Origin of the sequence: Pedobacter vanadiisoli (assembly GCF_042684385.1) — a bacterium.
GTDB lineage: Bacteria > Bacteroidota > Bacteroidia > Sphingobacteriales > Sphingobacteriaceae > Pedobacter > Pedobacter vanadiisoli.
In genome coordinates this window covers 461,373-519,043 of sequence record NZ_JBHULL010000003.1, presented here as the reverse complement: position 1 = coordinate 519,043, position 57,671 = coordinate 461,373, and the positions used below count along the sequence as shown (strand labels likewise).

Here is a 57,671-nt window from a genome sequence, read left to right as displayed (position 1 = left end):
AAAATCTAATAACGGCACCTGGTAACGGCTGCTTTTTTTCATCGTAAATTGTGCCTGTAATTTGAGCCATTGCATTCAGGCTGCAAAAAAAGAATAAACTGAGTAGTATTGTTTTCATACCTCAAAAGTCGCATGCGGGTTAAGGCATATCGCTTCAAAATATGATTTGGCACCACTAATTTTTTGGATAATCCTTTGGATTCATGCCTGTAACCTTTTTAAAGGCACGGTTAAAGGTAGATTTAGAATTGAAACCTGCATCGTAGGCCACAGCCAACAGGGTGAAATTTTGATATTCAGGTAGTTCCAAAAGACGAATGACTTCGTTAACCCTGTAGCTGTTCACAAAATCGCTGAAATTTTGTCCATAATTTTTATTAATCACCTTACTCAGTACCGAAGCATTTGTACCGGCTTTTCTTGCCAGTTCAGTTAAAGTTAGTTCAGGTTCGAGATAAACCTTTTGGATATCCATCAGTGCTTCGATACTCGCCACCCATCCCTGCATCCAGCTCTGGTCTTCTTCTGCAACAGGAATAGGCTCTTCTATTAACAGGGGTTGGTAAGTTAACAGCAACTCCGGGTCGAAATTCAGTTTAATGATTGGCCTGGCCGAATAGGCACTTATTGCCATATAGTAAGTAATAATAGAGAAAGCGAAGAAATAATACCATGACCTGATGTAAAATAAATTAATAAATAAGCTCACAATATGCTCAGAGAAGAGCAAAATGGTCAGCACGGTAAATGCATACAGGAAGTTGCGCAGCCATTTAAAACTGGCCGCATCGGCAAAGGAGAATTCGTACCATGAAAAAACAACATATTGCCGGTAATAGCGTATTGATAAGATCAAATAAACCATTAAACTTGCTGACCAGGCCCAGTTATACCAATTGTCAAAATCGGGATCTGTTTCGCCATTCATCAGGTAATAATGTCCTAAAATCAGCTTATCAGTAACCAGCACAATTAAAGCCCAAAGAATATAGAGCACCCCGGGTATAAAATGCAACCAATCGCTTTTTTGCAAACGATATTTAGCATTAGTCAGGCTTTTTAAGTACAGATAAAGCAGCGGCCCAAAAAAGAGTGCATGGATAAATGGGGTATAAAATAAGATTTCGCGGTAAGGCTGCGTATCATACCAGCCCGCAAATCCCGACATCCAGGGAAATATAAAAAGTGCTGATAGAAAAACAAATGCACCTAACAGCCTGTCAGATAAACGTTCCTGCTGATGTCCGCGTTTCCAGAACAGAAAAGCATAAACCAGTAGATGCGTAAAAAAGATGAGCAAAAGCGAACTGCGCAGGCCGAATTGGAAAAGCATAAACGAATATACGGGAATTGGAAGGCAAAAGGCAAATCAATGGCTAGCAGTTTTCTACATGATATATTAGGCCTGGTATTTATTTGATTTCTTTAATAAGTTTATAAATCCCGCTGGTCAGCTGATAAAGTCCGACTCCTGCCGAGTCGTCTTTATGGTTTGAGAGAATCACAATCTCAACCTGGGTAAGCGGATAAATGAGGCAGAAACTGCGAAAGCCATTTGTTCCTCCATCTATTCTGAGGTATTGGTTCCAACCTCAGGTCTTTCCCTCCTCCTATTTACGGGGAACAAGCCAAAACTCCAAAGTGTCTTTACTGGTAAGAGTGGCATAGACTTTTTCCTTTATGGCCCCTATGACTTTGTTCTTTTTTGTGGTTCCACTCATAATTATATCATACAGTTTTTGCTCTACACAAAAATTACAATTTGTAATTTTGAAACAGGGTTTAACAGATATGATTTTACTTATTTAGGCATGGATAAACATCAATTACAAATAGAAATGGACACTTACAAAATTCGCCAGTTACATGACAGCGAAGCCATGCTGTATAAAGCAATGCGTCTGGAAGCTATACAAACCGAACCATCTATGTTTCGATGCAGTTCTCCGGCAGAAGCAGACCTAACGGATGAGGAATGGAGGGAACGAGTAAAATATCCACGTGCAGTTTTTATTTTATTAGATAATGAAATACCTATTGGAATGACAAGCATTTTGCGATTGAATGAAGATGAAGCATATTTGGGGCAGTCTTATATTAAAAAGGAATACAGAGGAAAGGGGTTGTCTGGACTTCTTTACAAAATCAGAATGAAATGGGCATCTAAGCTGCCTTTGAAAAGATTAACAGTAAGTCATCGAGAAAGTAATACGATTTCTAAAGCTGCTAATCAACGCTTAGGTTTTGTGTTTACCCATCGTGAACCCCTCAATTGGCTTGATGGGACTACCGAAGACGTACTGTATTATAGCTTAGAACTATCACAAAAAGTTCATCATAAAGAAGCACTGCAAGACAATTAAAAAATTGGCAATAATTCCGGTTTCTTTGCTGCTTTATTTTTCGCTAAACTCACGAAAGAAAGCAGTCCAATCCTGCTGTAATAAATGGGAAGCAGGCTAAAATTGGTTTTTATAATCTCTCGATTTTAGTTGAGCAAACATAGCTTTGCCTCTTAAAACACTCAAGATATTCAGTTTACAACAACCTATTCAATATGTGGCTACGGATTATTCAGTCTCCCCTTCTGCTCGATCCCCAGGGGTATAAAACAAAAAAAACTCACATTTCTGTGAGGTTTTCTGTGATCCCGCTGGGATTCGAACCCAGGACCACTACATTAAAAGTGTAATGCTCTACCAGCTGAGCTACGGAATCGTTCTCCTTTCGAGGCTGCGAAGTTAGGAATTAAATTCATTCCTGCAAAAGATAAACCCAAAATATTTAATAGAAAATTAACGTTAACGAAACAGAATGAAGCTAAATATTTATAGATCATTAAGTTAATACAAACGAAAAAATTCCATTTTTTTATCTTTTTAGCCAGTAGATCACAAACCGACGGCCTTTAAAAATGTTGCGTTTTTGGCAATTATAAAATTTTTATCTATCCCTATTCTACTTTATCCGTAAAGAACAGGCAAAAGCGAAATCATCTGTCTTATATGTCGTCCTGATTCTAAACAACTTATACTAATATTCTTTGCCCCTGTAAGCGGAATTATTGATTTTTTTATTTCCATTATTATTTTACTTTTACAAATAGATTCGCTTTTCCCTAATGAATATTGAAAATGTTTACGGCACAGATAAATGGGCTGCCTTTGGCGGTTTCTCGCCACTTATTACAGTTTTTAAATCTTACCACCCGCTTAACCCCGAAATTGAAGATATTATTAACCGCTATACTTTCCCGGTACGTTTTGCTAAAAACAAACATATGGCCTCGCCATTAAAACACAACCGCTACATTTTCCTGATTTTAGAAGGAGCAGTACATGGTTACCTAAAAATAGGAAATAAAAAAATTACCACCTGGATTGCTGCCGAAAACGAACTGGCAGGAACAATCAGAAATTTATGGGAGAATCAAGCCTCTGACGAATATATTGAAACAATAGATCCTGTATTTGCAATTGCCATTCCGCATGAAATGTCTAAACTCCTTTACGAAAATTTCCCCATAGCCAACTATGTGGGCAGAAAGATGACCGAAATTTATTTTCAGGGAGCATCAGAAAGGGCATACATTTGCAGGCTTCCTACCGCATTAAAACGCTACCAAAGATTCTTAATTTCTTACCCATACCTGATTAACCGTGTACCCTTAAAGTATGTGGCTTCTTTTATAGGCATGAGACTCGAAACATTGAGCAGAATCAGAAACAGAACATAGTTGTGAACAAAAGAGGTTGTTATAAGTTGTAACCTCGCCTTTAACTTGTCACGAAAAAAACTTTTGTCATTCTGAACGCATTGAAGAATCTTTCATTTAAACTACGATAGAATCCACCATCGCTTTCAAGGAGGAACTACGAAGTTTCCTTTCGTGTGAACACATTTATATTTTTTTTAGCACATATTCTTAGGGCGATCGTCATGCTGAATTTATTTCAGCATCTTAACAAGCTTTAATGTGTCAAAAAATATAGTTAGATATAAATATTTGGATTTATTTCCGCTCTATGCCGCGGTGGCATGGTAGTTTTTCGCAGTTGTTAGTTGTTCCCAATGGTACTCCAGAATGCTGCGCATTTTGGAGCACCAAAGTACCCAAAGCGCTGTGTCAATCCAGCAATGGGTCTATTGTACATCCCTAAACACATCAAAAAAACAACGGCACTTCGTTTAATCAGTTTTTGTTTGTGGTTTCTTTGGGCTGATTGAGCCCTGCGGGGTTTGTGTTCAATATATCTCTCAAGCATTTAATTAGTATCTATGAACACAAAACCACTGCGTTTTAGGTTTGGTAGTGCCATTTGTAATTTCCTGCAACTGTTTTTTTGATTTCCCCGGCCCTTGGGATTGACGGCGTTCTTCTGTGAAAACAATGCGTTATTTGCGGAAGACAGCAAAACGCCAAAAAATTATTAATAAAAAGATGTGTAGACACGGAAGGAAGGTTCGGGAAAGCAATCTTCATATCAACGGTTCTTGCCTATAAAGACTGCTTCGTCCGCTGAAAAAGCCTTCTCGCAATCACGGTTCAACGAGAAGGATATAAAGTTGAATCCTACTCTCATTCATACTGATTTTTATACAATTAATATCCCTCAGGATTACGCAAAAAAAGCCATTACGCTCGCACTTAACGTAATGGCTTTTATGAACCTTAAAAATCAAAATTTTATTTGCTTTTCAGCTCATTTAAAATAGCTTTATCTAAACTGGTCAATGTATTCTGCTGAGGTTTAAGCAGTTCAAAAACTACAATTTCATTCTTTCCTTTTTTAAGCCATTCGGCCGGCAGATAAATGGTTTGTTGTGGCCCTATACCCCAGTATTTACCTAAGTTATGGCCATTCACCCAAACCAGGCCTTTTCCCCATTTGCGCATATCCAAATAAGTGTCGGTAACTTTGGTTAAATTAAAGGAGGCCGATTTAAGTACAGCTGCAGATTGGCTGCTTACTTTCGGCTTTATTTTTTGGGTATCTATTTTATCAAATGGCAAAGGGTACATTTTCCACGATTTAATCTCCCTGCCATTAAAGGTTACATTTTTAGTAATCCCTTTGTTATTTTTAAGCAGGTAAGGGCCAAAATTGATCCTGCCCATATTTTCTACCAAAATATCCAATTGTACATTACCTGCAGGAAGATTAACAATTAAACTATCCTGATAAAGTCTCCTGTCTAAAACACCTGCAAGTTTTTTATTAATATACACCAATCCGTAATCGCGCAGCTCATTAATTTTAATTACACCTTTACGTCCACCCTTTATGGTACTGTTGTAGCGTACAAAGCCATAAGGCTGGTTAAGTGCTTCAAAGGTAAGCGGTTGTTCACTTAATTTTGGTTTGCCAACCAGGTTAAAGATATCGGTTGATTTGGTAAAAGTAATTGCAGGCAATGCCGCAGCAGGTTTAGCAGCCGGCACTTCGGGAAGTGTCTGGTTTGCAGGCAAATTCTTTCTGATCGCTTCGCGAAAAAGCATAAATTTTTCCGTTGCATTACCTGCTTCATCTAAAGGCGCATCATAATCGTAACTGCTAATCTGTGGTTCGTAGGCTGTAGAATCGTTATAGTTTGCCCCGTTCATGAAACCCCTTGTTGTACCGCCATGAAACATATACATGTTAATGGAAATTCCTCCTTTTAGTGCGGTATCCAGTTTATTGGCGTACGTTTTCGGATCTACCTGGTGGTGTTTTGTACCCCACCAATCGAACCATGCCGGATACCATTCCGGAACAAAGTAAGGTCCGCTACCATTGTTGTATTTCTTGATCAGCGTTCTGATCTGGGTAGGGTTATCGATACCGTTTACCCCCGGAAGCAAACCTGCCAAATGTCCGCCTTCCAATGCCGGAACCGGATCGCAGGTAGAAAGCACACCATCAAAACCGGCATCTTTAAACAGCTGTTCATTAATTTTCAGGTATTCCTTGTCGTTTCCATAAGAACCATATTCGTTTTCTACCTGCACCATTAAAATATTGCCACCATGGTTAACCTGCAAGGGCGCTAAACGTTTACCAATCTCGGTAATATATTCCTTATACTCTTTTAAATATTGTGCTTCTTTACTCCTTACCTGTAAGCCTTTAATGTTCTGCAACCAAAATGGATAACCACCAAATTCCCATTCGGCACACACATACGGACTAGGCCGAAGCAATACCCATAAACCTTCTTCTTTTGCAATACGTACAAATTCGGCAATATCGTTATTACCGGAAAAATCGAACTGATCTTTCTGCGGTTCGTGTACGTTCCAAAATACATAGGTACCAATGGTATTTAGGCCCATGGCTTTGGCCATTTTCATTCTATCGCGCCAGGCTTCTCTCGGTATACGCGGATAATGCATTTCTCCAGAAATGATCTGAAAAGGTTTATTATCGAGCAGAAAAACAGAGTCTGCAAGTTTAAAAGTGTGCTTAACCTGTGCAAATGCACCAAGGCTGGCAAAACAAGTAATTAAGATTACTTTAATGATTACATGTTTGAGGATAGATTTCATCTAAGATGTATTATTATTTAAAAATCAACTGCATAGTTTTCCCATATTGATTTATAAAGTGCTTTTCAGCTCAAACCAAATGTTATGGGGATAAAAAACGAGGAGCGTTACAATTTCAAATCAATCAGGTTTAATTACTAAGTACAGTGGTAACAGATTTAGCAGGAATACGAACACGTTTGCTATCCTGATATTTTTTATATGGCGTTAAGTTGTATTCTTTAGAAGTAACATAGGTTTGCACAAAACTTTGTTTATTTCTCTTTACATTAATATCCAGATCAACATCATTTTCTGTAGGGTTAACCACCACCGTTACAAGCTTATTATTATTTTGCAGATAGGATGACACATCAATTTCAGGAACATTTACTCCAAGTGTTTTAACCTGGAGGCGCTTACTGCCCGGGCTAACAAAACGGCTATAATTACCCAATGCCCACAACATTTTACTATCATAAACCTGTCCGTCCGTTTTATTTTTGTCGATATAAACCAAGCCATCCTTATAGTCGCTGGCTGATATAGCCAGCCACCACTGCCATGAGGTAGCGTTAGACAGTACGAGATCATGATGAATTAAACGGGCAATAAATAAAGCGGGTGCCATCCCAAGATCCCGTTTTTCTCCTTTCATCAGGCTATCGCCTAAAATACAGTATTCAGACATCCAGTACCTTAGACCTTTTATTTGTGCAACAGCTTCTCCTGTTTTTTTTCGAACAGTAATAAATTTTTGCTCCGGACTTGTTGTAAAATAGCTATGGCCAGAGATCGATTGATCTATACCGGATAGATTGCCTACATAATTTGGCGATGAAGCATTGAAGAACTGATATACCTGGTTTCCCTTTACATTGTTTCCATTATCGTACAAATAATCGAGCTGACCCGCCTCTCCTATCTGTATTTTGGTTTTAACCTGATTTTTAACAAATGCTTCATTAACACCCCTGTATAGCTGAGCAAGCTCGGTATTGTTATACGGACAGCCTTCCTGGTTGTGTTCATTCCATTTCCACTGTGGTTCATTTGCAGGGCTAAGGTAATTTAATGTTATACCTGTTGTTTTTGTTATTCCTTTAATAGTGGCAACCAGGTAATCGGCAAATTCGGGGAGTTTATCAAAATTGAGATTGCAGTGGCCATCAGTAGAATAGGCTTTCCCGTTTTTGGTAAACAGCACATGCGGACTGTTTACAAACCCGATAAACTGTTTCACCCCACGGGTTTGGGCAGCCTTTAAAAACCATACCTGCCCTGGCATTGCATTCCAGTCATAACTATGGTCTGGTTGCAGAAAAGCGTATTGACGACGCCATTCGTCGCCAATATCGCTTGCCTTACCTTGGGCGGCACTACCGCCGCCAATACTGAAACGCCACATGTTAAGCCCAATACCCAGGGGTTGCCCTGTATTTGTAGTTTGGGTACTGAAAAGCAAATCGGCCATCTTATCTTTTTTTGCTGCAGGCCATAATCCGGCAAATTGGCAACTCCATGCATCAGAAGCACCAAAGCCTTCTATAGTCTGAAATTTGATGGCTGGATCAATTTCTATTTTTAAAACGGTTTCTTGTGCAAGAGCCGTTCTGCCACAGAAAAACAAGGCCAGACAGGTAAAAAAGCAGTTAAGATGTTGAAATGACTTTACCATGCAATACTTAAATTCTATTTATTAATAACCAGGGTTTTGCTGTAATTTACCGCCTGAAGCTAAAATTTCGGCCCTTGGTATAGGTAACCAATAGTGTTTGGTTTCAAACTTACGTCCATCTAAAGCAACTTTAGGCGCATAAGTAAAGCCTGTGCTTGTTTTGGTAATAATTATTCCGCCTGCAGGTTTGTTTTCGGTTACTTCTGCAATTTTCCATCTTCTTACATCATAAAAACGATGTTCTTCGAAAGCAAGCTCTACCCTACGCTCATAGCGGACTGCATCGCGCATTTGTGCTTGTGTAAGTCCGACAGCCAAGGCTGGCATATTAACACTAGGCCTTGCCCTTACCATATTTATCGCATCTCTGGCAGACATGGTGGATCCAGCAGGAACCGCGTCAGGTCCGTAAGCTTCGTTGGCAGCTTCGGCATAGTTAAGCAAAATTTCTGCATATCTGAAATAGATCCATGGCTGGAAACCTGCATTACCCCAAGGATTTTGCAATGGATAGGCATCATTCATAAATTTCTTAAGGTAATATCCGGTTTTGGTGGTATTCCAGTTATCAATTCCATCTTTACTGTCTTTTCCCCCAGGAATAAAGGTCTCTACATTACGCTCGCGGTATGCTGCTCCATTGTATAAAATAGTTGCTGCAAAACGCGGATCACGGCCTTTGTAAGGTTCATTGCTATCGTAACCGGAAGTAGGATCTGTAATCGGTTTTCCATTAGCCATTTCGTAATCATCTACCAGGTTCTGCATTGGCAAATTTCCGCCCCAACCGCCATAACCATTAGGTCCGTTGGCAATTTCTAAATGGGTATGGTTGGCATTTTTGGTAAATAATCTAGCAAAAATAACCTCATTGCTTTGGTCGGTTAAAAACAGGTTTGCGTATCCGCCGGTATATATTCCATATTTATTTAAAGAAATAACTGCCTGAGCTGCCGTAACAGCTGCCTGCCAGGTACCTGCATTATACAATGGACTTGCCGCATACAAAAGCAAGCGCGATTTAAGTGCCAGCGCAGCGCCTTTGGTAGCTCTACCAGCTAGCCAGTTGTTACTATTATCTAAAGGTAAATCTGCCGCAGCCTGATCTAGCTGTGCGGTTACATAATCTATAGATTCTTTGATTGAGGCACGTTGGAACAATGCCGGATCCTGCAAATTATCGGTTAGGTTAGTTACCTTATCGCCCATTAAAACCACACCGCCATAATTCCGGATCAAATCCTGGTAACGAAAAGCCCTGATAAACTTAAGCTCAGCAACCAATTGCTTTTTATGTGCTGCACTCATAGCAATTTTACCAAGCACGCCAAGCGCATAATTACATTCTCTGATACTTTTGTAACTCCTTCCCCAATATACACCAGCGCTTCCTAAATTTTCAGGTGCCAGCTGCCCTCTCTGGATCAGCCAGGTAGCATCATCATTATTATAAATAGATTCGTCGGTAAAAGAGCTCCACATGCTGTATTCAAAACCTCTGCCAAAACCCGGAGCAGATCCATCTGCTTCTTTATCCTGTAACCTGGTGCCTATATAGCGGTTGGTTATATAAGCCTCCAAAACGGCCGTATCGGCTTCTATAGCGGTTGTAGAGATACGATCTGTTGGTTCTACATTTAAAAAGTCTTTTTTACAGCCTACCATACTCCCTGAAATAAGAGACAGGCCAAAAAGTGTTATATATATTGATTTGATTTTCATGATGTTTAAAATTTAATATTAGCACCCAAGTTAATAATGCGTTGCTGCGGATAAAACTGTCCGCTACCGCTGGTTCCCTCAGGATCGTAATCTTTTACTTTAGAAATCGTAAATAAGTTAAAGGCACTGGCATAAATCCTTAATCCCGATACATTGATGCGCTCTAAGAAGCCAGCCTTAATATTATAGGCAAGTTCTACATTTTTAAGCCTTAAAAATGAGGCATCATTTAACCAGAAAGTATTATTAAACTGCCCACCGCTAATCGCATTTGAAGCCCGGTCGGTTACCCTCGGATATGTTCCGTTCGGATTTGAAGCACTAAACCTGTTATCGGCCCAGCTGCTGTAAAAGTTACCTACACTACCCGATTCTGGTAAAACGTACTGGCTTACCTGGGCTTGTCCGGCTAATACCATCGATACATCAAAGTTTTTATAAGAAGCACCAAGTGTAAATCCATAAGTAATTTGAGGGATGTTGCTATATGGCGTTCTGGTTTGGTCATCGGCAGTTATTTTGCCATCATTATTGTAATCAAGGTATTTAAGATCGCCAACTTTAGCGCCACTAACATGTGGATAAGCATCTAACTCCTGTTGTGTTCTAAATATACCGATGGCATTGTAAAGCAGGTCAACATTTAATGGTCTGCCTGTTTTGCGCTGATAATCCAATGTTCCAACAGCCTCATCAATAAAAATCACTTTACTTTTAGCATAAGTGAAGTTACCCGATGCATTCCACCTGAAGTTTTCGCCATTGTGGTTATACCCTACCGTAGCTTCGAAACCAGCATTATTTACTTTACCGATATTTTCTGAAGGTACCAGCGGATCAGATCCATAAGGATTTACGATACCGGAAGAACCAGGCAATGATGCATTGCGGGTGGTTAGGATATCAGATCTTTTTTGCTGGAAATAAATAGCCTCAATACTAAAGTCCTTAAACAAAGTAGCATTAATACCAATATCGAGTTTCTTTGCTACCTCCCAGGTAATGTTTGGGTTTGCCAGTTTAACCAGGTTTACACCTGGTTGTATGGTTAGCGCATTGCTGGCATCCCTGGCCACAAAGCCGTTACCTACAAGTACGTAATTATCGAAATACTGGAAACCATTTACATTATCATTACCCAAAGAACCGTAAGATGCACGGATTTTTAAGTTATCAATAAATTTAATGTTTTCGTTAAACCATTTTTCTTTTGAAATTACCCAACCTGCAGAAGCGGATGGAAAAACACCGTACTGTTTACCCTGTGGAAAAATAGAAGATCCATCAACACGCAACTGGCCTTCAAAAAGATACTTATCGTCATAACTATAAGCTAAACGGCTAATAATGCTCCGGCGGTTGTAGTTTGAGCTATAACCCGAGTTTAGAAAATCAGTAGCGGCAGTACCTCCCTGTGAAAGTTCAGGCAGCGAAGTAGACAGGAAGTTAAAACGTTGTGCATCGAAATATTCCAAGTGGTTTTCACTCTGCTCATAACCCACAAAAGCATTAATATCGTGCAGGTTAAAGCGCCTTGCATAATTTAATTTAATATTTGAAGTAAGCAATGATTCATTTTTATGGCTTTCGGTCAGGGTAGCTTTTTGGTTATTGCCACCGGTAATTACACTGTTATAGGTTTTAGATGTAGGATCGTATTGATATAACAGATAGGGTTTGCTGAAGCTTTTGGTAAATACATTGGATTTATCTGCCGAAAAGAAACCATCAATAGAAAGGCCTTCTACACCCGGAATAATAAAAGTAGCCCTTAAAATACCATTTAAAACCTGTGTTGGCGATTTACTGGTTCCGCCGATATCGGTAACCTGTACCGCAGGGTTCGCATTTTCTATACCCGTTGTCGGCAAACCGTTTGGATAATAAGCAGCTACAATTGGCTTTGCCCTATAGATAGACCTGAAAATATCGCCAGCTCCCACCTGAGGAAACACACGGTTTTCTTGTCTGCCCGATACTGATAAGCCAACTTTAATGTATTTGGAAACATTCGCATCCACATTCGTACGGAAATTGTATTGATTGTATTTGGTCGCTCCATTTTTGTACAAGCCATCCTGAGCAACGGTCCCTAACGACATGTAATATTTTACGTCTTGTCCGCCACCATTAACAGAAAGGCTATGCTGGCTCTGTAAAGCTGTTTTTTCTAAAGTTTGGTCGATCCAATCGGTGTTAGGATACAATAAAGGATCAGAACCATTACGGAATTTTTCGATCTGATCTGCTGTATAAGACTGGTTAAGACCACCAGAAGGATTAGAATCGAAACTAATTTCGTTCATAATCTGTGCATAAGTTGCAGCATCGGCCATTTTTGGCAATCTTGTTGGCGAGCTAAAACCCTGGTTAAAACTATAGTTGATTGTCGGTTTACCTGTTTTCCCTTTTTTAGTGGTCACTAAAATTACCCCATTGGCAGCTCTGTTACCATAAATTGCTGCTGAGGCATCTTTTAATACTGAAACACTTTCAATATCGTTAGGGTCTAAACGCTCTAGTCCGCCGATCTGCCCGGGAATTCCATCTACAACAATTAATACATTATTGCTCCCTGTAGTAGCCAAGCCCCTGATGGTGATGTTCGAACCATCATAACCAGGTTCGCCACTCCTATTGTTAATCACTACCCCGGAAAAGCGGCCAGCCAACGAATTGGACAAGTTAGGTTGCGGACTCTTTACCAGGTCAGCCCCCTTTACCTGCGATATTGACCCGGTAAGGGTTGCTTTCTTCTGTGTTCCGTAACCAACCACTACCAGTTCGTTAAGTGTTTTGGTATCAGAACCGAGCTGAACATTGATGGTTGTTCTATCACCAACTGTTTGCTCCTGACTGGTATAGCCCACATAAGAAAAAACAAGTACATCTGTTGTGGCTGCCACACTGATACTAAATTTACCTTTTGCATCGGTTTGAACTGCTTTTTCCGTTCCCTTAACCTTAACCGCTACCCCCGGAAATGTAGCTCCGGTTTCGTTTGTTACTGTACCAGTTACCACAATCTCGCGCGCCAGTTTCATTTTTCCTGCCAATGCAGAAAATGAAGAAGCGGTTACCGGTAAACTAATGGATAGGATAAATAGAAAAGCCAATGCTTTAATTTTAAAGAATTTTAAAGGTGAAAATTCCTTTAGATTTTTTTTTCTCATTTTGGTTTGCACGTTTAATATTTGGTTAGCAGATCAGGTCTATACTTTAGATAACAATAATTTGTTATTAGATTTTATAGTTATAGAACTGCTTAATGGAGGTCTAAATTAGTTCCAACAAACAATATTAAAGGGGTACAAACAATCCAAATTAGAGGGGTAAACAAACCTAATTATGCCTTAAAAGAGGTTTTAAGGCATATTGAAGAAAAAAGAGCAAGTAAACACTGTTTTTTACTTAGCTTTTTTGACGGTTGAATTTAGTTGGATATTATTAGAAAACGGCTTCCTAAACTTTTTGATATACTGTGATGGATTCATGTTAAACAGCTTATAAAATTGCTCCCTAAAATATTTAGGATCGGTAATGGCTACCATATAAGAAGTTTCCTGAATGGTTTTATCTGTATTGATAAAAATTTCGGCAGCTTTCCTTAGCCTGATGAAGCGGATAAACCCATTGGCAGACTGACCGGAAATGGATTTTATTTTACGGTATAAATTAGACCTCGACATGCCCAGGGCGGCTGACAGGGTATCGATATTAAAATCAGGGTCGGTAAGATGTTCTTCTACAATTCTGATACAGTTATCTAAAAACTCTTTGTATTCAGCAGAGATTTTGGTGTTGTTCGAGTTAAGCGTAATTTCATTATAAAAATACTTTTGCAAGGCATTTTTGCTTTTTAGTATACTGGCCACCCTTGCCTTTAAAAAATCCTTATCAAAAGGTTTACTGATGTAATCGTCGGCACCACCTTCTATCCCCTTAAGTTTCACCTCTGGCGCAGAAATGGCAGTAAGTAAAATAATCGGGATGTGAGAGATAGATACATCTTCTTTTATTTTACTGCACAGCTCTATTCCTGTTATCCCATCCATCATGACATCACAAATCACAATATCAGGCAGTAATTCTTTAGCCATTTCATAGCCTTTTTCCCCGTTACTGGCTTCGTAAATGTGATAATCCATTCTAAAAACCTGTTTAAGGTATTCTCTTATTTCGGTATTATCATCAATAATAAGCAAGCTTTTTAATTCAGTGGCTAGCTGGTTATCTACCATTTGTCCTTCAGCAGCCTCTACAATTTTATTGGCGCTTATCTCATCTTCTATCAGTTCTTTAAATAATGAGGAATCGGTATCAGTCAATTCTTCCTGCAATATAATGGCGTCCTTAAAATGGGATACGCCTCTTAACAAAGTAACATTAAAAGTAGTTCCCTTATTTTCTATGCTGGTATAGTTTATGGTCCCTCCGTGCATTTCGATAAAGCTTTTAGCAAGGTATAAACCTATTCCAAAACCGCCTTTAGCCGATTTGTTTCCAGGGTCCTGATAAAATTTTTCGTACAGTTTTTCTCCTGCCGCATCTGTGATACCGCAGCCTGAATCCTCAATACTAATGATTACATGCTCGTTGCTGTTATCTATCAGCATTTTAACCCTGCCACCTTCCGGGGTAAATTTTATCGCATTGGAAAGCAGGTTAAAAAACACAATTTCAATTTTTTCCCGGTCGGCATAAAAAGCAATCACCTCATCGGTACAGCTAAATTCGAGTGTTACGTTTTTTGACCGGGCCTGATGTATAAAGCAAAGAAATACCTCTTTACACAAATTCACCAGGTTTATCGGTGCCACTTTTAACTTTTCGCCGTAGGTATCTGCCTTTCTGAACAGCAACAGCTGGTCTACCAAACTTAAAAGCCGCTTGGCATTCCGGTACACGACATTTAAATCAGTAGTATCAACATTATTATCGTTCTTGTACAAAAGCTCTTTAACCGGGTTAATAATTAAGGTAAGCGGTGTACGGAACTCGTGCGATACGTTGGTAAAAAACGATAGTTTCTTCTCGCTGAGCTCCTTCTCTTTTTCGCTCTCTACATGGGCCAGTTTAATCTGAAATTTTAAGTTAGACTGGTATTCGCGGTATTTAAGATAGGCATATACAACACCAAAGAAAGCCAAACCATAAAAACAAAAAGCCCACCAGGTACGGTACCAGGGTGGTGTAATTATAATCTGCAAAGAATTTCCGTTCATATTCCAAACACCATCGTTGTTTGAGGCCCTTATTTTTAAGGTATATTTACCAGGGTTTAAGTTGGTGTAGGTTACTTTATGTTCGCTACCGCTATAATTCCATTTTTTATCAAAACCTTCAAGAAAATAGGCATACTGGTTTTTTTCAGAAAGTGTATAATTGAGGGCCACAAAACCAAAAGAAAGTACACTCTGATCGTAAGGTAATGTGATCCTTTTCGTCATATAAATGGGCAAATTTAAAGGAGAATCTTTGCCAGGAAGGATCAGTTTATTAAAAACCGAAAAATCAGAAAAGTAAACCGCAGGAGCTTCTTTATTATATTTAAGCTGTTCCGGATTAAAATAAACGATGCCTTTGTTACCTGCCAGGTAAATTTCTCCTTTTTCATTTTTACAGATTGCGGCGTTGGCATAAACACCGTCCTTTTCATCATAATTCCGAACGGTTTTAGTTACAGGATCGAAGAGTGAAATACCCTGTTCGGTAGTTATCCATAGCTTTCCATTATTATCTTCTACCATATCGGTAAAAACATTGCTTGCAAAGCCGTTCTGTTTAGAATATATCTCGAAGGTATTGGTTTTAGCTACATATTTATTCAATCCATCGCGGGTACAGATCCAGACATTTTGATGCGAATCAAGATAAAGACTGTTAACAATGTTATTGCTAATGCCGCCCTTTCTTGAATTATTGATCATGTAGTTGCTAAACTTTTTGGTTTTAGGATCAAAACGGCTGAGTCCGCTTCCGTAGGTTCCTATCCAGATGTTTCCCTGGGCATCTTTTAAAAGGCAGTACAGATGGTTATTGCTCAGTGAACCCAAATTTTTAGGATCATTATAGTAATGAGTGTAGGTTTTGGTTTTATCGTTATAGATTTTTAAGCCTGCATCGGTTGCGAGATAATATTCACCATCGTTTACTTCTATCAAATCTCTGAAAACATCTTCGTTAAAAAAACTACCCAGTGCCGAGTGGTGGTGATGATGTACAAACTTATTTTCCTTTTGATTATACAGGTCAAATCCATTCTCGCTCATTACCCATAACTGGCCTTTTAAATCAGCAGATAAGTTAATAATATCGTTACTGGATAAACTGTTTGAATTATTGGTGTGCAAAATCCTGGTAATAGATCGGTTATCTGTGTTATATTTATAAAGGCCCTTGTTGGTTCCCAGCCAAAAATTGCTGCCGTAACTAATCATCGATTTGCTTTCTGCCTGCCCCAGAGGAAGTGAGATAAAATTAAATTTATACTGGTTAAAATCAATTTTACTTAGGCCATTTTTGCCACAGAGCCATATCATTCCGGTTTTATCACGATATAAGCCTCCATTTGCAAAAAATTCGAGTTCATCTATTTTCTTCCATTTATTTAGCTTTGTATTTACCCAGAATATTCCCGAGCTGCCGCCTACAAGCAGTTTTTCGGCTCCCACACTTAAAACATTAAATACGGCACCATTACCTGTTTTTCCACTTTCGTAGGTAGTAAACATTTCTCTTTTCGGATCAAACCGGAACAGGTCACCTTTCCAATAACATCCGACCCATATCATGCCATTATTGTCAATACAGAGGGTCCAGATGTCGTTTGGATTTTTTTGGTTCGCGATTTCCTTTTGCATATAATTGGTAAACCGCTGCGTTTTTTGGTCGAATTTGTTCAGTCCCTTGCTCCAATTGCCCAACCATAAATTGCCAGATGCATCCTCTGCAATGGCATTAACCGATTTTCCTTTAATGGCATACTGATTTTTTGCATCAGGCTGGTAAACCCTAAAAGTTTTTGTTTTTTTGCTGAAAAGGTTAAATCCATCATCGGTACCGATCCACAGTTTATTCGTTTTATCGATTAGTATAGACCATACCTTGTTGTTGCTTAGCGAGGTCCTGTCGTTTTCTTTATGGTAAAAACGTTCAAATTTTTCGGTAACAGGATCAAACCTGTTTAAGCCATTCATTGTACCCACCCAAAAGGTTCCATCGCTATCTTCTACCATAGCGTTGATATAATTATTGGCTAGAGAAGTGCTGTCGCCGGCAATATTCACATAAACCTTAAAAGAATAACCGTCAAACTTACAGAGCCCGTTTTCTGTACCTATCCATACAAACCCCCTTTTATCTTTTAAAGCAACCGTTGTGTTTTTTGATGGAAGGCCATCATTAATACCATATGTTTTAAGCACATAGTGTTCGGGAATAGAAGTCTGATCTACTACCTGGGCCTTAGCACTATTAAAGGAGAGCCAAAATTGCGCAATAAAACAAAATGCTTTGATAAATCTCATAACAAGAAAGGCAAACCGATGGGACGGCCGAATAAAAAATTAGTTTAGCGCTGTAAATATACAATTTACAAGGCTATTCCTTTTATAAGGTACATTAATCCACAATTCTCTTCACCTGAAAAGGATCTGCATGAGAAACAAAAATGCGGAACTGATAAAAATCAGCCCGCATTGAGATTGCTAATATTAGCTAATTAAAATTTAACCGAGTTAAGGTTTTTATCTACCAATAAACCCTCAGTAACCTTAAGTCCAAATTGTACTTTATGTTTTGCTTTTAATTTCAGGATAAACAGATCAGCAGTACCGTTTAAAGCTTCTTTGTTACCAATATTAACAAAGGTTGGATATAAAACCTTAGCACCACTGGTATGCAGGCGATCGTTGGTTAGGTTATCCATTTGTTTCATATTTAATCCCTGAATGCCTACAAAATCATAATCCTGTGTATGGTATGGTAGCGCGAAGCTTAAGGCATTTACTGATTTCAGGTTTATTCCCCTTACTTTAATTTCTATAACTTCATCTTTGTTATAAGTCTGTTTGGCGGTAGTGATTTCCAGTTTACCTGCAACTTTATCAATTTTACTTTCGTTTACCCCATCCTCAAGCTGTGTGGCCACAACTGAAATATCGTAAGCATCAATCAGGTTATTTTTATTGATATCGCCATTGCTGATATAACCTTCGAAATCGGCATCGCCCTTTCTTAAACCGGTATAATTGATATAGGAGGTTAAATCGTTCTTATCTATTAAACGGTCGTTATTGATGTCGCCCGGAAGATAACTTTCGGTACCTGGCACTTTAAATACATATAACTCTCTGCCTGATCCAAAACCACCTACGCCATCGGCAACAGCAATTTTGATGTAACGGGCAACAGGGTGTGCTGTGAAATTGAATATTTTGGTTTCATCATTATTGGCCCATTCAAATGCACCGGCTTCTGTCCAGTTTTCCTTATTGTTGCTAAAAAACACCTTACCTTTTATTAATATGCCATTCCCTCTTCCCGTACGTGGCAGGTAGTGGAATTTATCCAGCTGGTTAATCGATTTCAGATCGAGAATCATATCAAAAGGAACTGCCTTGGCTCCCCATTTGGTATGCCACATATTGCCTTCATCAAAATCAAACAATTTGTTGATACCTGAGCCGCCCTGATTTTCGGCAGTAGTTTCGGCTGTTATACCCTGAATGGCAAATTCTAAAGGATTGGTTTTGGTGGTTGCCTTAATTTCGGTCCAATCAGAATAACCATCTTTATTTACTGCACGCAACTTAAATGTGTAGGCTGTTTCGGCCAATAAACCATCAAATAACAAAGCTGTATCGCGGATGGTGGTATAACGCATGCCATTAAAATCGATCTCATAAAAATCTGCATTGCTCACTTTGCTCCAGCTAGGGGTGAGTGTATAGGCCTCTCTGTTCTTATCGCCCACCTTTGCATTTACAGGAGCTGCTAATTTTCCTGTTGACAAGCGTTTTTTATCTGCAGGATCAAATTTAAATCCATTTATATTAAGTGTTACCGGACTGATGGTAATATCGGCAGATTGAAGTTTAACCAGCAACTGGGGGTTTTTAACCATTGCCACTTTTTCAAATTCGCTTTCTTTTGTGGCAAAACGGTTTAAGTTTGGAGCAGCATCGTAGAAATACACGTTTACCTGCTTCAAAAATTCCGCTTTGGAGTTTACTTCGCTAAGTTTGATTTTGCTATTGCCAATCTTCGCCGTTAATCTCTTTGGTTTTTCGGTAACGTTGACCACAAATTCTGTTGTTTTTTCTTTTACAAAACCATCAAAAGCTCCTTTGGCAGGATGAACGGTAATGAAGGCATTGTTTTTTTGATCAACTTCTGATTCAATTAAGGTGTAAACCCCATTGCCCAGTTTATAAGCCTCTGTTGTACCGTCATCATCGTATTCGGTAAACGAGGTTTTTCCAAAGGGGTACAATTCATAGATGCGGTTTGCCTTATTGATTTCAGCAACATGGTTATTTGGATTCGTCATCGGGATAATAGCACCATTTTTCACAAAAACAGGCAATTTCCATAATGGCGAGTCAAAGTTGTTGATAATGCAGTTTCCGGTATATTTTTCTCCCGTAAAATAATCAATCCATGCTCCCTCCGGCAGGTAAATGCCATTGCGGATATCATTACCTTTCTCATCCGGCCGGGTTGCCTGATAAATTGGTGCTACCAAAAAGGACGGTCCGTATAGATATTGATATTGCGTTGAAGTACCTTTGGTATAGACATTTGGATATTCCAAAAACATCGCCCTGATAATGGGCAAGCCGTTAACAGCTTCTCTTGCTACACTATAAGTGTAGGGAATCAGCTCTGATTTTAATTTTAAATAATTGCGGTTAATTGAAGTTACAGGTTCTCCCAATGCATGTGGATATTTTTCATTAGCACCCCAGCCATCCATATTCAATTCCATTGGCGTAAAGGTTTTCCACTGAAAATCGCGTGTATTAATGGTTGGGTTTTTACCCCCGAAAATACCATCCATATCTGAAGTGATATTGGGCTGGCCTGATAAACCGGAACCTATATATGTAGGAATATGGAAACGAATATATTCCCAAACACCCCCGGTCTGATCGCCTGACCAAATACCTGCATAACGTTGGGTACCGGCCCAACCATCTAATGAAATGATAAATGGACGGCTGTTATTGCCATAATAGGGCATAATCTGCGCAACATCGGCTACGCCATTTAACCCGAACGAATAGCCTGCACCAACCCATGCTACGTCTGTTTTTAATACCCTGACACCGGCATCGCGCACTTCCTTAATGATATCGCGCTGCAACAGCGGGCTTACCGTTGGTTTAGGATGAAGATCTGACTGGGTCCACAAGCCAATTTCTACCCCATTTTTACGGGCATATTCGCCAAAATGTTTTAGGTTTAAAATGTTGCTGTCTAAGGTTTGGGTCTGGCCGTAACCTGCACCATAACCATCATTTGGAAGCACCCAACCTAAGGGCATATCATTATTTTTGTAACGGTCAATCACCGCCCTTGCCGAAAATTGATAGTTATTTTTTTCACCGTTAAGCGATTCTTTTATACCGCCATTATCTTTCTGACTTTCTTTGTATCGTTTTCCGTTTTCAAACAAAGTACCATTTTCATCTTCTTTCCAAAAATCGCGGTTATAAGCGTTTAAATGCCCTTGATAGAAACCAAATTTTGGCAACAAAATCGGGTTTCCCGTTAATTGGTAAAAATCGTTGAGCAGCTGTACTGGCCCGGTGTTAACCATAAAAAATACATCCAGGTAATCGGTTTCGTGTACCAGTTTTACCAATCCTTTTTCTTTAGCTCCAAAATTGTAATTTCCCTTGTTAAAGGTATGCCACATTACAGCATAACCATTGGTAGACCAATAAAAAGGTGTTGGCGAAGCTACCCCTCCATCTGTCCAGGAGTTTTGATTTTCGATAGCAATATTTCTTCCCTTGTGAGAAAAACGGCCGTTCTGTACTCCGCCACCATAGAAATATTCATCCGGGTTTTCTTTCAGGCTAAGGGTTACTTTCCCTTTTTCGAATTGAATCGGTGCCAGCTCTTCAACAGCAACGGCTTGCGTAGCAAGGTTAATCACCTTGATTAGCGAAGTATTTTTATCGATAAGAACGGTAATTTTACCGGTAGAGATAAATAGCTGATGATCCTCATCCTTAATATCTAATCTTGAAACGGGCCTGCGTGGGTTTTCTACTAAAATTTTGGCTTCTGGTTTTGCTTCCGGATCGCGGATAAAGCCCGAGGCAGGGTCTTCGAAAAGACGAAAAATATGATCGCCATAAAAATCAAATGTTAAACGCTGATGGTCAGAAAGTAGCAATTCTACCGTAGTATTGTTGATCTTTTTTGCCTCAAGAACTTTGATAGTGTTTTGTGCTACCTGATTGGTTTTCTGAGCAGCTGATTGCGCAGAAGCAAAAAACGGAGCGGCAATTAAAATGGACATCAAAATGGCTCTTTTGGGCCGGTTTTTGAAATTGGTTATTTTAAAGTGTTTAAAAAAATAATGTGGGGTCATTAAGGTTTGCTTTGGTTATCTGTTTAGGTTAAGCCAGTGTTTAGCTTTAAAGCCGTGCGATAAAGGTAGCAAACACATTAAAGGAACCTGCTCGTTTTCAGCGACAAAAACCGCGCAATCGTTTGTCTATCTAATTTTTTACGCCTTAAACTGCTGATTTCTTTCTTAAGCTCAAACGATAAGCCCCAGCTCAATTTATGTGGCAAGCATTTTGCATATAGATTACAAAATACCAGTTAATGAATCTTTCAATACCACAAACTTATAGCTGTGTAATTATAAATGACAGTCAGATGAGTATAAATATACTGGAGCAGTTTATTTCCAAAATAGATAAACTCCAGCTTAAAGGAAGTTTTACAGATGCAATAGATGCCATGGCCGCCTTTTGGACCTACAGAAAGGTTGACTTTTTATTTTTAGACATGGAAATGGAAATATCAGGAACTGATATCGCCAGAATGCTTCAAAACAATGTAAAATTTGTTGTATTTATAAGCGCCGAAGGAAATACAGCTATACATGCCCTTGATAAAGACAGCTACTTTTTACTTAAACCACTCGATTTTAATAAATTTGAAAAAACGGTCAATCGGCTGATGACGTCCGAATATAAAAACAAAGAAATGCATTTGTGAATTACCGGATAGTGATACGCGCTTCTTTTCTACTATTAAGCAGTTAAGAATATTAAAATTATAGCTCGGTCACAGCGATCGCCATTCTAAATTTATTTCAGAATCTTTCTAGTTAGTTTTTTTTGCCGCGGAAGCACTGATTCGCACAGAATTTGATTTACCTTCTGGCTTTGAACTTTAGTCTTTTAGCTTTTATATTTTTAAATATCTGAATAGTCTGTTGGGTAAACAAATTTAGTGTCGTTTTTAGAAACATTGTGCTGATACTCTGGCATAGCCGATAGTTTCTTCCAATATTCATCTGCAGAGAAAGCTTTCCAGTGTGCATCCCTATCTGTTTTATTTTCGAAAGTGGTAAGATACATCAGGTTAGGCATACGGCTACCGGCAACTACTTCTCCATAAAACACGGCATTAAAATTTAGCCTTTTAAATAAACCGATTTCGTCGCCTTTATTAAACATTTGAACTTTATTCCTGAAATATTTCTCTGTGGGTGCTTCATAGCTTCTTAATTCGTACACCCGTTCTTTCATCGGCGATTTCAGATCAGGTAGCATAAAATGGGGAGCACCTTCAAAAGCTTTTAATACTATGGATTCTAACCGTTCGAAAGGAACATCTGTATAAACAGCATCCAGATAAGTTTTACCATCAGCAGCATATTGTTTGTCTTTTGCCAACTTTTTATCCAGTTCCAAAATTCCATTAAATGATTTTAAGGGAATAAATACATAAATCAGTTTTTCTGTAGCTAAAGCCTGATCTGTTACAATTGGTTTAAACACGCCTATCTTGGCAATTCCACAGCGGTGCAATGCTGGTAAATATGCTTTTTGCAAATAATCATCTACCATTTTTTCTTGAGCATCGGTTTTCAGGTGGTAAATTTTGATCTGATAGAAATCTATCGATGATGCGTTAGCAATAAATGCACTGAATAACAGGACAAGTAAAAACAGCCAAGGCCTTTTAATTTTTGGCAACATGTTAAATGGATTGATTTGGATGGAAAATTACTAAAGTTTTCTGGTAAAGTTGAAAATATCTTTTTTCGGATGCCCGTTTTTATCCTTTTCTTCCAGCACAACACTCAATTTATTTTTAGTAATCAATTGATAGCTCAATCTCACCGATTTATCTTTCATTTCAAAAACCGCAAGTTTTCCTTTTAATGTTACCAGCGGAAAAAGTAGTGGTTTTTCCTTTTCTTCCCAGGCAATGCTTCCCCGGTTAAAATGCCTCATCTTCATCACAGGCAAACCTTCTTCCAGTTCAATCACAACGAATTCGTAAAATAAAGCTTTCCCCTCTTTAACACACCTAAAGCTGCTCATCATGCTTTCGCCCTTTGGTTCGCTCCAAAATTCTTCCAAATCACCCCATTCGCTTTTCTGCACCCATGTTCCAGACATAAACGCCAAATCTTTTACCACAGGCTTTTTAGTTTGTGCAAAAGCCGAAATAGAAAAGAATAAAAAAATCAAAAACCAAAAGTTATTTTTCATAGCGTAATTTATTATAGCTAAAATAACTAATTATATCCAATGTGGAATGAACCAATGACCAATAAACCAATTTACAGTTGGCAGTTTACAAATGAACTAATGACAAATGACCAATGACCAATTTACAGTTTGCATTTACTAATTAACCAATGACCAATAAACCAATTTACAGTTGGCAGTTTACAAATGAACTAATGACTAATAAACAATTGACAGTTTGCAATTACTAATGAACCAATGACCAATAAACCAATTTACAGTTGGCAGTTTACAAATGAACTAATGACCAATGAACTAATGACTAATGACCAATTTACAACTTGCAGTTACTAATGACCAATGAACCAATGACGAATAACCAATAACCAGCAAATCTATTTTGAAAGATTCGGATTTGGCGGTTCGGCATTAAGTAGGTGTTTCACAAAGAAATCGCGCTTACGTCTACGCCCATACACACCACCGTCACTGTGCCCCATTCCCGGAATACTTAAAATATCGAAATTTTTATTGGCTTTGATCAGCGCATCAGCAAGCCGGTAGGTCGATTCTGGCGGCACATTTTCATCTGCTTCGCCAACAATCAGAAATAAATTACCCTGTAATTTACCCGCATTTGTAATATTTGATTGTTCTTCATAGTGAGGCCCTACTGGATAGCCCATCCATTGTTCATTCCACCATTGTTTGTCGATGCGGTTATCGTGACAACCACAGGCAGAAACAGCGGCCTTATAAAACTCAGGATGAAACAACAGTGCTCCTGTTGAGCTTTGCCCGCCCGCCGAAGTACCATAAATCCCAACTCTTGAAATATCAGCATTAGGATATTTAACCGCCATGGCTTTCATCCACAATATCCTGTCGGGAAATCCCGCATCAGCTATGTTTTTCCAACATACATCATGAAAAGCTTTAGAGCGGTTGGCAGTACCCATTCCATCAATCTGTACTACAATGAAACCTAATTCTGCAATGCTCTGCATTTCGCTGGCCGGCAGGAAATTTTTAGGTACAAAACTATCATGAGGGCCTGCATAAATATTTTCGATAACCGGGTAAGTTTTGTTCGGGTCCATTTTTGAAGGGAGGCAAACAATGCCCCAGATATCGGTTATGCCATCTCTTCCTTTTGCCACAAACACTTCAGGCAGTTTAACACCTGTTGCCAGATAAGCATCTGTTTTTCCATGCTCTATTTCGTTAATTTTTTTAGTGCTTGACGTTAGCCTCAATTCACTAACAGGCGGTATATTTACCTGAGAGTAGGTATCGATATAATATTTACGATCAGGGGAAAAGCTGAGGTTATGGTTACCTATTTCTGGTGTGAGGTTTACCAGTCCTTTTCCATCAAAGCCAATCCTGTAATAATGGATAAAATATGGATCTTCGTCAGCCTGCATTCCACTGGCCCTGAACCACACCTGGCGTTTTACGATATCTACGCTATCAATATCCCGAACTACATAATTTCCTTTTGTAATTAAGTGCTGCTTTCCGGTTAAGGCATCTACCAAATAAAGATGTCGCCAGCCGTCTTGCTCGCTCGTCCATATTATTTCATTTGTTTTAGGTAAATACCTCGTATAAATGCGGCTTTCGTAAATGAAGGTTTTGGTTTTTTCGTCGATAATGTTTTTAGTTTTCCCTGTTAAAACGTCTACTTCAATTACCCTGAAACGCTGGTGACCACGGTCTACCTTCTCGTAGGTATAATATCTGCTGTTATGCTCGCGCCAATGTAGTTCTGGTGCACCAAAAAAATCGATCGGATCTGCATCTACTTTAATGGCGGTTTTAGTCGCTACATTAAAAACATAAGGCTGATAGGCGGTAAAATCATCACCAGGCTGTGCGTATTCCCTCGATTTTAATTCGCCTCGTGTGGTTCCCGGCACAGCACTTAAAACATAATGTACTTTTTTAAATTCTTTCGGATCGATTTTATAGGCTACAATATTTTTTCCATCAGGCGACCATGCAAACTCGCCATATGGTTTATCGGCATTACCATCGGTAGTCAGTTGGGTTTCTGTCTTTGTAGCTAAATCAATTACAAAAAGGTTGCCGCCGCGGATCAGGATTTCGCTTTTACCATCCGGCGATTTTCTGGATTCCCGGTTTCGTTGCCAGCGCGATCTGCGTTGCTGCAAAGGCCTCCTGGCATTATACCGGAAAATAGTAGTATCGTTTGTATTGGTTAAATTATAATCGTTTAGGTTTAACTCATACCAATTATCCTGTATTTTTAATTTCGCAGTATTGCCCTTATCGGCAAAATAAAGCTCAGAAAGTTGAATTTTTAATGGATTCTGTTTTTTACCGGTGAGCTTTTCGATACGCTGTGCAAGTTTATCATGATCGAACGCGATTTTACGTTTACCTGTTGCAGCTTCTACATTATAATATTCCCATGTTCTGTTGGGAAGATTCTTCTTGTACCAAAATGCAGTACCATCTTTGTTCCAAAAAGGAATTAGCTCGTTGTTGGTTGGAATATTGCGTAAGGCGGTATCCAGTTTCATGGATAACTGGTAAGCATCTGCCACTTCAGCCGCGCTCGGTGCATAGGGCCGCAACCCAGCTTGCTGTGCCAGCACCTGAAAGTAAACAAAACTTAATAAGATGAAGACTATTGATTTTTTAGCGCTTGTATAAATGCTCATTGCAATTTTTTTAGGGTAAATATAGTATTGCGGCCTTGGAGGTTTCCTTTAGATTTTGATCAGTAACATCAATATTTTAACCGTTCGTATCAACTGCATCTTTTACGCTCAGATCCTGGCGGGCTATATTTCCTTTAATCAGGTAATAAACCGGTATGCCTATTAAAGTGATGATTAATCCTGGCCAGGTAAATTTCGGTTTAAATATGATCAGCAGGATACAGAATGCCAGTCCCATTACTATGTAAATGATGGGTAATACCGGATAACCAAAGGCTTTATAAGGCCGGTCGGCATGGGGGCGTTTTCTACGCAAAATATAAATACCAAAGATGGTGAGCATGTAAAACATAACTACCACAAAAGAGATCATATCCAACAGATCGCCATATTTTCCACTAATACACCATAAACAGGCAAAAATGCACTGTATCCATAGTCCAAATCCCGGAACTGCATTTTTGTTAAGCGTACCAACTTTTTTAAAAAAAAGCCCGTCTTTGGCCATTGAGTAATACACCCTTGCACCGGCCATAATTAAGCCGTTGTTACAACCAAAAGTCGAAACCATAATCATTATGGCAATAATGAAAGTACCTGCCGTACCGAAAATATGATTCGCTGCAGAAACCGCCACGCGGTCTTTATCGGCATAAGCAATGTCATGTAGTGAAAGTACACCTGTATACATCACATTGGCAAGAATATATAACACTGTTACAATAATGGTTCCTAAGGCTAAACTTAGCCCAATATTGCGTGCAGGGTTTTTAATTTCGCCGGCAATAAAAGTAACATTGTGCCAGGAATCGCTACTGAATATCGAACCTACCATTGCTGCAGCAATGGCTCCGAAGGCAGCAAAAGTGGTGTAAGAACCAATATTACCATCGGCTGATAGCGGACCTAAAGCCCACATATTTTCCCAATTGCTTTTCCAGATCCCTTTATCTAAAAAGAAAAGTCCGAAAACGATCAGCCCAAATAAACTTAACAACTTAGCCACTGTAAAGGTAGTTTGGATTACTTTACCGCCATTAACCCCTCTGCTGTTGATATAGGTAAGTAAAATAATTACACCAATGGCCAATAGCTGTGCCGGTGAGATGGTGAAAAAACCTAAATCGACGGCAACCAAATCTTCACTTAATTTAGGGACGAGATAAGCCGTAAACTTGGCAAATGCCACCCCCACCGCAGCAATGGTTGCGGTTTGGATTACTGTAAAAAAACTCCAGCCATACAAAAAACTGATCAACGGATTGTATGCTTCCTTTAAATAAATATACTGTCCGCCCGCTTTAGGAAACATGGCGCTTAATTCGCCATAGCTCAATGCAGCAGTAAGTGTCATGAAGCCTGTGATAAGCCAAACCACTAAAAGCCAGCCGGAGCTGCCTACATTACGGGTAATATCGGCACTTACAATAAAAATACCCGAACCGATCATACTTCCGGCTACAAGCATTGTTGCATCCATCAGTTTAAGTGAGGGTTTAAATTGAGTGGTTTCTTTTTCAATCATGTGTTCTGTTGCTTGGTGGTTCAAATGGTTTGGTTGGTTTATTTATTAAGCTGGTCGTAAAAATGCCATGAGGTTGTGAAATCGCGTGTTAAAGGCTGATTGGTTAAAGTAGCCCTGATCATTTCTACAGGAATTAGGTTTTCCTTTATTACGGCATCGTGAAAATCCTTAAAGCTCATCTTGCCACTATCAACCAATTCTTTTTTCAGCGCAAAAAGCTGCAGGCCGCCGGTAAGGTAAGCAACCTGGTACAAAGGGCTGTAATCGCCCTTGAAAGATCTTCGTACTTCTCCTTCGGCATTGGCACGTTCGTGCCCTACACGGTCAACCAGGAAATCGACGCATTGCTGAGGGGTCCATTTACCCAGGTGGAAGTTCAGCGAAAAAAGAATCCTGGCGCAACGGTGCATCCGCCAGAAAAGCATTCCCATTTTTTCTTCGGGAGTTTTGGCAAAACCTTTATCATAGAGCAAAAGTTCCCAATATAACGGCCAGCCTTCTACGCTGAAAGGTGTTTTAAAAAGATCGCGATAGCTTTTATAACGGTTATTGATAAAATACTGGTAGTGATGGCCTGGTAAGAGTTCGTGCTGTACCGTTCCCCTTGAAAAATAAGGATTGTTGCCGCGCATGCTCATTAACTTATCGTCTTCCTCCATGGCATTGGTTGGATAAGAAATGCTGATTTCGCGTCCACCGGTAAAAAACGGGTTCACCAGCTGGCGTTCGGCCGACATCATCACCATGCCCCAGGTTTCTTCTGCGAGTGCCGGAATGCTGATCAGATCGTTGGCTTTTATGAAATTTAAGGCATCATCCTGGAGTTTTACAATCAGCTCTGGCTGTTTACCTAAAGGCACATAACTGTTCTTGATTTTTTCCTGGGCTTTTTTCCAGTCATTTCCAAAACCCATAGCTGCTGATGCTTTCAAAAGCTCTTCATCGCAAAACTTAAATTCTCTTTCGGCAAGCTTGATGAGTTCTTCAGGCGTATAAGGAATAAGTTCCGCATTTAATTGCCTGATCAGCTCTTCTCTTCCGATTGGATTTCCTTTAATTTCTGGCTTAGTTGATTTTACGGGAGCAGCATCGCTATTATCGTTAAAAAGTTTGGCGTAATTGGTTAAAGCGAGGTCTAACCGTTCGTAAGGTTTAGGCACCCACCAGGTGAAACCAGGCTCGTAATCCATATAAAATTGATAAAAACCCTTTAAACGATATTTTAAACTCAAAGTTATGGCCGTTGCCATTTTAAGCTGGTCGGCTTTTAATATCCCTTTTTTGAAATTAAGGTTTAAGGCATCAACCTGCTTCGCAATGTTATCGATCTGCGCAGCCAGTACAGCACCCTCCTGGTACGTCCCCCTTCTTCTTAGTTTTTCGAGCGCATAAATAGAGTCGGCAAAAGTAAAATACTTCGATAGGGCATTATAATCTGCTTCCTCTTTAGCCAAGAGCCAGGCAGAAGATTCTATCTGCTTTTTAAGCAGGATATAATCTACTTTGCCATAAATACTAAAGCGCTCAAACCCGGCCGATTTTAACTTGCTTAAGTAATCGTTGTTGATATCCTGCAGGCGTTTTCTTTGCACCGGACTTTTAAATGTAGCCATCGGGAAAGAATAAGTACCACCTGATGAATACGGATAATAAAAATCGTTAATGGCATCAACATCCCTTTGGTATCCCACTATCAGCGTGCCCATTTCGCTGGTCTGTTCATACAAACTCTGATTCGAAGTTTGCGCAAATACAAAAGCAGCCGGAAACAGGCTTAGCGTGAACAAAAAGACTAAAAAAATTGATTTACTACGCATTGTGTTGGGTTCAGTTTGGCAAATAGCATTTACCTCCATTTGAAAAAATAGCTTGCTTTTTGGTAAAAAATAAAGTGTTTTTGCTTAGGCGCCTACATAGCTCACCCTGCTTACATTATTGTAGGTATCTATATATGCTCTTGGCGATTGCCCGATAATACTTTTAAATACCCGGTTAAAATTGGTAATGCTATTGAAACCCGCCTTATAGGCTACGCCTGAAATGCAATCGGCCTTTTCGCCCGAAATAAGGCTTTTACAGGCATCGTTAATTCTAACTTCATTTAAAAATGACACAAAAGTATGCCCGGTGTGTTTCTTAAAGTACCTGCAGAAGGCCTGAGGGGTCATAAATGCGGCATTGGCCACATCTTCTAAAGAAATCTGGTTATTGTAGTTTTCGGTAATAAAGTTTATGATCTTGCTCAAACGCATGCCTTCATTTTCGGTTACGTTTGAAGAATACATTTCCGAGCACAATGGCTCTACATTCTCATTTAAATCCTGGAGGCTGTTAACCAATTTCAGAAAGTTAAACAGCACATCAACTCCCGATGCTTCATGAACATTAAACATTTTGGTTACCATGTTTTTAGTAAAAGCAGCCGGAATTTTGAAACCATGTTTGTTTTTAGCTAAAAAACTACTGGCCATCTTCATTTCGGGAAGATTAAACAAGGAAGCCAAAATACCATTCGGATTAAAGTAAATGGAGCATGCCTTGATCGTTTTATTGCTGTCAGCAGAGAAATACTCGGGATTGCTTTTAAACAGATGCGGAAGTTTTGCGCCGATTACAAAAATATCGCCCGACCGGAAAGCATGCATATCATTACCTGCAATTAACGTACCCTCTCCCTTTTCTATATAGGTGATCTGCCATTCATCATGGCGGTGCAGGTATTGGTAAAAATAAGGCAATTCAATATGTTCCGATATCACACTCTTGTCATCTGGAACAAGCATGGTAAATGGTAATACTTTCATCGTTCAGTTAGTTAAGTTTGGTTTGTTGATTTCGAATTGAATGTATAAATATTAACTCAAATAAACCAATAAAACTTATATAAGGTTAAAATACTGCTATAATTTGATAAAATATGACAGATTTTGCTGGCGATTTGCTTGCTCACAGATCACTATATATTTAGTTAACACCCTGTAAGGCAACATCTAAATCGATTAATTCGAATTATTATAAAGTCAAATAAGGAGATTTTTGGGCGAAACACCCCGATTTGCTGGTCTGGATTTATAATCCGGCGCAATGTATTGTGGATTTTTAATCCACTGGAAAGAATCAAAAATAGTGAAGTCGGGATTACAAATCCCGACTAACAAGGTGTATTACCTCATTACTGCATAAGGCTCCATTTTCAGATCAGTAGCGATACCTGAAACAATCTGGCTAACCAGTAAACCTGTTGCCGGGCCTAAACTTAAACCCATCATACCGTGTCCGGTAGCGATGATGAGGTTTTCTCTTTTTTCGCTTCGGCCAATGTATGGCAAACCATCGGGCGATGATGGCCGGAAACCATACCAGATATCTTTTTCTGAAGGAACTGCCGGTTTTAAGTCGGGGAAATAGGCCGGAACCGATTCTACGATCCCTTTAACCCTTTCCATATTAATGCGGGTGTTAATCTTATCTAACTCCATGGTACCACCATACCTGATCTGGCCGTTCATTGGCGTTATGGCCACCCTGGCTTCGCAAAGCAGTGCCGGAATGGTTAAACGCTGCTGAGGTTCCGGCTCCATAAAAGAATAACCTTTACCAGGCATTAAAGATATTTTAACCCCGGCCATTTTTGCCACAGCAGGTGACCAAGAACCGGTTGCCAAAACATACTGATCGGCTTCCCAGGCGATATTACCTGTAAAAACCTTTGTAATGCGATTGCCTGCCGTTTCAATTCTATCAACCTCTTTGCCACGTTCTATCTTAACACCATTGTTTACTAAATACTTAAGCAAGGCATCCATCAATTTTGTTGGATAAAGGTGGGCATCGCAGCGGTAATGCACAGCGCCTAAAACATCTAATTTTAAATCGGGTTGTAATGCACGGCATTCATCAGCAGATAGTACCGCCATATCCAGGCCCAGTTCAACTGCTTTTGCGGCCAGGTGCGCTTCTTCTTCTCCTGCTTTTTCTGTTTTATAAAATGCCAGAATACCATTATTCGTCAATTCGAAATCGAAATCAGGCTCCTTTGCCAAACCTTCGTATAGCTTTTTGCTCAGTAACGATAAATCGCGTAGCGGTACTGCCGATTGGCTTACATGTTTTGCCGTGGCATGTGTCATAAACTTCAGCCCCCAGTTAATGAGGTTAACATTTAAAGACGGACGAACATAAAAGGGACTTTTACTGTCGAACATCCAGCGGATTCCTTGTTTTATCATGCCAGGTGCAGCCAAAGGCACAAAATGGCTTGGCACAATCATCCCTGCATTACCAAATGAGCAGTTGTCGGTAATATCTCCTTTATCCAAAATTGTTATTTCGTAGCCCCTTTTCTGCAGGTAATACGCTGAAGTCAGGCCTACAATTCCCCCACCTATAATTAATACTTTCGACATTATTTTAATTTATACTGCTGATATTATTTTAAAACCCTATTAAATCACCTGAAATCCATAAGCATACGGATCATCTTCGGCGTCGATTTTGATGGTATTGTAGCCATAAACTTTTGCCCAGCCCTCTACACTTGGTATTATGGCTTTGATTCCGTTCAGGTCTACAACTTCTTCTACTCTTCCAATAAACTTGCTGCCAATAAAACTTTCATGAACAAAATCCTCTCCCTGTTTTAGTTTCCCTTTAGCAAACCACTGTGCCAGGCGTGCTGAGGTACCCGTTCCGCAAGGCGACCGGTCAATGGCCTTATCGCCATAAAAAACGGCATTCCTGGCAGTTGAATTAGGGTCTATTGTTTTTCCTGTCCACAGTATGTGGCTGCAGCCATTTATGGTAGCATCCTGTGGATGAACAAAAGTATATTGTTCGTTAATTCGCTTTCTGATGGTCTGGCTCCAGGTAACCAGTTGCGCAGCGGTATAGTTTTCAAGACCTGGAAAATTTTCCTGCGGATCTACAATGGCGTAGAAATTTCCACCATAAGCCACATCAAAAGTAAGCGTTCCCAAATCAGGGCACTCTACCTGAAGATTTTCGGCAGCCAGATAAGAAGCTACGTTTTTCAGTTTAACCGATTTAACCTTTTTACCTTCCTGTTTATATTCAATCAATACCAGTCCGGCCGGGGCTTCCATCCTGATTACCCCCGGTATTTTCGGCTGGATGAGCCCTTCTTCAACAGCAATGGTAATGGTACCGATAGTACCGTGACCGCACATTGGGAGGCAGCCACTGGTTTCGATAAACAGTACGGCCACGTCATTAGCCGGATCGTGGGGCGGGTAAAGGATACTGCCAGACATCATGTCGTGTCCGCGTGGTTCGAACATTAAACCGGTTCGAATCCAATCGAATTCTTTCAAAAAATGCTGGCGCTTTTCGCTCATGTTCGAGCCGATAAGCTGAGGTCCGCCACCTGCAACCAACCTAACCGGATTTCCGCAGGTATGTGCGTCTACGCAAAAAAAAGTTTTACTCATGAGATTTCGTTAATTTTTGATTTACCGTTCTGAAAATACCCAATGGATTTCCATCTTTCAATTCATCCGGCAATAATTCCTGTTCCCAATCCTGATAAGCCAATGGTCTTACAAAACGATTGATCGCAGTAGAACCAACCGATGTAAAACGGCTATCGTTGGTAGCAGGAAATGGCCCGCCGTGTTGCATGGCTGCACAAACTTCCACACCTGTAGGCACTCCATTCAGTATGATTCTTCCGGTTTTATCCGTCAGCTTATTCACTAGCGCCTGGTAATGCTGAAGTTCCTGTTTTGCAGCCATTAAGGTTACGGTGAGCTGCCCTTCCAATACTTCGATCGTTTTTTCAAGTTCCGCAACATTGTTGGCTACCACCAATAAAGAATATGGCCCGAAAATTTCTTCACGGAGTTTTGGATTACTGATAAAGTCAGCTGCACTTACCTGAGCAAGCTTGGCTGTTGATTGATTTTTTAATTCCTTATTATTCAGATCAGAAACAGCAATTATCTCTACTCCTTCTTCACCTACAATTTCAGTAGAAAGTTTATCGTAATTACCTGCAATACCCTCGGTTAGCATGGTTGCTGAAGGAACAGCAGCAATTGCTTCACTTAAAACAGCCTTAAAGTTTTCGAGTGCCGGCGATTGAACCGCTAACAGCAAACCCGGATTGGTACAAAACTGTCCCGCACCCAATGTAATGGAAGCAGCATATTTTTTAGCCAGTTCTTCTGCCTGGTTTTCTAAGGCTAGCGGAAGAAAAATTACCGGGTTGATGCTTCCCATTTCTGCAAAAACGGGAATAGGTTGTTCGCGCTGTTGAGCAAGGTTGATCAAAGCCATTCCGCCTTTAAACGAACCCGTAAACGTTACTGCTTTAGTTAAGGGATGCTGAACCAGGCCAGCTCCAATGCTATAACCGTCATCATACAATAAAGAGAAAACGCCCTTGGGCATTCCTGTTTTTTCTGCAGCTTTAACGATGGCAGCACCTACCAAGGCACTGGTTCCATAATGTGCGGGATGAGCTTTAACAATTACCGGGCAACCCGAAGCTAGTGCCGAAGCCGTATCGCCACCTGCAACTGAAAAAGCAAGCGGAAAATTACTCGCACCAAAAACCACTACCGGCCCGATCGGGATCAGCATCCGTCTGATATCAGGCCTTGGCAAAGGTTGCCTGTCAGGCAGCGCAGTATCAATAATGGCATCAACCCACGAACCCTCGGCAACCAGGTTGGCAAACAACCTTAGCTGACCGGTAGTCCGGCCCAGTTCGCCCTGTAAGCGGGCTAAAGGTAAGCCGCTTTCTGCCGAAGCCCTGTTTACCAGTTCTTCGCCAAGATTAGCGATTTCATCGGCTATGGCAGTTAAAAAAGCTGCTTTTAGATCTTTATTCAGGTTTCTATAGCTTTGAAAAGCCAATGTTGCAGATTTTAAGGCTTCATCAACCAAGTGCTCGTCTGCCTTAAAAAAATCGCCATCAAGCGTTAATCCCGTTGCGGGATTAACTGCTTTAAGGCTTCTTCCACTAACTTCTACATAAGTGTTTGCTATAATATTTTTCCCGTTCATATTTGGTTTTTAAACTATTTGCCCCAGCTACCTTCAGGTAATTCCGGACGAACAGCCAATGCATCGTTAATGATTTTTAACACTTTCTCTCTTTCTGCGCCACTTACCGGTAAACGCGGTGCACGAACGGCTTCTGTACCCAATCCGGTGGCTACCTCTGCAAGCTTAATGTACTGCACCAATTTAGGGTGAATATCCAGTTCCAATACCGGCAAGAACCAACGGTAAATTTCCAATGCTTCTGCAATGCGGTTTTGTTTAACCAATCTGAAAATGGCTACGGTTTCTTTAGGAAAAGCATCAACCAAACCTGCAACCCATCCATGTGCCCCCATTACCAGACTTTCCATGGCTAATGGATCTACACCGGTAAAGATTTTGAAACGGTCGCCAAAACGGTTGATCAAACGGGTTACATTTGAAACATCCCTGGTCGATTCTTTTATCGCCTGTATATTATCGTATTTGGTTAAAACCTCAAACATATCTAAGGTTACTTCGATTTTATAATCAACAGGGTTGTTGTAAATCATAATTGGCAGGCTCGTACTTTCTGCAATTGCGCCAAAAAAAGCCAAAGTTTCGTCTGGAGCCGCATTATAACGCATAGGTGGCAATAACATTAAACCTTGTGCACCCAACGATTCGGCTTTTTTAGCTACTTCAATAGCTTTTTTTGTGGTTGATTCTGCTATGTTCAGTAAAACCGGTACCCGGCCATTTACCAGGGTTAAGGTATGCGATAACAGACCAAACTTCTCTTCATCGCTTAGTACACTGGCTTCGCCAAGCGATCCACCTAAAATAATCCCTTCGGCACCTGCTTCTAATTGCGCTTCGATATTTAAATCGAAAGCCGGAAAATCTAACTCATCGTTTGCTGTAAATTTTGTAGTTACAGCAGGGAAAACCCCGGTCCATTTAATACTCATTTAATCTTATAATTTTAATATGATGATTGATATGCTTTTTTAAGTTAATTATCCAAAATACCCTTAATTTGGATTTATATCTAACAAACCTGTTAAATGCATGTTCAAATTTAGGTGATAAGCACAAGCTAATGTTATTGTATTTTAACCAATACCGACCGAAAATGCACCAGTTGAAAAACAATGAAATATGCCGCTAACCGGTATATTATGCCGCCTGAACGCACAAAAAAACAAGGCTATAACCTAGTGCTGCACGGAAATTGCACTATTAAGTAAAGACCTTAAAGGCAATTAGATAAGTGCTCCTAACGGTAAACTCTATTTTGTATTTTCTACCTTTAGGTAATACATAAATTCGATACCGGTCTTTGTAAATAAAGCCTCCTGCCCTTTCGCTAAAATAACCTGTTGCCAGCTTTGCGAAGGTATAATTTTAATCGTTTTGATGGCCTCCTTTTTTAAAGTTAATGGCAGATTAAATCCTTTAATGCAATCATGGTAACGGTAAAATGCTTTTCCATCTTTAAGGTAATATTGGAATACAGGTATTTGGGTGGTGCGAAGGTATTGGTCAAAAACCTTCGAAAAATCGTATCCTGCTTTTTTGGAAATGTAACTTTCTATCTGTTGGGTCGTTACAGTTTGATGATAAAAAGTTTGGTTAAGGCCGCGAAGTATCGACCTGAACAATGCATCGTTATTTAAACTGTGCCTGATGGCATGCAACATGTTCCCACCCTTAGGGTACATATCACCACTGCCCTGTGCATTTACGCCGTAGTCAGGGATAATAGGCGTATCATTTTTAATACCTTTCCTAATTCCAAAATTGTATTCATTCCCGGCATGGCTACCAAAAATATAATCTACAAAAAGTGTTTCGCTGTAATTGGTGAATCCTTCGTGCACCCACATATCGGCCAAATCGTTGGTAGTAATGTTATTGCCAAACCATTCGTGCCCACTTTCGTGAATAATGATAAAATCCCACTTCAAACCCCAGCCATTGCCAGACATATCCCTACCTCTATAACCAAACTTATAACCGTTGCCATAAGACACTGCCGATTGATGTTCCATTCCGGTATGCGAAGCATCAATCAACTGATAGCCATCTTCGTAAAAAGGATAAGGGCCAAACCAATATTCCATGCTTTTCATCATTTTATGTACCTGATCGGGCATATAGGTTTTCGCCTTGGGGTAATTGTAATCAAGCACCCAATAATTCACATCAAGTGCACCTTTTTCTCCTGCATATTTCTCCTTAAAATTAACGTACTTACCTATATACGGGATAATACAATAATTACTGATCGGATTTTTAACATTGTACTGATAGGTTGTGGTACCATCGTGGTTATCTTTTTTAAATACCAGGCGCCCGTTACCTACGGCTATCAAAGTATCCGGAACGGTCATGGTTAAAGAAGCGCCCCTATCAGGCTCATCACTTTGATGGTCTTTATTTGGGTACCATACTGAAGCCCCCAAACCCTGGCAGGCAACTGTCATCCACGGACGTGCGAGCGAATCGGTAGTAAAAATAAAACCACCATCCCAAGGGGCCCTTTTGGCCTGGTGTACTTTTCCATGGTAAAAAATATTTACGTTGTTGTGCGCAGCTAATTTTTGCGCCGGAACATGTACATACCAAACACTGCCAACATGCTCAAATTTTAACTTGTTGGTTCCGTTATATAAAACGCTGTCAATAATCAACGGCTCCTGCAAATCAATCTGCATACGCGTATTACCGTTATTATGCTGCACAACTTTGTATACAATTTTATTTGAGCCTGTTATACTTTTATCATTATAATCGGGCTTAACTGAAAGTTCATAGCGCTGTACATCCCACCAGGTACGTTCGGTATTTAAGCTTCCCCTTAAGGTATCGGCTAAAGTGTAAACCTTTTTTGGCGACTGCGCAAAAAGTACCGGGCTGGATAGTGCAAAACTGACTATTAAGGATATACGTATTAATTTTTTCATATCTTTTTGCGGGTTATCTTATTGTAACGGTCTGCTAATAATTGGAAAAGCAGTTTTAGTTTTTCATCGGTTATGGCAGTCCTGCTATCCCTCCTGCTCCGATGAAGAATCGGGAGCATCCGTTCTATCAGGTTTATTTAACGTCTGCTTGTGCTAAACACTCCGTTTCCCGTTCTGTGCTTTAGGCCAGGGTTTTTAGCCCTGACAGCAGCGGGCATCCCGATTTTCCATCGGGATAAAGCGGATGGCAGGAACTTCCTTTAAAAAGAGCGATAGACCCTGCGCTTCAAAATAAAAAAACAAGCTGTTACAACAAAAGCCGCCCTTACTAATAAGCTTCGCTTCTGATCGCTTCAATTTCTTCCGTACTTAAGGCCAAATGTTTTCCCAGCATCCGGCTTCCGTTCTCAGTAACCAAAAAATCGTCTTCAACCCTGATTCCGCTAAAGTTTCTGAACTGCTCCAATTTATCGTAGTTAATAAATTCAGCAAACTGGTTAGCAGCTTTCCAACGGTCTATCAGTTCAGGGATGATATAGACACCTGGTTCTACCGTTAATACATAACCTTCTTCGAGTGCTTTACCCAGCCTTAACGATTTCAATCCAAACTGGGTGGTATTTTTAGTCAGTTCATCGGTATAACCTACGTATTGCTCGCCTAAATCTTCCATGTCATGTACATCCAATCCCATCATATGCCCTGTGCCACATTGAAAGAACATCGCATGTGCACCAGCCTGCACAGCGTCATCTATATTGCCTTTCATCAGGCCTATATCTTTTAAGCCCTGTGCCAGCACTTTACATGCAGTTAAATGCACATCTAAATACCTGACACCCGGTGCCAGCAGGTTTTTAGCCTGGGTATAGGCGTTAAGCACGATATCATAAACGTCTTTTTGTTCGGCACTAAATTTCTTACCTACCGGAAAAGTACGGGTAAGATCGCCGGCATAGCCCAAGGCAGTCTCAACACCGGAGTCGTTTAAAACCAACTGACCATCCCGGAGCTGGTTACCATGGTAATGGTTGTGCAAAATTTCGCCGCGAACCGTCAAAATAACCGGATAGGCCAGGTTACCGCCAGAAGCTAATGCTGCACCCTGAATTTTAGCGGCAAGTTCGCGTTCATATATTCCTGGTTTTGCCTGCTGCATCACCATTAAATGAATATCGGCAGATATCACTGCTGCACGGTCTAACTCTTCAATTTCTTCTGCTGATTTAACCGAGCGCTGTGCAACCACAGCCTTAATAAAATCAAGCGATGCTTTTTCTTTAAGCTGATCGATTGGCAGGTAAAGCCAACTGGCCAATTTAATTTTATTCTCAGCACGGTAAGGGGGCAGGAAATGAATCTGACGCTTTTTATCCAGGTATCGCTTTAAATAAGTATCTAATTCTGCTAAAGGCAAAACTTTGGTGAGGCCGGCATCCAGGCTTTTCTCTTCAAGCGTTTTCTGCCTGCCCATCCACACAATATCATCAATCCCCATTTCATCACCGAAAAGGATTATCTGATCTTCATCCAGGTCGATAATAGCCGCTAACGATGGCTCACTGATCCCAAAATAATATAAAAAGGTACTATCCTGCCTAAAATGGTAAGCATTGTCCTTATAATTCATCGGACTCTCTTCATTACCTAAAAAGAGTAATATTCCCGAATTTATCTTTGATTTTAACGCGGCTCTTCTTTGGATGTAAACTTTCTTTTCAAACATATCTTTTCTGTTAGGCAAATATCTCAAAAGCTAATTTTATTCAATAACAATTAAATGCAATGGCTAAAATATGAGGGGTATCTGCAAATAATAAGTCATGCATCTGGCATAAAAATCACAATAAATTTCATCTTAACGAAAAAGAAAGGTAAAATCTGCACAATAACGGCAAATTATCGGGTTTTTACCCGCTTTATAATTTCATAATTTTAAACGGTAAAAATATCCCTAAATAACTTAGCCACTATGAATAATCACCTTGGTAAAAGCCTGCTTAGCTGCATACTCTTTTTTGCTTTAAATGCCAATGCCCAAAACTATGTCCCTCATTTTAACGATAGCCGCATAAAGATTAAAAACACCACGCCGATTAAAGCTTATGCTTTTGATCTTTCGCAGGTAAGCCTGCTTGAAAGTACCTTTAAAAAGGCCATGAAAGCTGATGAAGCTTACTTATCGGTTATTGATGCCGACCGTTTATTATCTGGTTTCAGAAAAAATGCCGGTTTAACGCCAAAGGCTAAGATTTATGGTGGATGGGAAGGTGATGGTTTGGCCGGACACTCTCTTGGGCATTACCTCTCTGCCATATCTATGCAATATGCTTCAAGCAGAAATCCTCTTTTTCTAAAAAAAGCAGATTATATAGTAGATGAATTGGTTGAATGCCAGAAAGCCCGAAAAAACGGTTATTTAGGCGCCTTCGCCAATGAAGACAAAATTTGGGGCGAACTGGCAAAAGGCAATGTTAAAACCGGTGGGTTTGACCTGAACGGTGGCTGGGCACCATGGTATACGGTACATAAAATTATGGCTGGTTTGCTCGATGCCTACCTGTACACCAACAATAAAAAAGCATTAAGTGCATGCGTGGCATTGGCCGATTGGACAGGAACCACTATTGGAGGCTTAAATGACGGGCTTTTACAAAAAATGCTGTTCTGTGAATACGGAGGCATGGCAGAGACTTTAGTTAACCTCTACGCTATTACGGGGGAGAAGAAATACCTCGATTTATCTTACAAGTTTTACGATAAACGCATACTCGATCCGTTGGCCCAGCAAACAGATATTCTTCCGGGAAAACATTCTAACACACAGATCCCTAAAATTATTGCCAGTGCCAGACGCTACGAAATTACAGGCGATCAAAGGGATCAAACCATTGCCAATTTCTTTTGGAAAACTGTTGTTTACCACCATTCTTATGTAACGGGGGGCAACAGTAATTATGAATACCTGAGTGAGCCAGATAAACTGAATGATAAACTGACAGAAAATACCACCGAAACCTGCAACACCTATAACATGCTCAAACTCACTGGGCATCTCTTTGCAGAAAAGCCATCGGCCGAGTTGTTCGATTATTATGAAAAAGCGCTTTATAATCATATACTGGCTTCGCAAAATCATGACGACGGCATGACCTGTTATTTTGTACCGCTGCGCATGGGTGGAAAAAAAGAGTACAGCGATAAATTCAACACCTTTACCTGCTGTGTAGGTACCGGTATGGAAAATCATGTTAAATACAATGAAAGCATTTATTCGAGGGGAAGCGATGGTAGTTTGTACGTGAATCTTTTTATCCCCTCAGTTCTTGACTGGAAAGAAAAAGGAATAAAAATTACCCAACAAACGGCTTTACCTGCAGGAGATCAGACGAGTTTAACGGTTAGTTTAACCAAACTTTCAACATTTTCCATCCGGGTAAGAAAGCCAAAATGGGCTACCGGAACCACCATTGCCGTTAACGGGCAGTTACAAAAAATTACACCAGATGAAGCGGGTTATTACGTAATTACCCGTAACTGGAAAAACAACGACAAAATAACTTATGTGACCCCCGAAAAACTGTATACAGAAGCTATGCCAGATAATGCTGATCGCAGGGCGGTTTTCTATGGGCCAGTGCTTTTGGCGGGTGTACTGGGAATTACCGAACCCGATCCGGTGAAAGGTATTCCGGTATTTGTGAGTGCGAACAACGACCCTAAAGATTGGTTGAGTGTAGTGAATAAAAATGAACTGCAATTTAAAACTCAAAATATTGCACAACCTCAAGATGTTACCCTGGTTCCATTTTACCAAACCAAAAATCAGTATTACAGCGTTTACTGGGATGTATTTACCCCAGAAAAATGGACGGTACAGCAAAAAATATACGATGAGCAAAAGCGTAAACAGAAAGAACTGGAAGATAAAACCACTGATGTATTCAGGTTTGGAGAAATGCAGCCGGAACGTGATCATAATTTTACTGCTGCCAAAGAATATATGGGCGAAGACCATGGCAGCAAGTGGCGTGTTGCCGGCGAAAATGGTTTCTTGCAATTTGAGGTTAAGGTAGATCCAGCTTTGCAGAATACCATCATTGCTTCTTACTGGGGCATGGATAACCGCGGCCGCAATTTTGATGTGCTGGTTGATGGGATAAATATTGCTACAGAAGACCTGAACAAATATAAAGAAAGTCGTTTTTACGACATCTCTTATAAAATCCCGGTTGAACTGACTAAAGGCAAAAATAAAGTAACCGTAAAACTATTCCCTAAAGCAAAAAATAGTGCAGGCCCAATTTATGGCGTAAGGGTAATTAAGGAAAGTTTGTAAATAGCCCTGATAATTTAGCCCACAGAAACACGGAACACATGTAATGAAGCAGAATCCGCGTTTATAACGCGGATTATTGAAATTCACATTTGTAATGTGGCTATAACAGTTGCATGATGGGCGATAAAATCGCCATTCTCCTTCATCCTCGTTACAAACGAGGACGAGTGAAAGTTTGTAAACAAACCTGATAATTTTAACCACGAAAACACAGAAGACACGGAATGAAGCAGAATCCGCGTTTGTAACGCGGATTATTGAAATTCACATTTGTAATGTGGTGATCACTGTTGCATGATGGGCGATAAAATCGCCATTCTCCTTCATCATCGTTACAAACGAGGACGATGGAAAGTTCGCAAATAGCCCTGATAATTTTAACCACGAAAACACAGAAGACACGGAATGAAGCAGAATCCGCGTTTATAACGCGGATTATTGAAATTCACATTTATAATGTGGCCATAACAGTTGCATGATGGGCGATAAAATCGCCATTCCTACTCATCCTCGTTACAAACGAGGACGAGTGAAAGTTTGTAAACAGCCCTGATAATTTTTAGCCACGGAAACACAGAAGCACTGGATTAAATATAGTCCGCGTTTGTAACGCGGATTATTGAAATTCACATTTGTAATGTGTCTATAACAGTTGTCATTCTGAACGCTGCAAAGAATATTTATTAAAATATAGTTTACTGATTGAAAATAAATTGACACAATTACTTAAAGTAAAAATAAAGATTTAATTAAACTCGTTTTTATTACAAAAATACTTATCAATAAGTCCGAGAAAATAAAACTAAAAATATTAATCAACTCAATTTAAGATAATTACAAAAACATAATCAAATATGAAGTATAAATAAAATCTATATTTAACTGAATATCAAAATAATGTTTCATAAAAAAGCCCCGTAAATTTTACTTCACGAGGCCAAGACAGAGATGAATTGATATTATCTTTGAAGAATAATTTCAGTGTTATGACTTTTTGCTAATGGGAATCCGTACCCTCCTCTACTCGCCATACTTTTGCCTTTTACGGAATAAACACCAACCCCATTAACTTTTGCAGGCTGCGATAACCGCAACATGGCATTAGGTAAATACCCTGTTGCTTTACCTAGCTTTAAGCGAATTTCACCGTTTATCACATTATAATCTACCTCATCAACAGTTCCGGCATCAAGGCTAATCCAAAGTCCAGCAGGCGCAATGTAAACAGACGATTTTGCTGCCGTAGTTAATTTAAGATTAATAATATTGCCTGTTTTAGTCAGGTTACCACCAAAAGCCAGCCAACCAAATTCAGGATGTTGTAATAGGTATGATGATGTATTAACTGCATAACCAAAAAAGCCAGATCCATAATCGCCGGTAATGCCATCGTTTTTCAGGGTTGATGGATAAGCATGAAATGCTGCAGGTGCAAAACCTTCAGGAGTAATATTGGAGATTGCCCCCAACAAACCGCCGTAACCGGCACGCAATAGATAGAAATCGCCTGGATTTTTACGATAATCCATTAACAGAGGTATGGCATTGAGCGCTGAACCGTAATGATGAATCATCCGTTCGATCCGCGAAAGTTTACCTCCATAAAGAAAATCCCAATATCTTCGGGCGTTACCATTGTAGGCCCAATGCGGTACTACAGGCATATAGGCCAAGATGGCGTCGAGTGTTACTTTTGCTTTGTCCTGGTAGCCAAAATAGTTCGACCACACATAAACTTCTTCTTGACCTGTAGAATCCCAAGGCATCTCACTACCAAATGGATATTGTAAAGAGCGCCAGTGATTGGCACGCTTTTTCATTTCATTTTCCAGCCTGGTTGCTTCTTCTGTTAAACCTTCGTTTTTAAGGTCGTTTAAGATGAGATAAAATACCGTCCCTTCCATCTGGCCGAACTGTGCATAATAAGGCGCGATGTTAACCATGGCCATACCTGTTTCAGCCGCATCGATAAGGTGTTGTTTCCAGCTTTGCTCCTCTACGAGCCCACTATAATTACGTGCCAGCCGGTATAGTACCCAATGGGCTGCCGCAACATGCGGGTAGTTATAAGACCTGCCCAGGTTATCAGCTTCTTTTTTTGGCCATGCAGCCCATGTTTTAAAATTGATATCTGCGGCATAAGTACCTTTAGGGAGCGAATCGGGAGCGTAATAAAACAGGCTCTTTTTTACACCATATTTCTGAGGACCGCTATTAAGCTGTATTCTCCCGAACATTACACTGTCTACAAATTGTTTCAGTTTATCAACTTCTTCTTTTTTGGGTTGTACCAACTGCTTCATTATTGCCCCTAACCACGAGCCTGCGCCACCTTCATCGCTCAAACCTGCAATCCAGGCCCGGCTATCCTGTGTTACCTGCTGCTGTTTTTCATTGTCGTAGGTAATTACAGAAGGGGTTCTTTTAAAAACAGGATCGGCCTGGTTAAACCACTGCCTGCTTGTTAAAAAATTACCATAATTTGCAATTACATCACTTTCGGATTCAATTACTTTATAATTGATACTCTGCTCCAACCCATCCTCATAGGTAATGGATAATCTTGCCCTTCCCCATGTATTGCCCTTTATCAAGTAACTTTTCCAGCCTTTTTTGGTTGAGCCTGATGCGGCTATTTTCAGCGCATTTTGAGGTTGAACCTGAATGGATTTAATCTTTTTGGGATAGTTAAGAAACAATTTCCCTTCTACATCTTTAGGCAATACATAGCCTGGAACAGATATGGCTACCGGTCGCTTATTTTCGATCAATTTGCTTTCAATGTCTTTTGCAGTACCTGAGAGGATAAACTGAAGGGCATAACTGCGGCTTTCGCCAGGTTTTAAAAAGGTTGAAGTTGGCGTGTTCCATTGCTCAGCATTTTTCCATTCGTTTTCGGCATAAGCTTTACTGTACACCATCCATTCGTAAAAACCTTCAAAGGCAATCCCTCTTGGTGTCCGGTCGTCATTAAGCGGATTGTAAGCCTCAAACGGTGTGTGCCCCAGTGGTGTAACCAGCAGAGAAGGTGCATGCCCACTTAAGCGCGTAACTTGTAAATAACCAGCATCTTTTCCAATGTAGGGATCGTAAAATACATTTTTGGCATGGGTTTGCTCTAATGTGCGACCTTCTAAAATATTATCAAAAATCATCGGGATACCGAGGGCCCCAATTTCAACATTCTTATCTGTCTTGTTTTTCAGTTCGAAGCGCAAAACCAGTTTTCCGTTTAACATTTCCCAGATCCGTTTAACCTCCAAGGGGATATCAGCCGGAAGCGTTGCAGCAAGATCGGCCGCAGCGAGTATATTTTTACCTTGAATATTTTTAACAGGACTTCTTTTTGCTGCAGTGCTATAGCTTTTCCAGGTTTCTTCGCCAATGTAGCGCAATTTTAAGTTGATATCGCCCAAATGGTACAAACCATCTGAACTGCGTACTTTTAAACTATCGCTGGGCACAAAATCGAAATCTTTAACCATTTTAGGTTGAAGACCTGCTACCGTTTGTGATGAGTTAACAAGTTTTAGATTAAATGCTCCTGCATTGTAAGTCGAAAAGCCATTTTCCAAACCCAAAGTAGACGGTTTTTTACTCAAAGCAATCCATGGCGATTGAGCCATAATGACCTCAACATTTATAAAAGTTAAAACACAGCAAAATATTGCTTTAAAAGTTATTATGGATATGGCTCTTTTCTTATTCGGTTCTATAATCATAACGATAAAGCAGGTTTGGGTATCCCGTTTATCAAAAATAAAATTTAAAAGATAAAGCAGGTGCCGAAGTTTAAAATAGCGCAAAATCGGTAAAGAATTGGTGTATTTATGGGAAGTTCAGGTACTAATCCTGCTATCAAATTATTAACCATTTAGGGGTATAAGATCACTTAAGTATTTATAATATAAATAGCAAGGGTCTTCGACAGGTTCAGACTGACAACTTTTTACTAAATACCAGGCCATTAACTTCCCGCAGATTATACCCAGCAAGCAAATTAATAGCACCTGAGGGGAAACCCAACCCATAAGCACTGCACCGGGTGCCTAAACGTGATTGCAGCGGCAGCCCCGAACGGAATGAGGGCTAAAGCGGAAAGCGCGACTAACGTTAATTGAAATGCAGGAATTGCTTTCCTACTATTAATTCTTAACCATTTAAGAAATATAAGATCACTTAAGTGTTTATATATAAATAGCAAGGGTCTTCGACAGGCTCAGACTGACAACGTTTTACTAAATACCAGACCATTAACTTCCCGCAGATTATACCAAGCAAGCAAATTAATAGCACCTAAAGGGAAACCCAATCCATAAGCACTGCACCGGGTGCCTAAACGTGATTGCAACAGCAGCCCCGAACGGAATGAGGGCTAAAGCGGAAAGCGCGACTAACGTTAATTGAAATACAGGAATTGCTTTCCTAGCATTAATTCTTAACCATTTAAGAAATATAAGATTACTTAAGTGTTTATAATATAAATAGCAAGGGTCTTCGACAGGTTCAGACTGACAACGTTTTACTAAATACCAGGCCATTAACTTCCAGCAGATTTCACCCAGCAAGCAAATTAATAGCACCTGAGGGGAAACCCAACCCATAAGCACTGCACTGGGTGCCTAAACGTGATTGCAGCGGCAGCCCCGAACGGAATGAGGGCTAAAGCGGAAAGCGCGACTAACGTTAATTGAAATGCAGGAATTGCTTTCCTACTATTAATTCTTAACCATTTAAGAAATATAAGATCGCTTAAGTGTTTATAATATAAACAGCAAGGGTCTTCGATAGACTCAGACTGACAACGTTTTACTAAATACCAGACCATTAACTTCCCGCAGATTACGCCAAGCACGCAGATTAATAACGCGTGAGTGGGAAACCCAACCCATAAGCACTGCACCGGGTGCCTAAACGTGATTGCAGCGGCAGCCCCGAACGGAATGAGGGCTAAAGCGGAAAGCGCGACTAACGTTAATGAAATGCAGGAATTGCTTTCCTACTATTAATTCTTAACCATTTAAGAAATATAAGATTACTTAAGTGTTTATAATATAAATAGCAAGGGTATTCGACAGGCTCAGGCTGACAACAAGATGATTCCAGGTTGTTTAAATCGCAAATATTAAATGGGCCTGCATTTTACTTTTAACCATGCAGCTTCTTCTGTTGAAAGATGTGGCTGAAGTTGATGAAACACCTGTTGATTATACTGATTTAACCACTTGATTTGATCTGGAGCCAAAAGTGTTTTATTGATGATAGCGGTATCGATAAAACATAAGGTTAAGGTTTCGAAAGTGAGAAAATCGCCAAATTCGCTACTTCCATGAGGAATGCATAAAACCAGGTTTTCAATGCGCACACCATGTTGAGTGGGACGATAAATTCCAGGTTCAATGGATGTTACCATCCCTGGCTTAAAGGCTATATCTACATTAGCCGGACTAATATTCTGGGGCCCTTCGTGTACATTCAGAAAAAAACCTATACCGTGACCAGTTCCATGGCCAAAATTTATGGCGTGTTCCCAAAGCGGTTTCCTACAGATGGAATCGATTTGATAACCTTTGGTACCTTCCGGAAAAATTAATTTAGAACCTTCAATCAAGCCTTTTAGTACCAAGGTATAATCATCGGCCTGGGTTGATGAGCAATTGCCAATAGGCATTAACCTGGTAATATCGGTTGTACCATACAGGTACTGACCGCCTGAATCGACAAGAAACAAACCGTCACCTAAAATTTCCTGATCGCTTTCTGCAGTTACACTGTAATGCGGCAATGCACCATTTGCATTATAGCCAGCTATGGTATTAAAACTTAAGCCCACAAAAGAGGCTTGTTCGGCTCTAAATGTGGCCAATTTCTCAGCTGCAGACCATTCTGTAATCTTTTCTTTGCCTAAATGATCTTCCATCCATTTAAAGAACCGGGTTAAAGCAATCCCGTCATGTAACATTGCCTTGCGGATGTGCTTAATCTCGGTATTATTCTTTAAGCCCTTTAAATGTGTGCTTGGATTAATACCTGAAATTATTTTAGAATCAACTGGCAGGCATTTAAACAGTCTAAAACAGGTACGTTTAGGATCGATAAAAACCCTAGGTGCTTTTGGAAGGTTTTGTAGTGCATTAGCCACTTCACCGTATGGATGCAAAGTTACGCCCTGCTCAGTTAATGTATTGATATCTACCTGCGACAATTTTTGTTGATCGATAAAGAGCTTTACCTCTTCAGGGCTTATTAATGCAAAACTTAAAGTTACCGGATTATAATCTACATCATTTCCCCTTAAATTAAACTGCCAGGCCATATCATCAAGCGATGAAATAAGATGATAATCTGCCTTACTTATTTTTAAAGCAGCCCTTACCTGGTTAATTTTAGCCGAAATGGCGAACCCTGCAGCTTCTTCGTCAATTAAAAAAGCATTTCCCTGGGGCAACCCTACCCTATCTAACCAAATGGTATTGATAAAATCGACATCGGTTATCCCTATTTCGCGCTGGGCCAGACTATCCTGCATTTCCAGTGCCAATGCCACCGTAATGAGCTCGTAGTTAAAGCCTACCTTTGCACCTTTTGGCAAAATTTCGAGTAACCAATTGATATATTCAGGTGTATGCGGTACTTTCAGTTTTACCAATTCGTAACCGCTACCGTTCAGTTGCGTTTCGGCCTGTGTAAAATATCTCGAATCAGTCCATAAACCTGCGAAATCCTGGGTAATAACGAGCGTACCGGCCGACCCTGTAAACCCACAGGCAAAAGGGATGGCCTTATAATGTGCAGGCAAATACTCGCTGATGTGTGGATCTGCAGCGGTAATAATATAAGCATCTACATTTTGTACAAGCATTAATTGGCGGAGCGCCTGCAATTTTTCAGTGAAGGTCATGTTGAGGAATGTTTTACCGGGCCAAATTTAAATATTACATTGACATCTTAAAACAAACAACAATGAATAGGGAAATGGTTCAGGTTATTTTTGTGTAAACCCGATTTATATAACCAGGCGCTGGTATCGAAACCAACCCGCCACGACAATTAAATTATTTTATCCTCAAAAATGCTGGAAATTAAACGTACCGATCAATTGTCGGGGCTTTAACCACTTCATAAAAATCAGCTTCCTGAAAGCACCGTATTTTAAAAATCAGGGCTGACTCTCTTTGAGCCAGTGCATGGACACCTAGTGTAAAGCGCTCTAGAAAAAGTTTGGGACTGGCTTCTCTTTGACAAATTATCTGGTAACTGTCTTCACTCTCTACTATCACATCGAGCACATACTTAGGCCATTGTTTTTTAATCAGATTTGGCAGCCAGCTAAACTGCTGTTTATTAATCAAATTGCCCATCCCTTCAATTGCCTCAGGTGGAATATCTTCACCTACAATTTGGGACCAAGTGCCTTCAACTTCGGCAATAATACCCAGCACTTTACAGCCTGACAGTACCAACCAAGGATCGTCTGTACCGGCCCGCATTAACCGATAAGATACATCTTCTAAAAATTCCTGTTCAAAAAGGTAAATAATTTCGATCATAAGCTATTTTCAATTATTTATCGGCAGATTATTAAGTCGCATCAGTTTATCAATAGTACCGGCAAAACGTTTCATTGAGATCGGTTTTCCAAGATAACATTCAAAGCCTGAATCAATCTCCCTCACCTCATTTTCAAGGTGAGAGGATGCGTAGATTACAAACCTGGCTTTTGAGCGGAGATGCCGGGATAATTCAGTCCCTTTCATTCCATCCATATCTATATCCAAAAAAAGAAAATCGATTCTATCGCCGGCACTAATTGTTTTTAATGCATCAATTGGATTATTAAAAGTGCTAAACAGTTTCAAAAACCGGGTTTCTTCAATATAATCATGAAGTACATCAATTGCGTGCTGTTCATCATCAACAATTGCACAGCTGTAATACATAGGCAAATCAAGATAGGCTGTACAAAGCTTAACAATGTTAGCCTTAATTCCTATAGGAAGGCCCAAAAAGGGTAAAAGTACGGTAGTCTTGAACATACTAATAAGACAATATAACTTTTAGGGAATACTCGATAAAACCATACCTGCACTATATCATCTGCAAAAAAGTAATTGCCATATCCCATGCCTACAGATCAATAAGTGCCGATTTAGTCGTCACCCCCAACCTGATTGGAAACTGTGATGCAAACAAAGAAGTTATTATTTTATTACAGACCTGAGTTTGATTAATCTGCAAGCTAATTTATTTCAGGGCTTATTTTGCGGGAAAGATGCTGAGAATAAATTCAGCATGACAATAGCATCTTTTTAAATAATTAAAATCAAATTCAGGTTACGAATAAAATCCGCACATAAGCGGGGCGATAAACCTTTCAATATTCTACATATTGCTCTTCAAAATTGCCATCAGCGTATAAATCGATCAGTCCGTAACCAGGTGCCGTTTCTCTTCTGTTACCCTCCCACCATGCTCCTGATACGGCTCCATTGCATAGATAGGTTACATTATTGTATACTACCTTATCGCGCATATGCAAATGACCACTTAAACAGAGTTTTACATTAGGATGCTGATAAAAAAGGTTAATGATCTTAGCGGTATCGGTGTGCATATCGCCACCCAGCATGGTCCATTTGTTTACAACATCATCTTCTATCATCAAGAGCGCGGTAAGGATCGGAATGTGCGACATCACCATCACCGGTATTGTTTTAGGTGTGCTTTCCAGTTCATTCTTCAGCCAGCCTAACTGTTCGTTGCCCAATTTGCCGATATACCAGGTATTATCGATATCCAGGTGAGTGCTATCCAGCACAATAATTTTCCAGCCGTTCTGCACCATACTGTAATAAGGTTTAACCAGCTGTAATTTATCCATGGCATATTTTTTTCCATAAAAAACATCGCCTTTGGTATCTTCATTCCACCAGATATCGTGGTTACCCAAACAGTAACGAACAGGAATGCTGCATTCATTTTTCATGGTATTATTTACAAGCTTCCACTGTTCGTTAATGGTACCGATATTTTCTTTGTTCATATCGAAAACGATATCCCCTCCATTTAAAATCAGATCTACCTTTGGCGATTGTGCCTGTACATGGTGCAGGCATTTTATAAACCTAGCTGGTGCATTAAATTGATTTTTCAGATGCACATCTGTAAGGTGTGCAATTCTTAAAACAGCCTTTTTCTCAATAGGTAGCGAAGCTTTTGATAATGTTGGCAGCAAAAAAAGGCCACCGATATTTTTGAGTGCAGATCTTCTTTTCATGAAGCAGTATTTATCGATTTAAAACCAGCATTGCAAATTGCCCTGGCAATAAGAAAAAAGCGGTGCTGTGGTATGTACAGACACCGCTATAGGGATTTGTTTGCTTTGCTTTTTATTTACTTGGCTTTTGCCAGTCGATAAGCTTTGATAATTTTATGAAAAATCTGGTTATTAGGATAAACTCCATTGAAATTTTGCGAGCCCGGGCCATATGCAAAAACCGGGACCATTATACCTGTATGATCGTTGGTGCTAAATTCGCCTCTTACCATCCCTTTTTCTGCGGCACCATCTAGAAGTGTTAACCCTCCTGTTTCATGATCGGCAGTTACGATAACCAGTGTTTCGCCATCCTGATCAGCAAAGCGGAGCGCTTCGGCAATGGTACGGTCGAAATCGTGCAATTCGCTTACAAGATAAGGCAGATCGTTGGTATGACCACCGTAATCAATCTGTGCACCCTCGGCCATAATAAAGAAACCAGGTTTGTTTTTGGATAAAATTTGCATGGTGTGCAATAACGATCTTTTAAGCATATCGCCACGGCCTTTTATTACAGGCCGGGTAGCTGAATCATCAAGCAAAACCAATTGTTTGCCTTCGTGCTGTTTTTCAAAATCAATTAAACTATTGGTAACCTGAAAGCCTTTGGTTTTCAGATCTGACAAAAGACTGCTGTTTTTATTCTGTTCGAAAGCTTTGCGGTTAGAACCAACTAAAACTTCGGACTTGCTGCTTAATAAATCATTTGCAATAGCTCCATTGTAAGACCGGTCTAGTTGATGGGCGTAAAATACTGCCGGAGTGGCGTCGGTGAGATCACCCGCAGTAATGATACCACTTTTAATACCAAAAGCTGCCAAAGTATCGACCAGGTTGGTTTTCTTTTGATCATCAGGTCCCATACCAATGTAACGGTTATTGGTTTTATAACCAATGGCCATGGCGCTTCCTCCCGCAGCAGAATCGGTATTTCCGGCATCAGCAGCAGCGGTTTCGGAAAAGCCGATATAATGGAATTTTGCCATATTCAGATCTCCGTGATTGGCGATCAAACCTGCATGGATAGCAGCCAACCCCATCCCATCGCCGATTAACAGAATCACATTTTTAGGTGCTTTGTTTTGTCCGTCGCTCTTGTAGGTTGGAGTGTAGGGCGTATAAGGTTTTGGGTTGGTATAACTCAATTTATCCTGATGGAGATAAAAATCTTTCAGTTTGGCAGGTTTATCGGTATTGATCCAATCTACCCCAAGCCTTTCGAGCACAATCCACGTGTTCGGACTATCCTGCGAGGCCCAAAACCGGAAAGGTTTGCCCTTGCGGTGCGCCTGTTCTATTGTGGCTCTTATCTTTGCCTCATCAGCTCTGGTAGGATTTCCTTTTCCGTTCCATACGGTATGGTTTTTCAAGTCATCGCTGATCATCGCTACCCTTGCCAGTTGCTCATCTGTATAAGTAGTTGCCGGCCTGCCATCGAATGATAATTTCTCATCATAATTTTTAAAATCGGCTGGAGCTGGCATATCGCCACTTACCACTATTTTAATGGCATTGGTATTCTTTTTTGCATCGAATACTTCAGCATAACCTTCGAGCTCTTTTAGCAATACCGGCAGTACATGCCTGTAATCTTCTTTTACATCAATCACCAGTTGCAGCTTTAAAGCCACATCAGCATAAGGATGATTCCCTTTTGCTTTAAAAAACCGGGCCAGCGGATCGAGGTATATTTTTTTTAGTGTAAAATCAGGTCTGATTTCTGAAGCTTCGTGTGCTACATATAATTCGCCGTCTTTTAAAAACACATCTGCCTCAATAGATCCCATTTCGGCGTAATATGCCGTTAAAAGCGGGATTTCCTGTTTATAATCGTTATGGCTATGCCCACGGTTGGCATTTAGCTTTACCTGGGCCGATGCACTTTGCAGCACCAGCACAAAGGCCAGTGCAGCAAAGATTATCCCATTTTTTTTTACCATCCTGGGTTTTGTTTAATTACGCCTGCACTGTTATCGATTTCTCTTTGCGGCACTGCCCATACATCGTGTACCTGCGGATTAAAAGTTCTTGCCGGCCAGATTACGCTACCATCATAATCATGCAATGGTTTGGCGTAAGTGGCCTGTGCATCTCCCCATCTTACCAAATCGCGGTGACGGTCGGCCCATTCGCCCGCAAGCTCGTTGCGGCGTTCGCGTTTCAGGTCGTCAATAGTCATTCCGCTCTTTACACCTAAACCCGCACGAACCCTGATCTTGTTCAGTTCAGTATCGCCTGCTCCTGCGCCATTTAAATTAATGGCGGCTTCAGCCTTGATCAGCAATACTTCTGCATAACGCATTAAAGGCACATTTAAATCAGTAGTTCCATTATCACCATTAGGGTTAACATGTGTTGGTATCGGGTTGGCATAAGAAAAAGGCTCCATGTATTTTTTAAACTGGTAATTTGAAGTTGCTCCTCCGTCTTTAGTAAAACTGCGCTCTACACCAAAAAACATAAATTTATCGCCTGGTTTTAAAATGGTAGCTTCGCGACGTTGATCGCCGGCTTCATAAGAATCGTAAAGTTCTTTGGTTGGCAGGTAATAACCCCATCCATTATAAATACCCCATGCTTTGTTGGTTAGCATTACTCCCGGAAGTTTGCTGCCCCATCCTGTTCCGCCTCCGTTTGGCGTACAAACTACCGACCAGATGTACTCTTTCGACCAGTTGTTAGCCGCTTTAAACACATCTGCAAAGCCTGTATTAATTAAATCATGCTGTCCAGAATTGATTACCATATCTGCATATTTGGCAGCATTTGCATAATCTTTCTTATAAAGATAAACTTTTGAAAGATAAGCCCATGCAGCGGTTTTATGTGCTTTACCATAATCAGTAGGTTTCATGGCCGAAAAGAACGAAAGATTATCGGCTGCCTTTAACAGGAGCGAAATAATATAATCGTAGTTTTCGTTTACATTGTTAGCACGTGGAATGGGCTGAGAGGCATCGGTTTCTGGCTTAACAATCGGCACACCGGCTTTATCGTTACCATAATTTGCGGCCAGTTGAAAATAGACCAGACCGGCGTTGAAATAAGCATCACCGATGATCTGTTTCTTTAAGCTTTCGTCCATATTGATACCCGGCACCCTGGTGATGATATCATTGGCGCGTTTGATGATGGCATAGCGCATACTCCACTGCGATTCAGTATAACCTCCGCCCACATAATTACGGTTAAAGTTTTTAATATTATCGGCCTCTGGTTTGTTACGGCCGGTAACCATATCATCGCTGGCATTGATGAACCAGAACATTCCGCGACCGTAAAAATCCTCTGCATTATAGAGTTCGTACATTCCGCCTTCGGCTTTCAATGCATCTTCTTTTGTTTTCCAGAAATTTTGTGCGGATGGAGAACCTTCTGGTGTAATATCAAGCTGTTTGGTGCACGATGAAAAAACAGCAAGAGCGGCAAAAGCCATATATTTTAAATTCGTTTTCATTGTTGTGGTGATTATAAATTTACACTTAAACCAAAGATAAAGCTGCGTGCCTGCGGATAACGGCCAACATCCAGTCCGTTGTTATCCATTCCAATCTCCGGATCAAAACCTGAGTATTTAGTGATGGTGAAAAGGTTGTTTGCTGTGGCATAAACCCTAACTCCACCTGTTTTTAATTTATTGGCAAGCGATTTTGGCAAACTATAACCCAGGGTTACGTTACGGATACGCAGGTAAGAACCGTTTTCTACATAAAAATCTGAAGCATTAAAGTTTCCGTTGGCATCACTTGTCGAAATAATCGGCACTTTGCCTCCAGGATTTTCAGGCGACCATGCATCTAAAATACCTATCAGCTTGTTATATGAAGGACCACTGGCACTATAAGTCGTACGTTTTACCGCGTTGAATAATTTATTGCCCTGCACCCCCTGTGCAAAAATATTAAAGTCGAAATTTTTATAACTTGCGTTAAAACTCAATCCATAAGAGAAATCAGGATAAGCACTTCCGGCAAAATAACGGTCTTTGCTATCAATAACTCCATCGCCATTGATATCTACAAATTTAAAATCGCCCGCTTTGGCATTCGGCTGGATTTTTTGTCCGCTGGCATTTTTATAGTTATCGGCTTCTGCCTGGCTTTGGAAAATACCATCTGTTTTTAATACATAATAGCTATACAACGGTTGACCTACCCTAATGGCAAGAGGAGCAAGCTCGTTACGGAAGTTGGTACCTACGGCAATGTTCTGTAAACCTGGTGCCAGTTCTTCTACCTTATTGTTGATTTTGGTCAGGGTAGCATTTACAGTGTAGGTGAAAGCTTTGTTTTTGTCGCTGTTATAAGTTAAACCTAATTCAATACCCTTATCTTTTACAATACCTGCATTAATGGTTTGCGTATTTAAACCAGCCGTTCCTGGAAGTGTTCTGGTTAAGATCATTTTATTGGTTTCTTTGATAAAATAATCAGCAACTAAATTAAACCTGCCAAATACAGCTAAATCAAGTCCCAGGTTGGTTTGTTTTGACTCGGCCCAGGTAAGGTTTTTATTGGCCAACACTGTTTGTACATAACCGTTCTGTAAAGTCGGGCTTTGTCCGAAATAACTTTGGGTTGCATTTAACAGAGGATTTACTGCCGATGAAGAAAGGCTACCCAGGTTTCCTAAAATACCATAACTGCCCCTTAATTTAAGCTCATTTAACCATCGGGTATCCTTTAAGAAATCTTCCTTGCTGATTACCCAACCTGCCGAAACTGATCCGTAATTTTTGAACCTGTTTTCTTTAGTCAACATGGAAGAACCATCACGGCGACCGATCAATGATAGAAGGTATTTTTCTCCATAGTTATAATTTGCCCTTAAAAACAATGAAGAAAGTGCTTTAGTATCAAAATAACTTGAAGATGGCTGGATTACCGTTGCATTAACCAGGTACCTGTATTGAGGCGATTCATCATCAAAACCGGCACCCGAAGCATATAACCCGCTGCTTTTGGTTCTCTGGAAAGTATAACCACCGGTAAACTCTAACTGATGCTGGGCAAAAGAAGTTTTATAGTTCAAAACCTGTTCAGCTAAGAGATCGGTGGCTTTATCGCTTCTTTCTACTAAACTATTGCTTAGCACCGGTTTTCCTACCTCTGGTCTTTTTGGAGTAAAGTTTTTAAATGCAGCATCCGATTTAGTAACGCTTAAGTTCGACCTGAAAGTTAAACCTTTGGCTAATTTAAGGTTGGCATAAGGATTAATCACCAACACATTTACCGGGTTATTGATATCAATACGCATTAAATCTGCAACAGGGTTAATAATATCGCCATAGTCTCCGGCATACGGCCCTGGTAAACCCGCAAAACTTCCATCGGCATTATAGGGCGTCCCGTTGGTTGGGTAGTAAATAGCCGAAAGTAAAGCGCCTGTATAATCGCTGCTGGTATTGGCTCCATTTCCGTTGGTACTGCTGTACGATAGGTTTTCGCCCACTTTTAACCAATTGCTTACCTCATGCTCGGTGTTGATGCGGAAGTTGTAACGTTTGGTTTTGGTGTTTAATACAATTCCTTCGGCATTGCGGTAATTGAAACTTAAATAATAATTCGATTTTTCAGAGCCCCCGTTAATAGCGGCGTTGTAATCTTGCAATAAACCATCTCTAAACACTTCATCCATCCAATTGGTACGGGTAATCTGTCCGTCAGGATATTTAGAAGGGTCAAAAGCAGGTAATATGGTAGTACCACCATTTTTAGCTGCAGTTGCCGCAACCTGTGCACGTTGTTGTGCATTTAATGGCTGTAGTTTTCTCCAGGCACTTTGTTGACCAAGTTTGGCATCAAAACTGATCTGCATTTTACCGTTTTTGCCTTTTTTGGTGGTAATTAACACCACACCTCCCGAAGCCCTCGCGCCGTAAATGGCGGCAGAAGCGTCTTTTAATACCGAAATCGATTCGATATCGTTAGGGTTAAGTTGCGGGGTACCCGAAAAGATAGATCCATCAATTACATAAAGAACATTTTCTCCATTAATACCACCCGCGCCGCGGATGTTGATACGTGGAGCAGAAGTTGGATCTCCGCCCTCATTGGTTACAATCACACCAGGCGACTTTCCGGCCAGTACCTCACCCACACTGTTTAACGAGCGCGAAGAAAGTTTATCCAGGCCAACAATGCTGATTGCACCGGTAAGTGTTTCTTTTTTCTGGGTACCGTACCCCACCACCACTACATC

32 protein-coding genes and 1 tRNA gene (2 of these 33 cut by a window edge) are annotated in these 57,671 nt (G+C 40.2%); 4 read left to right on the top strand and 29 right to left on the bottom strand.

What is annotated here, in order from left to right; all coding sequences use genetic code 11:
• Both ACFSR6_RS03230 and ACFSR6_RS03225 read right to left on the bottom strand, forming a co-directional pair.
• Positions 1 to 118, bottom strand: the 5' portion of a protein-coding gene (locus ACFSR6_RS03230) for a TonB-dependent receptor domain-containing protein (RefSeq protein ID WP_379074847.1). Its footprint begins 2,138 nt before the window's first position; the window shows 118 of its 2,256 coding nt (coding positions 1-118); it begins with the start codon at positions 116 to 118; its stop codon lies beyond the left edge, outside the window.
• A gap of 57 nt (positions 119 to 175) precedes the next feature.
• Positions 176 to 1,333, bottom strand: a complete 1,158-nt coding sequence (locus tag ACFSR6_RS03225; RefSeq protein ID WP_379074845.1) for a helix-turn-helix domain-containing protein — start codon at positions 1,331 to 1,333, stop codon at positions 176 to 178.
• A gap of 478 nt (positions 1,334 to 1,811) precedes the next feature.
• Here ACFSR6_RS03225 and ACFSR6_RS03220 point away from each other — a divergent pair, with 478 nt between their 5' ends.
• The gene (locus tag ACFSR6_RS03220) at positions 1,812 to 2,363 is read left to right on the top strand and encodes a GNAT family N-acetyltransferase (RefSeq protein WP_379074842.1); all 552 of its coding nucleotides are present in this window, start codon (positions 1,812 to 1,814) and stop codon (positions 2,361 to 2,363) included.
• A 282-nt stretch (positions 2,364 to 2,645) separates the two neighbouring features.
• Here ACFSR6_RS03220 and ACFSR6_RS03215 read toward each other — a convergent pair.
• Positions 2,646 to 2,718, bottom strand: a tRNA-Lys gene (locus ACFSR6_RS03215).
• A gap of 403 nt (positions 2,719 to 3,121) precedes the next feature.
• Between ACFSR6_RS03215 and ACFSR6_RS03210 the strand changes: the two genes are divergently transcribed.
• Positions 3,122 to 3,736: a Crp/Fnr family transcriptional regulator gene (locus ACFSR6_RS03210; RefSeq protein WP_379074839.1), complete on the top strand. Its 615-nt coding sequence runs from the start codon at positions 3,122 to 3,124 to the stop codon at positions 3,734 to 3,736.
• 951 nt (positions 3,737 to 4,687) lie between these two features.
• Here the strand turns inward: ACFSR6_RS03210 and ACFSR6_RS03205 are convergent.
• The 6 genes from ACFSR6_RS03205 to ACFSR6_RS03180 all read right to left on the bottom strand — a co-directional run bounded on the left by ACFSR6_RS03205 (position 4,688) and on the right by ACFSR6_RS03180 (position 21,444).
• Complete coding sequence (locus ACFSR6_RS03205) at positions 4,688 to 6,529, bottom strand: glycoside hydrolase family 35 protein (protein WP_379074836.1); 1,842 nt, start codon at positions 6,527 to 6,529, stop codon at positions 4,688 to 4,690.
• Between the two features lie 130 nt (positions 6,530 to 6,659).
• Positions 6,660 to 8,186 (bottom strand): glycoside hydrolase, encoded by a 1,527-nt coding sequence (locus ACFSR6_RS03200; protein WP_379074833.1) that lies wholly within the window; start codon positions 8,184 to 8,186, stop codon positions 6,660 to 6,662.
• A gap of 21 nt (positions 8,187 to 8,207) precedes the next feature.
• Entirely contained in the window at positions 8,208 to 9,908 is a 1,701-nt protein-coding gene (locus ACFSR6_RS03195; protein ID WP_379074830.1) for a RagB/SusD family nutrient uptake outer membrane protein, read from the bottom strand.
• Between the two features lie 5 nt (positions 9,909 to 9,913).
• On the bottom strand, positions 9,914 to 13,081 hold the full coding sequence (locus tag ACFSR6_RS03190; protein WP_379074827.1) for a SusC/RagA family TonB-linked outer membrane protein: 3,168 nt from the start codon (positions 13,079 to 13,081) through the stop codon (positions 9,914 to 9,916).
• Positions 13,082 to 13,315: 234 nt separating this feature from the next.
• The gene (locus tag ACFSR6_RS03185; RefSeq protein WP_379074825.1) at positions 13,316 to 17,437 is read right to left on the bottom strand and encodes a hybrid sensor histidine kinase/response regulator transcription factor; all 4,122 of its coding nucleotides are present in this window, start codon (positions 17,435 to 17,437) and stop codon (positions 13,316 to 13,318) included.
• 194 nt (positions 17,438 to 17,631) lie between these two features.
• On the bottom strand, positions 17,632 to 21,444 hold the full coding sequence (locus ACFSR6_RS03180) for a TIM-barrel domain-containing protein (RefSeq protein WP_379074822.1): 3,813 nt from the start codon (positions 21,442 to 21,444) through the stop codon (positions 17,632 to 17,634).
• A gap of 311 nt (positions 21,445 to 21,755) precedes the next feature.
• Between ACFSR6_RS03180 and ACFSR6_RS03175 the strand changes: the two genes are divergently transcribed.
• Positions 21,756 to 22,154 (top strand): LytR/AlgR family response regulator transcription factor, encoded by a 399-nt coding sequence (locus tag ACFSR6_RS03175; protein ID WP_379074819.1) that lies wholly within the window; start codon positions 21,756 to 21,758, stop codon positions 22,152 to 22,154.
• A 200-nt stretch (positions 22,155 to 22,354) separates the two neighbouring features.
• On the opposite strand, the gene ACFSR6_RS03170 is transcribed toward ACFSR6_RS03175, so the two are convergent.
• The 12 genes from ACFSR6_RS03170 to ACFSR6_RS03115 all read right to left on the bottom strand — a co-directional run bounded on the left by ACFSR6_RS03170 (position 22,355) and on the right by ACFSR6_RS03115 (position 39,538).
• Complete coding sequence (locus ACFSR6_RS03170) at positions 22,355 to 23,143, bottom strand: NIPSNAP family protein (protein ID WP_379074816.1); 789 nt, start codon at positions 23,141 to 23,143, stop codon at positions 22,355 to 22,357.
• 30 nt (positions 23,144 to 23,173) lie between these two features.
• Positions 23,174 to 23,662 (bottom strand): DUF6265 family protein, encoded by a 489-nt coding sequence (locus ACFSR6_RS03165; protein ID WP_379074814.1) that lies wholly within the window; start codon positions 23,660 to 23,662, stop codon positions 23,174 to 23,176.
• 374 nt (positions 23,663 to 24,036) lie between these two features.
• Entirely contained in the window at positions 24,037 to 26,331 is a 2,295-nt protein-coding gene (locus tag ACFSR6_RS03160) for a S9 family peptidase (RefSeq protein WP_379074811.1), read from the bottom strand.
• Between the two features lie 76 nt (positions 26,332 to 26,407).
• Positions 26,408 to 27,856: an APC family permease gene (locus tag ACFSR6_RS03155; protein WP_379074809.1), complete on the bottom strand. Its 1,449-nt coding sequence runs from the start codon at positions 27,854 to 27,856 to the stop codon at positions 26,408 to 26,410.
• Between the two features lie 38 nt (positions 27,857 to 27,894).
• Positions 27,895 to 29,673: a DUF885 family protein gene (locus ACFSR6_RS03150; protein ID WP_379074807.1), complete on the bottom strand. Its 1,779-nt coding sequence runs from the start codon at positions 29,671 to 29,673 to the stop codon at positions 27,895 to 27,897.
• 84 nt (positions 29,674 to 29,757) lie between these two features.
• Positions 29,758 to 30,660 (bottom strand): AraC family transcriptional regulator, encoded by a 903-nt coding sequence (locus ACFSR6_RS03145; protein ID WP_183764368.1) that lies wholly within the window; start codon positions 30,658 to 30,660, stop codon positions 29,758 to 29,760.
• Between the two features lie 360 nt (positions 30,661 to 31,020).
• The gene (locus ACFSR6_RS03140; protein WP_379074804.1) at positions 31,021 to 32,262 is read right to left on the bottom strand and encodes an NAD(P)/FAD-dependent oxidoreductase; all 1,242 of its coding nucleotides are present in this window, start codon (positions 32,260 to 32,262) and stop codon (positions 31,021 to 31,023) included.
• Between the two features lie 39 nt (positions 32,263 to 32,301).
• Positions 32,302 to 33,303: a 4-hydroxyproline epimerase gene (locus ACFSR6_RS03135; protein WP_379074801.1), complete on the bottom strand. Its 1,002-nt coding sequence runs from the start codon at positions 33,301 to 33,303 to the stop codon at positions 32,302 to 32,304.
• Entirely contained in the window at positions 33,296 to 34,882 is a 1,587-nt protein-coding gene (locus ACFSR6_RS03130) for an aldehyde dehydrogenase (NADP(+)) (protein ID WP_379074797.1), read from the bottom strand. Before ACFSR6_RS03130 ends, ACFSR6_RS03135 begins: the two co-directional genes overlap by 8 nt.
• A gap of 14 nt (positions 34,883 to 34,896) precedes the next feature.
• A complete protein-coding gene (locus tag ACFSR6_RS03125) occupies positions 34,897 to 35,814 on the bottom strand; it encodes a dihydrodipicolinate synthase family protein (RefSeq protein ID WP_379074794.1) in 918 nt (305 codons plus the stop codon).
• Positions 35,815 to 36,135: 321 nt separating this feature from the next.
• Positions 36,136 to 37,812: a M1 family metallopeptidase gene (locus tag ACFSR6_RS03120; RefSeq protein WP_379074791.1), complete on the bottom strand. Its 1,677-nt coding sequence runs from the start codon at positions 37,810 to 37,812 to the stop codon at positions 36,136 to 36,138.
• Between the two features lie 328 nt (positions 37,813 to 38,140).
• Positions 38,141 to 39,538 carry an aminopeptidase P family protein gene (locus ACFSR6_RS03115; protein ID WP_379074788.1) on the bottom strand — a complete coding sequence of 466 codons (1,398 nt, stop codon included), beginning with the start codon at positions 39,536 to 39,538 and terminating at the stop codon, positions 38,141 to 38,143.
• A gap of 246 nt (positions 39,539 to 39,784) precedes the next feature.
• Here ACFSR6_RS03115 and ACFSR6_RS03110 point away from each other — a divergent pair, with 246 nt between their 5' ends.
• Complete coding sequence (locus ACFSR6_RS03110; RefSeq protein ID WP_379074785.1) at positions 39,785 to 42,151, top strand: beta-L-arabinofuranosidase domain-containing protein; 2,367 nt, start codon at positions 39,785 to 39,787, stop codon at positions 42,149 to 42,151.
• 959 nt (positions 42,152 to 43,110) lie between these two features.
• Here ACFSR6_RS03110 and ACFSR6_RS03105 read toward each other — a convergent pair.
• The 8 genes from ACFSR6_RS03105 to ACFSR6_RS03070 all read right to left on the bottom strand — a co-directional run.
• Complete coding sequence (locus ACFSR6_RS03105) at positions 43,111 to 45,873, bottom strand: DUF5695 domain-containing protein (RefSeq protein ID WP_379074782.1); 2,763 nt, start codon at positions 45,871 to 45,873, stop codon at positions 43,111 to 43,113.
• 1,403 nt (positions 45,874 to 47,276) lie between these two features.
• Positions 47,277 to 49,052, bottom strand: coding sequence for an aminopeptidase P family protein (locus ACFSR6_RS03100; RefSeq protein WP_379074779.1), 1,776 nt, complete (start codon positions 49,050 to 49,052; stop codon positions 47,277 to 47,279).
• A gap of 181 nt (positions 49,053 to 49,233) precedes the next feature.
• The gene (locus ACFSR6_RS03095) at positions 49,234 to 49,701 is read right to left on the bottom strand and encodes a hypothetical protein (protein ID WP_379074777.1); all 468 of its coding nucleotides are present in this window, start codon (positions 49,699 to 49,701) and stop codon (positions 49,234 to 49,236) included.
• 9 nt (positions 49,702 to 49,710) lie between these two features.
• Complete coding sequence (locus ACFSR6_RS03090; RefSeq protein ID WP_379074774.1) at positions 49,711 to 50,187, bottom strand: LytR/AlgR family response regulator transcription factor; 477 nt, start codon at positions 50,185 to 50,187, stop codon at positions 49,711 to 49,713.
• Positions 50,188 to 50,525: 338 nt separating this feature from the next.
• The gene (locus tag ACFSR6_RS03085; protein WP_379074771.1) at positions 50,526 to 51,428 is read right to left on the bottom strand and encodes a metallophosphoesterase family protein; all 903 of its coding nucleotides are present in this window, start codon (positions 51,426 to 51,428) and stop codon (positions 50,526 to 50,528) included.
• A gap of 116 nt (positions 51,429 to 51,544) precedes the next feature.
• The gene (locus ACFSR6_RS03080) at positions 51,545 to 53,410 is read right to left on the bottom strand and encodes an alkaline phosphatase (protein WP_379074769.1); all 1,866 of its coding nucleotides are present in this window, start codon (positions 53,408 to 53,410) and stop codon (positions 51,545 to 51,547) included.
• Positions 53,404 to 54,927 (bottom strand): RagB/SusD family nutrient uptake outer membrane protein, encoded by a 1,524-nt coding sequence (locus ACFSR6_RS03075; protein ID WP_379074766.1) that lies wholly within the window; start codon positions 54,925 to 54,927, stop codon positions 53,404 to 53,406. The genes ACFSR6_RS03080 and ACFSR6_RS03075 overlap by 7 nt, the downstream gene beginning before the upstream one ends.
• An 11-nt stretch (positions 54,928 to 54,938) precedes the next feature.
• A protein-coding gene (locus ACFSR6_RS03070) for a SusC/RagA family TonB-linked outer membrane protein (RefSeq protein WP_379074763.1) crosses the window boundary here: on the bottom strand, positions 54,939 to 57,671 show its 3' portion. The gene runs 567 nt beyond the window's last position; the window shows 2,733 of its 3,300 coding nt (coding positions 568-3,300); its start codon lies off the right edge, out of view; it ends in the stop codon at positions 54,939 to 54,941.

Excerpts from the sequence above, each read along its gene's own strand:
- ACFSR6_RS03225 (WP_379074845.1), bottom strand. The coding sequence starts at position 1,333 with ATGCTTTTCCAATTCGGCCTGCGCAGTTCGCTTTTGCTCATCTTTTTT.
- ACFSR6_RS03220 (WP_379074842.1), top strand. The coding sequence starts at position 1,812 with ATGGATAAACATCAATTACAAATAGAAATGGACACTTACAAAATTCGC.
- ACFSR6_RS03210 (WP_379074839.1), top strand. The coding sequence starts at position 3,122 with ATGAATATTGAAAATGTTTACGGCACAGATAAATGGGCTGCCTTTGGC.
- ACFSR6_RS03205 (WP_379074836.1), bottom strand. The coding sequence starts at position 6,529 with ATGAAATCTATCCTCAAACATGTAATCATTAAAGTAATCTTAATTACT.
- ACFSR6_RS03200 (WP_379074833.1), bottom strand. The coding sequence starts at position 8,186 with ATGGTAAAGTCATTTCAACATCTTAACTGCTTTTTTACCTGTCTGGCC.
- ACFSR6_RS03195 (WP_379074830.1), bottom strand. The coding sequence starts at position 9,908 with ATGAAAATCAAATCAATATATATAACACTTTTTGGCCTGTCTCTTATT.
- ACFSR6_RS03190 (WP_379074827.1), bottom strand. The coding sequence starts at position 13,081 with ATGAGAAAAAAAAATCTAAAGGAATTTTCACCTTTAAAATTCTTTAAA.
- ACFSR6_RS03185 (WP_379074825.1), bottom strand. The coding sequence starts at position 17,437 with ATGAGATTTATCAAAGCATTTTGTTTTATTGCGCAATTTTGGCTCTCC.
- ACFSR6_RS03180 (WP_379074822.1), bottom strand. The coding sequence starts at position 21,444 with ATGTCCATTTTAATTGCCGCTCCGTTTTTTGCTTCTGCGCAATCAGCT.
- ACFSR6_RS03175 (WP_379074819.1), top strand. The coding sequence starts at position 21,756 with ATGAATCTTTCAATACCACAAACTTATAGCTGTGTAATTATAAATGAC.
- ACFSR6_RS03170 (WP_379074816.1), bottom strand. The coding sequence starts at position 23,143 with ATGTTGCCAAAAATTAAAAGGCCTTGGCTGTTTTTACTTGTCCTGTTA.
- ACFSR6_RS03165 (WP_379074814.1), bottom strand. The coding sequence starts at position 23,662 with ATGAAAAATAACTTTTGGTTTTTGATTTTTTTATTCTTTTCTATTTCG.
- ACFSR6_RS03160 (WP_379074811.1), bottom strand. The coding sequence starts at position 26,331 with ATGAGCATTTATACAAGCGCTAAAAAATCAATAGTCTTCATCTTATTA.
- ACFSR6_RS03155 (WP_379074809.1), bottom strand. The coding sequence starts at position 27,856 with ATGATTGAAAAAGAAACCACTCAATTTAAACCCTCACTTAAACTGATG.
- ACFSR6_RS03150 (WP_379074807.1), bottom strand. The coding sequence starts at position 29,673 with ATGCGTAGTAAATCAATTTTTTTAGTCTTTTTGTTCACGCTAAGCCTG.
- ACFSR6_RS03145 (WP_183764368.1), bottom strand. The coding sequence starts at position 30,660 with ATGAAAGTATTACCATTTACCATGCTTGTTCCAGATGACAAGAGTGTG.
- ACFSR6_RS03140 (WP_379074804.1), bottom strand. The coding sequence starts at position 32,262 with ATGTCGAAAGTATTAATTATAGGTGGGGGAATTGTAGGCCTGACTTCA.
- ACFSR6_RS03135 (WP_379074801.1), bottom strand. The coding sequence starts at position 33,303 with ATGAGTAAAACTTTTTTTTGCGTAGACGCACATACCTGCGGAAATCCG.
- ACFSR6_RS03130 (WP_379074797.1), bottom strand. The coding sequence starts at position 34,882 with ATGAACGGGAAAAATATTATAGCAAACACTTATGTAGAAGTTAGTGGA.
- ACFSR6_RS03125 (WP_379074794.1), bottom strand. The coding sequence starts at position 35,814 with ATGAGTATTAAATGGACCGGGGTTTTCCCTGCTGTAACTACAAAATTT.
- ACFSR6_RS03120 (WP_379074791.1), bottom strand. The coding sequence starts at position 37,812 with ATGAAAAAATTAATACGTATATCCTTAATAGTCAGTTTTGCACTATCC.
- ACFSR6_RS03115 (WP_379074788.1), bottom strand. The coding sequence starts at position 39,538 with ATGTTTGAAAAGAAAGTTTACATCCAAAGAAGAGCCGCGTTAAAATCA.
- ACFSR6_RS03110 (WP_379074785.1), top strand. The coding sequence starts at position 39,785 with ATGAATAATCACCTTGGTAAAAGCCTGCTTAGCTGCATACTCTTTTTT.
- ACFSR6_RS03105 (WP_379074782.1), bottom strand. The coding sequence starts at position 45,873 with ATGATTATAGAACCGAATAAGAAAAGAGCCATATCCATAATAACTTTT.
- ACFSR6_RS03100 (WP_379074779.1), bottom strand. The coding sequence starts at position 49,052 with ATGACCTTCACTGAAAAATTGCAGGCGCTCCGCCAATTAATGCTTGTA.
- ACFSR6_RS03095 (WP_379074777.1), bottom strand. The coding sequence starts at position 49,701 with ATGATCGAAATTATTTACCTTTTTGAACAGGAATTTTTAGAAGATGTA.
- ACFSR6_RS03090 (WP_379074774.1), bottom strand. The coding sequence starts at position 50,187 with ATGTTCAAGACTACCGTACTTTTACCCTTTTTGGGCCTTCCTATAGGA.
- ACFSR6_RS03085 (WP_379074771.1), bottom strand. The coding sequence starts at position 51,428 with ATGAAAAGAAGATCTGCACTCAAAAATATCGGTGGCCTTTTTTTGCTG.
- ACFSR6_RS03080 (WP_379074769.1), bottom strand. The coding sequence starts at position 53,410 with ATGGTAAAAAAAAATGGGATAATCTTTGCTGCACTGGCCTTTGTGCTG.
- ACFSR6_RS03075 (WP_379074766.1), bottom strand. The coding sequence starts at position 54,927 with ATGAAAACGAATTTAAAATATATGGCTTTTGCCGCTCTTGCTGTTTTT.